The organism is Sinobaca sp. SA16-1 (assembly GCF_059510515.1).
Window position 1 is genome coordinate 345,577 of the sequence record NZ_JCAKFL010000002.1, and the last position, 56,573, is coordinate 402,149.

Annotated in this window: 61 protein-coding genes (2 of these 61 only partly in view); 12 read left to right on the plus strand and 49 right to left on the minus strand. The window is 46.1% G+C overall.

All coding sequences use genetic code 11. The annotated features are described in order from the left end of the window. The 4 genes from AC5W2J_RS05785 to AC5W2J_RS05800 form a co-directional block, all read left to right on the plus strand. Nucleotides 1–833 carry the 3' portion of a toxic anion resistance protein gene (locus AC5W2J_RS05785; RefSeq protein ID WP_496058539.1) on the plus strand. 205 nt of this gene lie to the left of the window's left edge, so the window shows 833 of its 1,038 coding nt (coding positions 206–1,038); its start codon lies off the left edge, out of view; it ends in the stop codon at nucleotides 831–833. 23 nt (nucleotides 834–856) lie between these two features. Continuing rightward, nucleotides 857–1,771, plus strand: a complete 915-nt coding sequence (locus AC5W2J_RS05790; RefSeq protein ID WP_496058540.1) for a hypothetical protein — start codon at nucleotides 857–859, stop codon at nucleotides 1,769–1,771. A gap of 61 nt (nucleotides 1,772–1,832) precedes the next feature. Next, nucleotides 1,833–2,789, plus strand: a complete 957-nt coding sequence (locus tag AC5W2J_RS05795; protein ID WP_496058541.1) for an MBL fold metallo-hydrolase — start codon at nucleotides 1,833–1,835, stop codon at nucleotides 2,787–2,789. A gap of 88 nt (nucleotides 2,790–2,877) precedes the next feature. Then, nucleotides 2,878–3,870 carry a DUF2777 family protein gene (locus AC5W2J_RS05800; protein WP_496058542.1) on the plus strand — a complete coding sequence of 331 codons (993 nt, stop codon included), beginning with the start codon at nucleotides 2,878–2,880 and terminating at the stop codon, nucleotides 3,868–3,870. 27 nt (nucleotides 3,871–3,897) lie between these two features. Here the strand turns inward: AC5W2J_RS05800 and AC5W2J_RS05805 are convergent, their stop codons facing one another. Genes AC5W2J_RS05805 through AC5W2J_RS05820 form a run of 4 tightly spaced genes read right to left on the minus strand, consistent with a single transcriptional unit; the run spans nucleotide 3,898 to nucleotide 7,241 of the window. Then, entirely contained in the window at nucleotides 3,898–5,367 is a 1,470-nt protein-coding gene (locus tag AC5W2J_RS05805) for a PH domain-containing protein (protein WP_496058543.1), read from the minus strand. Beyond that, entirely contained in the window at nucleotides 5,360–5,875 is a 516-nt protein-coding gene (locus tag AC5W2J_RS05810) for a PH domain-containing protein (RefSeq protein ID WP_496058544.1), read from the minus strand. The genes AC5W2J_RS05805 and AC5W2J_RS05810 overlap by 8 nt, the downstream gene beginning before the upstream one ends. After that, complete coding sequence (locus tag AC5W2J_RS05815; RefSeq protein WP_496058545.1) at nucleotides 5,872–6,084, minus strand: hypothetical protein; 213 nt, start codon at nucleotides 6,082–6,084, stop codon at nucleotides 5,872–5,874. The genes AC5W2J_RS05810 and AC5W2J_RS05815 overlap by 4 nt, the downstream gene beginning before the upstream one ends. 23 nt (nucleotides 6,085–6,107) lie before the next feature. Next, complete coding sequence (locus AC5W2J_RS05820; RefSeq protein WP_496058546.1) at nucleotides 6,108–7,241, minus strand: conserved virulence factor C family protein; 1,134 nt, start codon at nucleotides 7,239–7,241, stop codon at nucleotides 6,108–6,110. A 201-nt stretch (nucleotides 7,242–7,442) separates the two neighbouring features. Between AC5W2J_RS05820 and AC5W2J_RS05825 the strand changes: the two genes are divergently transcribed. After that, entirely contained in the window at nucleotides 7,443–8,171 is a 729-nt protein-coding gene (locus AC5W2J_RS05825; protein WP_496058547.1) for a metallophosphoesterase family protein, read from the plus strand. 92 nt (nucleotides 8,172–8,263) lie between these two features. On the opposite strand, the gene AC5W2J_RS05830 is transcribed toward AC5W2J_RS05825, so the two are convergent. Genes AC5W2J_RS05830 through ilvA form a run of 6 tightly spaced genes read right to left on the minus strand, consistent with a single transcriptional unit; the run spans nucleotide 8,264 to nucleotide 11,817 of the window. After that, entirely contained in the window at nucleotides 8,264–8,686 is a 423-nt protein-coding gene (locus tag AC5W2J_RS05830) for a TlpA disulfide reductase family protein (protein ID WP_496058548.1), read from the minus strand. A gap of 13 nt (nucleotides 8,687–8,699) precedes the next feature. Then, on the minus strand, nucleotides 8,700–9,017 hold the full coding sequence (locus AC5W2J_RS05835; RefSeq protein ID WP_496058549.1) for a thioredoxin family protein: 318 nt from the start codon (nucleotides 9,015–9,017) through the stop codon (nucleotides 8,700–8,702). Nucleotides 9,018–9,029: 12 nt separating this feature from the next. Further along, nucleotides 9,030–9,212: a hypothetical protein gene (locus AC5W2J_RS05840; protein WP_496058550.1), complete on the minus strand. Its 183-nt coding sequence runs from the start codon at nucleotides 9,210–9,212 to the stop codon at nucleotides 9,030–9,032. Nucleotides 9,213–9,230: 18 nt separating this feature from the next. Beyond that, a complete protein-coding gene (locus AC5W2J_RS05845) occupies nucleotides 9,231–9,755 on the minus strand; it encodes a type 1 glutamine amidotransferase domain-containing protein (RefSeq protein WP_496058551.1) in 525 nt (174 codons plus the stop codon). Between the two features lie 52 nt (nucleotides 9,756–9,807). Next, nucleotides 9,808–10,554, minus strand: coding sequence for a DUF3891 family protein (locus AC5W2J_RS05850; protein ID WP_496058552.1), 747 nt, complete (start codon nucleotides 10,552–10,554; stop codon nucleotides 9,808–9,810). 15 nt (nucleotides 10,555–10,569) lie between these two features. Further along, nucleotides 10,570–11,817, minus strand: coding sequence for a threonine ammonia-lyase IlvA (gene ilvA, locus AC5W2J_RS05855; protein ID WP_496058553.1), 1,248 nt, complete (start codon nucleotides 11,815–11,817; stop codon nucleotides 10,570–10,572). A gap of 236 nt (nucleotides 11,818–12,053) precedes the next feature. Between ilvA and AC5W2J_RS05860 the strand changes: the two genes are divergently transcribed. The 4 genes from AC5W2J_RS05860 to AC5W2J_RS05875 all read left to right on the plus strand — a co-directional run bounded on the left by AC5W2J_RS05860 (nucleotide 12,054) and on the right by AC5W2J_RS05875 (nucleotide 15,157). Then, nucleotides 12,054–12,233: a hypothetical protein gene (locus tag AC5W2J_RS05860; protein WP_496058554.1), complete on the plus strand. Its 180-nt coding sequence runs from the start codon at nucleotides 12,054–12,056 to the stop codon at nucleotides 12,231–12,233. Nucleotides 12,234–12,381: 148 nt separating this feature from the next. Further along, nucleotides 12,382–12,714: a phasin family protein gene (locus AC5W2J_RS05865; protein ID WP_496058555.1), complete on the plus strand. Its 333-nt coding sequence runs from the start codon at nucleotides 12,382–12,384 to the stop codon at nucleotides 12,712–12,714. A gap of 28 nt (nucleotides 12,715–12,742) precedes the next feature. Further along, on the plus strand, nucleotides 12,743–14,419 hold the full coding sequence (locus tag AC5W2J_RS05870; RefSeq protein ID WP_496058556.1) for an ABC1 kinase family protein: 1,677 nt from the start codon (nucleotides 12,743–12,745) through the stop codon (nucleotides 14,417–14,419). Between the two features lie 132 nt (nucleotides 14,420–14,551). Then, the gene (locus AC5W2J_RS05875; protein ID WP_496058939.1) at nucleotides 14,552–15,157 is read left to right on the plus strand and encodes a trimeric intracellular cation channel family protein; all 606 of its coding nucleotides are present in this window, start codon (nucleotides 14,552–14,554) and stop codon (nucleotides 15,155–15,157) included. 34 nt (nucleotides 15,158–15,191) lie between these two features. Here the strand turns inward: AC5W2J_RS05875 and AC5W2J_RS05880 are convergent, their stop codons facing one another. Genes AC5W2J_RS05880 through AC5W2J_RS05890 form a run of 3 tightly spaced genes read right to left on the minus strand, consistent with a single transcriptional unit; the run spans nucleotide 15,192 to nucleotide 16,660 of the window. After that, nucleotides 15,192–16,028 carry a sulfurtransferase gene (locus AC5W2J_RS05880; protein ID WP_496058557.1) on the minus strand — a complete coding sequence of 279 codons (837 nt, stop codon included), beginning with the start codon at nucleotides 16,026–16,028 and terminating at the stop codon, nucleotides 15,192–15,194. Between the two features lie 2 nt (nucleotides 16,029–16,030). Continuing rightward, nucleotides 16,031–16,402 (minus strand): YppE family protein, encoded by a 372-nt coding sequence (locus AC5W2J_RS05885; RefSeq protein WP_496058558.1) that lies wholly within the window; start codon nucleotides 16,400–16,402, stop codon nucleotides 16,031–16,033. 12 nt (nucleotides 16,403–16,414) lie between these two features. Continuing rightward, nucleotides 16,415–16,660, minus strand: coding sequence for a DUF370 domain-containing protein (locus AC5W2J_RS05890; RefSeq protein ID WP_496058559.1), 246 nt, complete (start codon nucleotides 16,658–16,660; stop codon nucleotides 16,415–16,417). 157 nt (nucleotides 16,661–16,817) lie between these two features. On the opposite strand from AC5W2J_RS05890, the gene recU reads away from it, so the two are divergent. Together recU and AC5W2J_RS05900 are read left to right on the plus strand one after the other, a co-directional pair. Next, a complete protein-coding gene (gene recU / locus AC5W2J_RS05895; RefSeq protein WP_496058560.1) occupies nucleotides 16,818–17,420 on the plus strand; it encodes a Holliday junction resolvase RecU in 603 nt (200 codons plus the stop codon). An 81-nt stretch (nucleotides 17,421–17,501) separates the two neighbouring features. Then, on the plus strand, nucleotides 17,502–20,066 hold the full coding sequence (locus AC5W2J_RS05900) for a transglycosylase domain-containing protein (RefSeq protein ID WP_496058561.1): 2,565 nt from the start codon (nucleotides 17,502–17,504) through the stop codon (nucleotides 20,064–20,066). Between the two features lie 286 nt (nucleotides 20,067–20,352). Here AC5W2J_RS05900 and AC5W2J_RS05905 read toward each other — a convergent pair whose 3' ends face one another. The 19 genes from AC5W2J_RS05905 to AC5W2J_RS05995 form a co-directional block, all read right to left on the minus strand. Next, nucleotides 20,353–23,994, minus strand: a complete 3,642-nt coding sequence (locus tag AC5W2J_RS05905) for a dynamin family protein (protein WP_496058562.1) — start codon at nucleotides 23,992–23,994, stop codon at nucleotides 20,353–20,355. Then, the gene (locus AC5W2J_RS05910; protein WP_496058563.1) at nucleotides 23,939–24,439 is read right to left on the minus strand and encodes a YpoC family protein; all 501 of its coding nucleotides are present in this window, start codon (nucleotides 24,437–24,439) and stop codon (nucleotides 23,939–23,941) included. Before AC5W2J_RS05910 ends, AC5W2J_RS05905 begins: the two co-directional genes overlap by 56 nt. Next, nucleotides 24,432–25,091: an endonuclease III gene (nth, locus tag AC5W2J_RS05915; RefSeq protein WP_496058564.1), complete on the minus strand. Its 660-nt coding sequence runs from the start codon at nucleotides 25,089–25,091 to the stop codon at nucleotides 24,432–24,434. The genes AC5W2J_RS05910 and nth overlap by 8 nt, the downstream gene beginning before the upstream one ends. Nucleotides 25,092–25,106: 15 nt before the next feature. Then, nucleotides 25,107–25,808, minus strand: a complete 702-nt coding sequence (locus AC5W2J_RS05920) for a DnaD domain-containing protein (protein ID WP_496058565.1) — start codon at nucleotides 25,806–25,808, stop codon at nucleotides 25,107–25,109. A 107-nt stretch (nucleotides 25,809–25,915) separates the two neighbouring features. Further along, nucleotides 25,916–27,205: an asparagine--tRNA ligase gene (gene asnS, locus AC5W2J_RS05925; protein WP_496058566.1), complete on the minus strand. Its 1,290-nt coding sequence runs from the start codon at nucleotides 27,203–27,205 to the stop codon at nucleotides 25,916–25,918. 22 nt (nucleotides 27,206–27,227) lie between these two features. Continuing rightward, nucleotides 27,228–27,704, minus strand: coding sequence for a hypothetical protein (locus AC5W2J_RS05930; RefSeq protein ID WP_496058567.1), 477 nt, complete (start codon nucleotides 27,702–27,704; stop codon nucleotides 27,228–27,230). A gap of 13 nt (nucleotides 27,705–27,717) precedes the next feature. Then, on the minus strand, nucleotides 27,718–27,888 hold the full coding sequence (locus AC5W2J_RS05935) for a YpmA family protein (protein ID WP_496058568.1): 171 nt from the start codon (nucleotides 27,886–27,888) through the stop codon (nucleotides 27,718–27,720). Between the two features lie 10 nt (nucleotides 27,889–27,898). After that, the gene (locus tag AC5W2J_RS05940) at nucleotides 27,899–29,212 is read right to left on the minus strand and encodes an amidohydrolase (RefSeq protein WP_496058569.1); all 1,314 of its coding nucleotides are present in this window, start codon (nucleotides 29,210–29,212) and stop codon (nucleotides 27,899–27,901) included. 14 nt (nucleotides 29,213–29,226) lie between these two features. Beyond that, nucleotides 29,227–32,028, minus strand: a complete 2,802-nt coding sequence (gene dinG, locus AC5W2J_RS05945) for an ATP-dependent DNA helicase DinG (RefSeq protein WP_496058570.1) — start codon at nucleotides 32,026–32,028, stop codon at nucleotides 29,227–29,229. Between the two features lie 24 nt (nucleotides 32,029–32,052). Next, nucleotides 32,053–32,448 carry an aspartate 1-decarboxylase gene (panD, locus tag AC5W2J_RS05950; protein WP_496058571.1) on the minus strand — a complete coding sequence of 132 codons (396 nt, stop codon included), beginning with the start codon at nucleotides 32,446–32,448 and terminating at the stop codon, nucleotides 32,053–32,055. Beyond that, entirely contained in the window at nucleotides 32,441–33,328 is an 888-nt protein-coding gene (gene panC / locus AC5W2J_RS05955) for a pantoate--beta-alanine ligase (protein ID WP_496058572.1), read from the minus strand. The genes panD and panC overlap by 8 nt, the downstream gene beginning before the upstream one ends. After that, complete coding sequence (panB, locus tag AC5W2J_RS05960) at nucleotides 33,325–34,164, minus strand: 3-methyl-2-oxobutanoate hydroxymethyltransferase (RefSeq protein WP_496058573.1); 840 nt, start codon at nucleotides 34,162–34,164, stop codon at nucleotides 33,325–33,327. Before panB ends, panC begins: the two co-directional genes overlap by 4 nt. A 211-nt stretch (nucleotides 34,165–34,375) precedes the next feature. Next, nucleotides 34,376–35,344: a biotin--[acetyl-CoA-carboxylase] ligase gene (locus tag AC5W2J_RS05965; RefSeq protein ID WP_496058940.1), complete on the minus strand. Its 969-nt coding sequence runs from the start codon at nucleotides 35,342–35,344 to the stop codon at nucleotides 34,376–34,378. Continuing rightward, complete coding sequence (locus AC5W2J_RS05970; protein WP_496058574.1) at nucleotides 35,331–36,503, minus strand: tRNA nucleotidyltransferase/poly(A) polymerase-related protein; 1,173 nt, start codon at nucleotides 36,501–36,503, stop codon at nucleotides 35,331–35,333. Before AC5W2J_RS05970 ends, AC5W2J_RS05965 begins: the two co-directional genes overlap by 14 nt. Further along, a complete protein-coding gene (bshA, locus tag AC5W2J_RS05975; protein WP_496058575.1) occupies nucleotides 36,487–37,629 on the minus strand; it encodes an N-acetyl-alpha-D-glucosaminyl L-malate synthase BshA in 1,143 nt (380 codons plus the stop codon). Before bshA ends, AC5W2J_RS05970 begins: the two co-directional genes overlap by 17 nt. Next, entirely contained in the window at nucleotides 37,626–38,339 is a 714-nt protein-coding gene (gene bshB1, locus AC5W2J_RS05980; protein WP_496058576.1) for a bacillithiol biosynthesis deacetylase BshB1, read from the minus strand. Before bshB1 ends, bshA begins: the two co-directional genes overlap by 4 nt. Beyond that, nucleotides 38,339–38,746, minus strand: coding sequence for a methylglyoxal synthase (locus AC5W2J_RS05985; RefSeq protein ID WP_496058577.1), 408 nt, complete (start codon nucleotides 38,744–38,746; stop codon nucleotides 38,339–38,341). Before AC5W2J_RS05985 ends, bshB1 begins: the two co-directional genes overlap by 1 nt. A 10-nt stretch (nucleotides 38,747–38,756) precedes the next feature. Next, entirely contained in the window at nucleotides 38,757–39,557 is an 801-nt protein-coding gene (gene dapB, locus AC5W2J_RS05990) for a 4-hydroxy-tetrahydrodipicolinate reductase (RefSeq protein ID WP_496058578.1), read from the minus strand. Next, nucleotides 39,557–39,898: a nucleotide pyrophosphohydrolase gene (locus tag AC5W2J_RS05995; RefSeq protein ID WP_496058579.1), complete on the minus strand. Its 342-nt coding sequence runs from the start codon at nucleotides 39,896–39,898 to the stop codon at nucleotides 39,557–39,559. The genes dapB and AC5W2J_RS05995 overlap by 1 nt, the downstream gene beginning before the upstream one ends. 126 nt (nucleotides 39,899–40,024) lie before the next feature. Here AC5W2J_RS05995 and AC5W2J_RS06000 point away from each other — a divergent pair, with 126 nt between their 5' ends. Further along, entirely contained in the window at nucleotides 40,025–40,900 is an 876-nt protein-coding gene (locus AC5W2J_RS06000) for a YitT family protein (protein WP_496058580.1), read from the plus strand. 59 nt (nucleotides 40,901–40,959) lie between these two features. Here AC5W2J_RS06000 and AC5W2J_RS06005 read toward each other — a convergent pair whose 3' ends face one another. From AC5W2J_RS06005 to aroB, 17 genes are all read right to left on the minus strand, one after another. Continuing rightward, nucleotides 40,960–41,640, minus strand: a complete 681-nt coding sequence (locus AC5W2J_RS06005) for a zinc metallopeptidase (protein WP_496058581.1) — start codon at nucleotides 41,638–41,640, stop codon at nucleotides 40,960–40,962. 116 nt (nucleotides 41,641–41,756) lie between these two features. Then, the gene (gene lhaT / locus AC5W2J_RS06010) at nucleotides 41,757–42,350 is read right to left on the minus strand and encodes a lipoprotein heptaprenylglyceryl N-acetyltransferase LhaT (protein ID WP_496058582.1); all 594 of its coding nucleotides are present in this window, start codon (nucleotides 42,348–42,350) and stop codon (nucleotides 41,757–41,759) included. A gap of 83 nt (nucleotides 42,351–42,433) precedes the next feature. Then, entirely contained in the window at nucleotides 42,434–43,267 is an 834-nt protein-coding gene (locus AC5W2J_RS06015; RefSeq protein ID WP_496058583.1) for a menaquinol-cytochrome c reductase cytochrome b/c subunit, read from the minus strand. Nucleotides 43,268–43,306: 39 nt separating this feature from the next. Next, nucleotides 43,307–43,981, minus strand: a complete 675-nt coding sequence (gene qcrB, locus AC5W2J_RS06020; protein ID WP_496058584.1) for a menaquinol-cytochrome c reductase cytochrome b subunit — start codon at nucleotides 43,979–43,981, stop codon at nucleotides 43,307–43,309. Between the two features lie 14 nt (nucleotides 43,982–43,995). Beyond that, entirely contained in the window at nucleotides 43,996–44,496 is a 501-nt protein-coding gene (locus AC5W2J_RS06025) for a QcrA and Rieske domain-containing protein (protein ID WP_496058585.1), read from the minus strand. A gap of 276 nt (nucleotides 44,497–44,772) precedes the next feature. Next, nucleotides 44,773–45,231 (minus strand): YpiF family protein, encoded by a 459-nt coding sequence (locus tag AC5W2J_RS06030; RefSeq protein ID WP_496058586.1) that lies wholly within the window; start codon nucleotides 45,229–45,231, stop codon nucleotides 44,773–44,775. A 14-nt stretch (nucleotides 45,232–45,245) separates the two neighbouring features. Further along, a complete protein-coding gene (locus tag AC5W2J_RS06035; protein ID WP_496058587.1) occupies nucleotides 45,246–46,520 on the minus strand; it encodes a tetratricopeptide repeat protein in 1,275 nt (424 codons plus the stop codon). A gap of 268 nt (nucleotides 46,521–46,788) precedes the next feature. Then, nucleotides 46,789–47,889 carry a prephenate dehydrogenase gene (locus tag AC5W2J_RS06040; protein WP_496058588.1) on the minus strand — a complete coding sequence of 367 codons (1,101 nt, stop codon included), beginning with the start codon at nucleotides 47,887–47,889 and terminating at the stop codon, nucleotides 46,789–46,791. A 28-nt stretch (nucleotides 47,890–47,917) separates the two neighbouring features. Next, a complete protein-coding gene (hisC, locus tag AC5W2J_RS06045) occupies nucleotides 47,918–49,021 on the minus strand; it encodes a histidinol-phosphate transaminase (protein WP_496058589.1) in 1,104 nt (367 codons plus the stop codon). Nucleotides 49,022–49,035: 14 nt separating this feature from the next. Continuing rightward, on the minus strand, nucleotides 49,036–49,860 hold the full coding sequence (gene trpA, locus AC5W2J_RS06050) for a tryptophan synthase subunit alpha (protein WP_496058590.1): 825 nt from the start codon (nucleotides 49,858–49,860) through the stop codon (nucleotides 49,036–49,038). Continuing rightward, nucleotides 49,857–51,056: a tryptophan synthase subunit beta gene (gene trpB / locus AC5W2J_RS06055; protein ID WP_496058591.1), complete on the minus strand. Its 1,200-nt coding sequence runs from the start codon at nucleotides 51,054–51,056 to the stop codon at nucleotides 49,857–49,859. The genes trpA and trpB overlap by 4 nt, the downstream gene beginning before the upstream one ends. Further along, entirely contained in the window at nucleotides 51,049–51,696 is a 648-nt protein-coding gene (locus tag AC5W2J_RS06060; RefSeq protein WP_496058592.1) for a phosphoribosylanthranilate isomerase, read from the minus strand. Before AC5W2J_RS06060 ends, trpB begins: the two co-directional genes overlap by 8 nt. Beyond that, complete coding sequence (trpC, locus tag AC5W2J_RS06065; RefSeq protein ID WP_496058593.1) at nucleotides 51,677–52,450, minus strand: indole-3-glycerol phosphate synthase TrpC; 774 nt, start codon at nucleotides 52,448–52,450, stop codon at nucleotides 51,677–51,679. Before trpC ends, AC5W2J_RS06060 begins: the two co-directional genes overlap by 20 nt. Then, on the minus strand, nucleotides 52,443–53,468 hold the full coding sequence (trpD, locus tag AC5W2J_RS06070; protein ID WP_496058594.1) for an anthranilate phosphoribosyltransferase: 1,026 nt from the start codon (nucleotides 53,466–53,468) through the stop codon (nucleotides 52,443–52,445). Before trpD ends, trpC begins: the two co-directional genes overlap by 8 nt. Then, nucleotides 53,461–54,978, minus strand: a complete 1,518-nt coding sequence (gene trpE / locus AC5W2J_RS06075) for an anthranilate synthase component I (RefSeq protein WP_496058595.1) — start codon at nucleotides 54,976–54,978, stop codon at nucleotides 53,461–53,463. The genes trpD and trpE overlap by 8 nt, the downstream gene beginning before the upstream one ends. Nucleotides 54,979–55,205: 227 nt before the next feature. Next, a complete protein-coding gene (aroH, locus tag AC5W2J_RS06080; RefSeq protein WP_496058596.1) occupies nucleotides 55,206–55,583 on the minus strand; it encodes a chorismate mutase in 378 nt (125 codons plus the stop codon). After that, nucleotides 55,580–56,573, minus strand: partial view of a 3-dehydroquinate synthase gene (gene aroB / locus AC5W2J_RS06085; protein WP_496058597.1) — the 3' portion only. 95 nt of this gene lie beyond the right edge of the window; 994 of the gene's 1,089 nt are visible here — the last part of the coding sequence; its start codon lies beyond the right edge, outside the window; it ends in the stop codon at nucleotides 55,580–55,582. Before aroB ends, aroH begins: the two co-directional genes overlap by 4 nt.

Below are 56,573 nucleotides of genomic sequence, written 5' to 3' on the forward strand. Positions count from 1 at the left end.
GAAACGATCTTCCGGACAGACTGTACGAGCTTAAAGGAATGGTCAGCGAGCTGGAGCCTGAATATTTAAATGAGACAAAACTGCAGAAAACCTGGAACAAGCTGCTCCGCCGGAATCCGATTGAACAGTATTCCAAGAAATATGAAACGGTAGAAGCCCAGGTGGAAAACATTGTGGAAGCCCTGCTTATAGGGCGCGATAAGCTGCAGGAAGATAACCTGATGCTCGATCAGCTGAAAATAACAGCACGTGAACGGATACTAGACCTCGAAAAGCAGATTGAAACCGGACGGCAGCTTAATGACATGCTTGAACAGGAAATGACAACGGAGGAATGGAAAGATAACCCGGCTGAACTTCAAAAAGGCCAGGTGAAAGTGATTTCACGCGTTAAAAATATGAGCCAGGCTGTTATGGTACTTCAACAATCCCTGGCAAGTGTCGATCTTATTAAAGAAAACAACGAAAAGCTGGAAGAAGCCGTATTTAACGCGATTACGATGACGAAGAATATTATTACGGTAACAGCATCCATTCAACTGGCCCTCGGCAATCAGCGTAACGTTATAAATGCAGTTAACAGCGTCAATGAAGCAACGGAGAACATGATATTAACGAACGCACAGATGCTCAAAACCAATACGGAAGACACACTTCGCACGCTTGAAGAACCGGCAGTGGCTATGGAAACATTCCGAAAAGCCTACGCCGATGTGCAGGCAGCTATTGAACTAACCGAACAGTCCAACGAGCGCATTGTCCACTCCGGCAAACAATTTATTTCCGAGCTGGATGAGTTGAATAAACAAATGAAAACAAAGCTGCTCGATTAAGTGAAAGCAAAGAGGTGGTAGACATGGCGAAGAATTGGATGGCTCATCCATGGGTGGACCGTTTTGTTCCAGACCACCGTCGACAAGTAGAAGATCAGATATTTTCCGATGCACACGGTCTTGTCATGATTCAGGATATGGAGGCGGCACTTGACCGGCTCATTGAGTTTGGCAAACAAGTTAAAACAACCCAGACCTTCAAAAAATCCGGGAAAACATTTTACTTCCGGCTCCGCGTTAATCAAAAAAGGATGCGGCTGCTGAGTTATGAAACGTATAAATCGGAGGCGGCCATCAAAAAGCGCGTCACGATTGAATATGTCCGAAAAGCTTACAATCCCGGTTCAAAACAAAATCGTTTCAAAGAAGCCTATATTCAATACCGTAAAAATGGCGAAACGTATTTACGCAGCATCCGAAAATCCCGTTTTTTTCAAGGGGTATTTTATAAACTGGAGCAGCTCGATGACCAGCTGCTCGGCAGAATTCCCGCGGCTGAACCGGCAGCTTCTTCTGCTCTTACCACAGAAGACAAGCACTTTGTCGATTCTTCCGAAGAGCCGTTTCAGTTTATTTATAAAACAGAAAGCCACATTAAACTGGCCCGCTCCGGATTGTCGCGTGCTTCGGAACGCTGTCTTATGGAAATTGTGCAGGAGGCCCGGGAAATCACCAAACATTACGAGCTTCTTGATCTTGAGGAACGGTATACGGTTAAGCGCATGCTTCAAAAAGACATTCCTTCCCTGCTCGAAGCTTACCGCCTTCTTTCTCCGGACAATCAGCTTGTACGACAGGAAGAACTCACCTCTACTTTGCGGCAGATGCGTTCCACACTTGAAGAACTTCATCATAAAGTGGACACGCTGAAGGCAGAGCGTGTTGATTATTTGTTTAAGCTTCATGAAAAACGATACCCTCCAAAAGACCAGCGGTAGCCTGCGCCGCTTTTTGGTTTTATCTTTTTTGTAAACCCTTACATAAAAAAGGAGTGACACGATGGATCAATTAAAAAATATGACAAAGCTGGAAAACGACTTATGGATTTCAGATGGGATGGACTTATCGGTGCCGGGACGTACAGGTACCTATGTTTTACCGGGTGACAGCCTCGCAGTGATTGAAACGGGTCCAAGTTCTTCTATTTCCCATTTAAAAGAAAACCTTCAGGAAATTGGGTACTCTTTTAAAGATATCCGCTATATTATTTTGACGCATATTCATCTTGATCATGCCGGTGGAGCCGGCCTGCTGCTTCGGGAATGTCCGAATGCCGAAATTATCGTACATCCAAAAGGCGCCCGGCATTTAGCAGACCCATCCAGGCTTATAAAAGGCGCCAGAGGAGTTTACGGCGATGATTTTGACCGGCTTTTTAACCCGGTCCTTCCGGTGCCGGCAGCCCGCATCATATCCGCAGCGCCTGGGGAAACCCTCTCTTTATCCTCTGAGAGAACGCTGACTTTTTATCATACACCCGGACATGCTGCTCATCATATCAGTATCCACGACAGCTCTTCGAATGGCATTTTCACAGGGGATACGATCGGCATCCAATATGTCGATGCCACCGCTCATAACAGACAGATATTTCTTCCCACTACATCTCCCAACCAGTTTGATCCAGAACAAATGCTTGCTTCACTGGACTTTCTTCTCTCACTACAGCCTGCCGCTATTTATTTCGGGCATTTTGGCAGGAGTGAAGACATTACAGCAGTCAGCAGCCAGATCCGCTATTGGCTGCCTGTGTTTGTAGAACGGGCAGAAAAATTCTCCGGTGAAGATAATGCCCTGGAAAATCTCCAGAAAGATTTATACCGGGAAATTCTTGACTATTATGATCTTCCCCTGCTCGCAGAAGATGATCCGTTAACATATCTTCTGCAGCTGGATATGCACGTCTGTGCGATGGGACTTCTTGATTACGTTAAAAAGAAACAGCAGAATAACTAATTCTTGCGAAAAGCAGCCAAAATTGCTTATAATGGTTACATTTCCATGAACGATAAATAGTTATATATATGCAATTGGAGGTTTTTTTGTGAATCGAGCAGATGCAAAGCAACAACAGGGCCGGACCGTTTTGATTGACCTTGGAAACGAAGGGACATTTTTTGCTACATTACATTCGATCGTAACCCCGCCCCAGCAGGTATGGAATGGAGAAGTGACAGTGACCGGTATTTTTACACTGCCTGTCTTTTCTAAAATCGATACTCTGCTGGATAAGCCCGGCAAAACAATGCACGTCAACGGGCAGAAAATATTCCCGGTTTCTCCGGACCGTCAACAGGTTTCTTTTTCTGTTACACTATCCGAAGCGATTGAAGATAAAAAAGCACAGATTACAGAGCGGAGCAGACAGAACTCCCTTGAGATGAAGCAGTACAATGATATACTCCGCCAGCTGTCCCCAAAGGATGCCGCTCTTCATCCTCCTATCGATGACGTCCACTATATTTATTATAAAATAGAAAGATCCAAAGACGTTATTTATTTAACCGAACCTAAAATGGGAGACGTGCTGGAACTGGCAAACTGCCCTTTTCAGCTGGAAGCAGCCGATCCCAAGCAGGGATGGATCAACGTCACCCATATTAAAGGGTTTCGTTTTGCCGATGAAGCCGGTGATATTTTGACACTTCGCAACCATGATTGGGTACGTATCCATCCAGAACAGTTTGAACCGTATACCATTCTTTTAACTGAACTGGATAAAACATCCCGCCAGGGCTTAAAACAGGCGCTTGTTCATTTTTCGCTAACAGACAGCGACCTGCTTGAATGCCATAACCGTCTTTTGTATGAGCTGCTGCAGAGCAGCCCGGAAGCCACGTTGAAGGGCGTTAATTTTATTTCCTACCAGCGTAATGGTTTGACGGTTATGATTCAGCATCACTACGTACGCCATATTCATAATAAAGAAACAGATTATGTATATGACCGGTTTGAATGCACCGCAGACAACGGGGAACGTAAAATTTATGTGTATACAAACAATGCGTATACAAAAAACGAGAAAACCGATCAATAATTTATAATAAAAAAGAAGTGCGTGCAGTTACTCTGCAGGCACTTCTTTTATTTTTGGTGCTTCTGAAAACCATTGAAGAAGCTCTTCTCCTTTTTTATCCTCTGTATCGCGGAGGTGAAATTCCCTGCCGCCGCTTGACGATAAAATATCGACCGTAATGGAACATAATTGATGCCTTTCCTGTAAATAATGATGCTGTTTTGTATAAGACTGGATGGCGGTTTTTGGAAGGACCGCATGCTGTTTGCTGACAAGACGGTTCTGCAGCACGAGCTTACTGCTGTTTTCAAACAAACCGGCCGCGCGGTACTGATTCCAGCCCAGCCAGCATAGGAGCAGCGGCAGCACAAACAGAATATAGCCATAAGGCACCCAGATAGCTGCGGCACCCGCCAGCAGCCATGATATCCAGGATGCCCTGAACATATAGCGCCTCGCCGCCCGCTTTGGTACAGGGGAGAGATCCGGCTCCATCTGCAGATCGGGGCGGACGTGGCGAATTATTTCTTCTGCTGCGTGCCGCGGCCCAAGCGGAAGCAGTACGGTGGAAAATGATTCTTTTTCCGATCCGCCCCCCGCGCTGTCAATATAAATCCTCCACAAACCGAGCATCTGCTGAAATGGATTACACGTATAGCGGACGCTCGTAATTCGTTCGGGCCGGAGGGTAAGCTGCTTTTTCTCGAGCAGCCCCCGTTTAATAATCATTTCTTTATTAATCAGTGTAATTTCAAACTGGCCGTACTGCAGCATCGTTACAATTGTCGAGCCGGTCCAGGCAATGATCGCAATTAAAAATAAAAATAAAACAAGAAACCACAAGCTTAAATCCAGAATATACCCAACGGTGCTTTGGTAAAAGGATTCAGGAATAAATTGATCAAACTGCGAAAAGACAGCCGCCGCCGCTGAAAAAAACAGCCCGACCTTTCCGGAGGTAAGCCCTGCCAGAAGAATGTAACGGGTTGGTATTTTTTTTTGGTACGTTATTTCTTCCCGCGTTACTTCCTGCTTTGGATCTGTATCCAGCGCTTCGGCCTCTTCCAGATCTGCAGAATCCGGCGTTCCATATAAAAGAGATTCCCGGATTTCTTCTGCTTCTTCTTTTGTAAGTGCAATAATGCTTACCTCGGGAATGGTGCCGCCGCCTGCTGTTTCAATTTTAATTTTCACAAGGCCGAACGCCCTTTGGATAATTCCTGCTGATATATCCACAGACTGGACTTTTTTGCGCTGTATGTACCGCTTTTTTTTCACAAATATTCCCTGTTTAATGCGAAGTTCCTGTTCTTCCAGCCTAAAACGGAAAAACAGCCAGGAAAATAAACTATGCAGAAATAAGATAAGCAGCAATGCTGGAAATATCCACTGCTGACCAAATAAAGTACCTGTACCGCCCGCGAAAAACGTTAAAATCAGCGGAAAAATAAAATCTTTTATCCGTGATACAAAAAGAACGGCTATGGCAGCTCCATGCATTCGCTTCCATTTATTCATCATCCGCATCAGCTTCTTTCCTGCTGTATAAGCTGTCTTCTGCCTCCGCCAGCCTGGAAATATGGTCCCTCAGCTCCTGCCCGACTTCCTCGGAAAGCGCCGGGATTTCATGAATACCGGCTGCAGTGGAGATGGTCAGCGCGGAAAGTCCGTATTTTTTATAAAGCGGTCCCTGGGCTGTATCTACGTGCTGGATGCGCGACATCGGAATAAGAGTATGCCTGGTGATGACTACACCGCGCCGCAGCTCTACCTCTTTTTCATATACTTCGTAGCACCATCGCTTCCAGGTCATTGCCGGAAAAAACCAGGCTTTCCATACGGCAAAGACAGCGATTACAGGAAACACCACGCTTACAAGCCATACCGGCCAGTCCTGTCTGATTGTAAAAATAAGCAGAGCAGTCGGAAGCGCCAGATAAACCAGCGCTTCGATCGCTCCTTTTATTCTCCATACAGATAATGCTTTTTTAGATATTTTTTGGGAAGGAAGAGGACGGGAATTCATTCGTCATCCTCTTCCACATAAATAATTGTGACGCCTTCGTTTTCCAGAACAGCAAGCGTTTCCCTGTTTAATTCTTCATCAGCCAGCAGGCCGAGCGAGCGCACCAGCTCGAGTTCATCCAGATGGCCTTTTTCCGCATCTTCCACGAGTTCCAGTGCTTCCTGCAGCTGCTTTTCTCTCAGCTTGCTTTTTACTTCGTCTTTTGTCATCGAAATTGCCTCCCGCCCTTAAATTATTTACCTTCTGACATCCGCTCGGTCATTTGTTTCCATACAGAGCCTTTTGCTTCTTCCCCGCCTTCAATACGCTCGAGTGCCATCTGCGCCTGAAGGGCCACTTCAAACTCCGTGTCTTCTGCAGCTTTCTTCAGGGCAGGCACAGCAGAATGATCCCCTACTTCATAAAGAAACATTGCTGCACGCCAGCGCACAAGTTTATTCTTGTCTTCCAACGCATCAATCATAGCAGGAGTGCCGCCGGTGTCGCCTAAATCGGAAAAACAGTCTCCGGCGGTCCGTCTGACGGTTACCGACTTGTCGTTTAACCCTATAGTCAAGTAGGGCAGAATAATCGGATCTTCTATCATTCCCAGATACATGACAGCCAGCCTTCTAATGGACGGCTTTTCATCGTGCAGGGCTTTCTCCAGAACCGGAATATCTTCTTTTTTGGGATCCATCTGTTCGAGCAGCGCGTACCGTTCTTTCCAGTCCGGAGCATCCAGCATATCAAGCGTTACTTTTTTAAAACGCTGGGCATACTGTTCGCTGTTTTCTTCTTCGGACAATGCCATTTTCACCAGACGGTCCAGCCGATCCTGGTTGTAGACAGCAGAGATCTCTTCCGCTACTTCTTCTCCAATCGCATCCAGGTCGTTTCCGTAACGAATGCCGTGCTCTTCCCATTTTCTCTGCAGAACAATGTTATCTTCTTCTTTCTGCGCCTTGAATGCTGCTTGCTGAAAGCGCTCAGGAAGTCCCTGTCTTTTCTCTTCTTCTCCGGCCATAATTTTCAGCTGCATCGGAATTCCTTTAAACATCTGCTTTTGGATCATAACTTCGCCAAATGCTTCCGTTCCTTCTTCTCCCCCATCAGCAGATACTTCCGCTTTTTCGCCGAATAAATTCCTTACCTTGGGAAGCAGTTCTTTCCAGTCTGCTTTCGGGTGACGTTCAATTGCCATGAAATCAGCTACGTGATAAACGCCTTTAATTCCTTCTACCGTAAAAATATTCTGGATTACCTCCGGAGCCTCTTCTTTATTTTTCAACGTGAAGTTGTGGCTTTTTCCAGCCTCCAAAGACTCATCGAGCGTCAACTTCATCGTGTTTGGACTTGGTGTTGGTTCTATCGAAGTAATTCTCATTTTATCATCCTGCCTTTCCTGTCGTATCAGGTTTTCTTTCTTTTAAATTGTAACATACCCACGTTTCAGACAGCCAATCTCCACTATTTGTTTTCAAAGGAATATGTGGAGATTCATGTATGAAAAAGCAGGGATAGGGTATACTAGTAAAGAAATCAGCTGTACAGCTGTTAGAGGCAGTAGCACAAGGAGGTCATTACGATGAAAGTAGCCGTCTTATCCGACATACACGGAAACGCCAAAGCATTAAAAGCAGTTCTCCGGGAGCTTACGGACCGGAATATCGACAAAATGTACATCATCGGGGATTTGAGCTTTAGAGGTCCTGAACCAAAAAACGTCCTTGAAACCGTACGCTCCACTCCAGCTAAAGTATTAAAAGGCAATGCGGATGAATGGATCACAAGAGGCATAAAAAAAGGCGAAGTGCCGGACCGGGCGCTTGGCCTGATGAGCCAGGAAAGGGACTGGGCGCTGGAGCGTCTGACAGAAAACGATCTAACTTACCTGGAAAACCTCCCCACTTCTTTTTTGGACGAGCTTGAGGGTGGTATTACGATGCATGCCTTCCACGCTGTTCCATCCAATTCCTTCGATGTCGTGCCTGCAGATGCAAGTGATGAAGAAATGCTCGATAAGCTTGCTTCGGCTGAAGAAGCCGATATTTATATTTACGGGCATATTCATACGCCTTTTGTCCGAAAAATTGGAAACAAGACGATTGTAAATACAGGAAGCATCGGTCTGCCGTTTGATGGGGATCCCCGTCCTTCTTTTGCACTTCTTACGATAGAAAACGGCCAGGTGGAAGCTGTGATAGAACGCGTTGATTACGATAACACGCGCGTCATTCAACAGTATGACGCAGGCGATTACCCAAATAAAGACCAGATGAAAAACATCGTAAAAACAGGCAAAAAGCCCAAGTAAGGCTTCTTGGAACTACAAGCAGCTTTAAAATCCCGGACCAAACACAAAAAGAGAGACCTTTTGCCAATGGCATGGTCTCTCTTTTTATTTATTTAACGCTTTATTAACTGATGAATCCCTTGGATAATTTCCGGAAAGGAAGCTTTGTCCGAATAGCTTTTCTGTATTTCCAGATGTTCGTCCAACAGGAAAGTAGTCGGTACTCCACCGCATTGATAAGCATCATATACCTTGGTGCCGTTATCCTTTAAAACAGGAAAGCGGTAGCCCGTCTTTTCCAAGAAACGGACGGCATCGTCTTCCCTGCCTTCTCTGCCCGTTACGTTAATGGTTAAAAACCCCATAATGTCTTTATCCATTTGTTCATAAAACAGGTGTTTATAATGAAGGTCTTTCATGGAATCCGGACACCAGGATGCCCAAAACGTCAAAATCAGCGGTGTCCCTTTCCATTCTTCCAGCCGGTGCATCGAATCACTGTGTATATCCGGCAGTTGAAAGTACGGTGCGTTCATTTTCGATAACTCCTTATTTCAGCATGCTTTGCAGCTGTCCATGAAGCTGTTCCAGCACATAAGCCGGATTGTCAAATGTATGCATTTTCTTTACAGGCTTTCCATTTTTGAAAACAATCAGGCAAGGCACGCTCTGAATTTTTTCTGTCACAGCTTCCTGCGGTATTTCATTAATGTTTACTTTATAAAAAGGAACGTCATATAACTTTTTCATTGGTTCTATTACCCGTTCGGCAATTTGGCATGTTCTGCAGAAAGGAGACGCGTAAAACACTGCGCCGGATGGCTTTTCTTTCAGCAGCTTGAGATCTGTTTGATTAATCTGCTCCATTTTCTCCTCTTTCTACGACTCGTGGACGGCGTCATTCCACTTCTTTATATCATTGGCGACTTTAGGGAAATCTTCTGCAAATGGATATTCTTTTAAGCTCTCTTTGCGGTCGAGGTCACTCATTTTGTTCCATACTGCCTTTAATTCGTTAGCAGCTCTGGTAAATTCCTGTAGTTCTCTTTTTAATTCACTCATAGGTTCTGCCTCTTTTCTTCAAAGGGTTTGAAACGCTTCAACTAATGCTTTACCGTATTGGGGAAGGTCAGGCGGACGGCGGCTCGATACAATGTGGCCGTCTGTAACGACCGCTTCGTCTTTCCAGACCGCTCCTGCGTTGGTCATATCGTCTTTAATTCCTGGTGTACTCGTTACCGTGACGCCCTGCAGAATCCCTGCACTGGCAAGCACCCAGCCGGCATGGCAGATCTGGCCGATCACTTTCTTGTTTTCATCCATATGCTTTACAAAGTTCAGGACTTCTTCATAGCGGCGCAGTTTATCCGGTGCCCATCCTCCCGGGACAAGAATCCCATCAAACTGGGCTGCGTCAAGATCTGTGAAAGCTGCCTCTGCTTCTGCGGGAACGCCGTATTTTCCTTTATACACACGGCCCTTCTCTTTTCCTGCAAGCACCACTTCGGCGCCTTCCTCACGGAGCCTCATAACCGGCACCCAAAGCTCCAGGTCCTCGAAATCATCTTCTACTAATGCAATCACGCGTGTATTGGTTAAACTCATATCCAGTTCCCCTTTCTCTTGCTGTGCTGTTACTTATTTCCCCTGTTTTTTCCTATACGAAACGAATTTTCTGGGTCATTACCTGCAGATCTGCTGTACTGACCGCTTTGTTTCCTTGCTGCCACATATCTTTCGGCAGTTTTCTGCCTTGAATCGTAAAACTAAAAGAATCCAAAAAGGGAAAAGGCTTCATCTGCACAGACGAGCTGTCCTGCCAAAGCGGATACACTTTTTTCTTGCCGAGAAAAGAAAAGCGGTGCCGGAATCCCTGCTGAAACCAGCTGATTTCCTCTGCTTTTGGGGTGCCTGCTTTGTTCATGCAGGCATATAATGATACATCATCAAAAAACTGGAGAACGCTCAAATGCCTGTCCAGACGACTTGTATCTTTTATTCTTTTTTTCCAGTCTTTCTGCCGTTTCTGCTCTCCTTCAAAAAAAGACACGCCTGCTGCAGACGTATCATTTTTTAGAAAGGAAGCATAATGCATACTCAACAGAATACCGCTGTACAAATCTTCTTTTCCTGCCGCTTCGATTCCTTTTTTATATGCATCCAGCTTCTCCTCGAGCGGGTAATTCAAAAAAGAGTAAGGATGACCTTCCGGAGAAGAGAGAACGACCCGGTCCAGAGGAATCCAGGCGTTGTCATGCCGGCGGATTGCATATAAAAGCGAATCCCACTTTTTGTCTTCTTTCCAATTCGGATTATTAATCTGCGCGGCTGCTTCTGCACTGAGCCGGGCATGTTCATGCTGTTCTATTAAAAAATAATATGAGGAGAATTCCTGGACAATCATGCTCTCGGCCTCCTTTTAAATCAAGAAGTTAAATAAACTTTCCTCTTTATCGATTTCTTTGTAGGAAAATCCTTTTTTGTTAATTCGTTCAATCAGAGGTTTATAATCTTTCTGGTTTTTTAACTCAATGCCTACGAGAGCCGGTCCATTTGCTTTGTTGTTCTTTTTATTATATTCAAACCGGGTAATATCATCGTCGGGTCCGAGAACTTCATCCAGAAATTCACGCAGTGCCCCCGCACGCTGAGGAAAAACAACAATGAAGTAATGCTGGAGTCCCTCATAAATTAAGGATTTCTCCCGCATTTCTTCCATTCTTCCAATATCGTTATTTCCTCCGCTTAAAATGCAAACGACGTTTTTTCCTTTGATTTCCTCTTTGTAAAAATCAAGCGCTGAAATAGGCATAGCACCGGCCGGTTCCGCCACAATCGCATTCTCATTGTACAGCTCCAGAATCGTCGTGCAGATTTTGCCTTCCGGCACGAGTTTAATTTCATCAAGAATCTCTCTGCATACTTCGTACGTAATATCTCCCACCCGCTTAACGGCTGCTCCATCAACAAACTTATCTATTTTCTGAAGTTCCGTGACGCCGCCGTTATCAAATGATGCTTTCATTCCAGCTGCTCCGGCGGGCTCGGTGCCGATAATCTTCGTGTTCGGGGAGATGGATTTAATATAGGTACCAACGCCGGAAGCAAGTCCGCCGCCGCCGATCGAGCAGAAAAGATAGTCGAGCGGCTCTTCTATGTCATTCATAATTTCCAGGCCTGCGGTCCCCTGGCCTGCAATTATTTTTTCGTTGTTAAATGGATGAATAAAAGCCATTTGATGTTCGTCACAGTAAGCCATCGCTTCCTTATAGGAATCATCAAACGTATCTCCCGTCAGAACAACATCTACATAATCGCCGCCGAACAGTTTAACCTGTCCCACTTTTTGGCGCGGAGTAGTCGTTGGCATAAAGATGCGTCCTTTCACTTTTAAGGCGCTGCAGGAATAGGCTACCCCCTGCGCGTGGTTCCCTGCACTAGCACAGACTACCCCATTTTTCATCGTTTCTTCGGAAAGGCTGTGCATCAAATGATAGGCCCCTCTGATTTTAAAGGACCGGACTACCTGCTGATCCTCTCTTTTTAAGTAAATATTAGCCTGATAGCGCTCAGACAAAACCTGGTTCTTCTGGAGAGGCGTATGATTAACAACGTCCTTCAGCGTTTGGTTCGCAATAATGATATCTTCTATATGAATCCTGCTCATTTGTCATTATCCTTTCTGCCTCACAAAACTATCCTGCACACATTCCATTATGCGCCTGCTGTCTTCTGTGTTCAACTGCTGTACATTGTACTACATCTGGGAACCTTTGAAAATAAAATGGAGAGGAAATACAGTGCTTAATTGATTAAATACAAAAAATTCACTATACTATATAATAGGTAAGCAGTTTTGTGTTATGTTTTACATAAGTTAAGCATTTTACAGGGGGTAAGCGTATGTACAAGTGGATGGCTGCATTAATGACAGCCGCAGTTCTAGCTGTTTGGCCTGCTTCAGCCCACGCATCTGTAAACGCGTGGAATGATGCAGAACCTTTATTACTTGTCGTATTGACTGTTTTTTCTATTGTAAGCATTATGGCGTTTATCTTTTTCATGGTGCGGGATAACGGTTGAAGAAGGGAAAATAAGCTTCCTGCAGGGACGGACTAATTCTGTTTCGGGGGGCTTTTTTCTTTTACCGTGTTCGTTTCTCCGTTCCTGCCGATTAAAATGAAAAAAACAGGGAATATAAATACAAACAAAACCGGAAGGACTGACGATAATGAATGATATGTTAAAAAGAGGCTTTTTTCTAGGTCTGGGAGCCGCAGCATACAGCCGGGAGAAAGTGCAGAATTATTTGGATGACTTGGTCTATAAAGGAAAAATCACACCTAGAGAAGCGCAGGAGTGGAAAGAGGAATTAATCCAGCGCGGCCGGGAAAAAGAAAACAAGTGGAGTGAAAAACGCAAGGATAAAACCGAGCAGTCTTTCAAAGATATGGGCCTTGCTACGGAATCCGATATTCTCCGCCTCGAAGAAAAGCTGCATGATATTGAACAAAAGCTTGCTGAGAGGCCGAAAAAAGACGGATGGGATCACCCGGCTGAGTGATACAGGCTGAGGAAAGGAAGCAGGAACCATGGCTATTACGAAAGGACTAAAGCATGCGAACCGATACAGACAAATTGCAACAACGCTGGCCAAACACGGCTTTGGTTATATACTGCGTGAGGTAGGACTATTCCATATCCTCTCTCTTCCTAAACGATTGTCTGCAGAATCGGATGATTTTAACGCGCAGTCGATCGGTACGAGGCTTCGACTCGTCATCGAAGAACTCGGTCCTACCTTTATCAAACTCGGCCAGCTTGTCAGCATGCGCAAAGATATTTTTCCCCCTTCTATTATAGAAGAACTGGAGAAACTTCAAGCTGAAGTTCCTCCTTTTTCAGTAGAGCTTGGAAAACGCATGATTGAACACGACCTTCATGCACCGGTAGACGAAATTTTTCAGTCCTTTACAGAAGAACCTCTGGCTGCAGCTTCTATCGGACAGGTGCACCATGCCGTTCTACATACGGGGGAAGAAGTAGCTGTTAAAATATCCAGACCCCACATTAAAGAAATAATTGAAAAAGACATTGACGTTCTCCGGGATCTTGCCAGGCTCTTGTGCCAGCGTTTCCACTGGGCCAGGTACTACAGGCTTGATACGATCGTGGAAGAATATGTAGAAGCTATACGTGATGAAGTCGACTATTACATCGAAGCACGTAATACGCAGAAAATAGCTAGAAATATGGAAGAATTTTCTTCCGTTTACATTCCTCATATTTATGAAGAGTACTGCAGCCGCCGTGTGCTTACGATGGAATTTATACAAGGCGAAAGCCTGCATCATTTGGAACATTCCCCGATAAAGTATGATAAGAAAAAACTGGCACGTCAGCTCGCTGATTCTTTTCTTCATCAAATGATGATTAATGGTTTCTTTCACAGTGATCCTCATCCCGGAAATATTATTTTTACAGGGAAAGACACGGCCGCCTATATTGATTTCGGACAAATTGGCCGGTTAAGCCGTTCGATGCGCTGGGAATTTGTCAACTATGTCATCGCCATGACTAAAAAGAAGCCGGATGAAGTGACAAAAGCTATATACGAAATGGCAGATTTTCCGGACGACCTGGATACCGAATTATTTACAGAAGATATTGAATACCTGTTATCCAAATACTACGAGACGCCCTTACATGACATGAGCATCGGAAAAGCCATAAATGATATATTTGCCACCGCCCACCGCTATGAGATTAAAATTCATAAAGAGTACGTTATGCTGGCCAAAGCCGTGATTACGATTGAAAGTGTCGTAGAAGAGCTTGATCCGGATCTCAGCATTATGGAGCTTTCCGAGCCTTATGGAAAACGACTTTTTAAAGAAAAAATTCATCCCAAACGGTATATGGATGAAGCAGTAGACGAAGCAAAAAAACAATCTGAATATTTATGGGACATGCCTAAACACATGCGCGATTCACTCGAGAGAGTGGCTAAAGGAAAAATCGGCGTTGATATGGATATTCCGGAAATACATTTTATTCTTAATAAAATGGACCGAATCAGCAACCGGCTTTCCTTCAGCGTCATTCTGCTTGCGTTTAGTATTATAATGGTCGGGCTGATCATCGGCTCCACTTTCGGCGCTTCCTCTTCTCCGCTTGTGCAGATCCCGGTTATTGAAATTGGCTTTATTATTTCCTTTTTTATGTTCATTTGGCTGTTATTTGCGATTTTTCGTTCGGGACGCTTTTGACGGACTTGCCAATAAACGGCAAATCATTTATTATAATGAGACTTTGTTTTATTGATTATACAGAGATTTGGCTTATCAGCCGGGTCTCTTTTTTATGGGCGGAGTAAATACCGGAAGAGGGCGGATGCAATGATTTCATGGGAATTATTAAATATTATTGGTACGATTGCTTTCGCTTTAAGCGGCGTGATTGTAGCGATGGAAGAACGATATGACATTATCGGTGTGTATATATTAGGTTTTGTGACGGCTTTTGGAGGGGGCGCGGTGCGTAATCTGTTGATCGGGGTGCCCGTTTCAGCTCTTTGGGACCAGGAGCTGCTTTTTACCATTGCTTTTCTTCTAATGACAGGGGCCTTTTTTCTGCCCCAGATCTGGTTCCGGCAGTGGACGAGATGGGGCGTCCTGTTCGATGCGGTAGGTCTTGCTGCATTTGCCGTCCAGGGGGCTATATTTGCTGCACAGATGGATCTGCCGCTGAGCGCTGCAATTGCTGCAGCCGCATTAACGGGAGCCGGTGGCGGGATCATCCGTGACCTTCTCGCAGGCCGCCGCCCGCTCGTATTGAGTCGTGATATATATGTAGCCTGGACGATTCCTGCCGGTTTATTAATAGGCAGCGGACTCATTGATCAATTCTTAGGCTATGTTCTTATTCTCGCCTCCATTGTTGCGCTCCGCATGTTGAGCGTTTATTATAACTGGCAGCTGCCTCGAAGACAGCTTCCAAGTTCATAAGCAAAGCCCGGTGCTTTCCGCACCGGGCTTTTTCCTATTTGTTTTCGTTTGTCTCAATCGGGAGATCCGGGTAGGAGGACCAGTCGCTCCAGCTGCCTGCATAGAGCCGCACATGATCAAATCCGGCTTCTTCCATGGCCAGGACGTTTACAGCCGCAGTTACGCCGGAACCGCAGTAAGAGACCACCTGATCATACTCCCCAAGCTCCTGGAAGTGTTCTTTGAGCTGGTGCGGGGTTTTCCATGTGTCTGACCCGCTTACAACATCACTCCAAAAATAGTGATCTGCGCCCGGAATGTGGCCGGCCTGCGGGTCTACTTCGTCTTTTTGTCCGGAATACCGTTCATAATCCCTTGCATCAATGAGCTTTGTTTTGTCATCATGCAGAGCTACTTTTACTTCTTCAATATGAACGAGCATATTCGGCTTTAATTCGGTCGTAAATATCTTTTTATCCGGCGCCGGAATGTTTGTATCTACCGGTCGCTTTTCTTTTTCCCAGGAAGAATAAGAACTGTTGAGCACATATACATGTTCATGCCCGAGATAGCGCAGCATCCACCATAGTCTGGCTGCCATTGCCCCGTTCTGATCGTCATAAACGACTACCTCTGTAGTAAGATCAATGCCCCACTCTCCTACTTTGACAGCAAAGCTGTCCATATCCGGCAGCGGGTGCCTGCCTCCATGCTCTTCAGCAATATCAGATAAATCTTCTTCCAGGTGTGCATAGACTGCTCCCGGTATATGTCCTTTTTCATACTCCTGCCGCCCCTGTTCCGGCTCGCCAAGTGTAAAGCGGCAGTCTGCTATTACTGTTTTTGTTCCGAGCTTTTGTTCCAGTTCATCTGCTGTAATAAGATGCTTCACCTTTATCCCCTGCTTTCCTTCTCTTTCCAGGCGCTTTCCAGGCTCCGGAGTACATAATGGATAGATTGGTTCATCTCTTTAAATCTTTTTTCCTTTGTGTCCGGCTGAAAACACGTAACAGAAGCGATCGTCATATTCTCGTGCGTATCTTCGAGCTGCTTTTGATGCAGATAAACCGGCTGTTCTTTTAGTACCCATTCTGAAGCAAGTGAAAACCACTCATCGGCGAGCGTTTTCACTTTATCAGCAAAAGGTTTGACCGTTTCAAAAAAATAGTCTCTATTTTTCGCATGTTCCATGCGTTCTTCATAATAGCGCAGCATCGCTTCATTCTGCTCAAGAAGCTCTTCTGTCACTTCGATTAGTCTATTCATGCCAAAGCCTCCTTAATCGTTTTCATGAAGTCTTTGGGCTACCGTTTCCGGCTGAATCGCGGAAAGCATGACGTGGTCACTGTCTGATAGAATAATGCTTCTTGTTTTTCTGCCATTCGTCACGTCGATCAGCATTTTTCTTTCTCTTGCTTCCTGTATCATCCGTTTTGTCGGCGCTGAATCAGAACTCACAATCGATACGATCCGATCCGAAATAACCATGTTTCCAAACCCTATATTAATTGCTTTTTCTGTCATGATATCCCCCTTTTTCTTTCCTATGTAATCGTAACATGAAAGTTCATTCCTCTGTCCACCCCCCGCCGCATTCTTCTGATTCTCACATTGTGCAGTTTGTGCTATTATAGTAGAGATGTCATGCCATTCGTAAAGCAATGAAAGGAGCGAATCATTAATGGCATTCCGTTATCCAAATGGAAAAAAATATACACCGCTCTCCCATGAGAAGAAAAAAAAGCCTGTCCCTGTCTCTGCCAAAGATTATGCAAACCGGGGCATGTCGCTTGAAGAAGATATTAACGCCACTAATGAATATTATCTGGAGATGAATATAGCCGTTATTCATAAGAAACCGACGCCTGTACAGATCGTTAACGTCGATTATCCTTCCAGAAGCGCCGCCAAAATTACGGAAGCTTATTTCAAACAGGCTTCCACTACCGATTATAATGGCCTTTATCAAGGACGCTATATTGATTTTGAAGCAAAAGAAACCAGAAACAAAACATCCTTCCCGATGCGTAATATCCATGATCATCAGGTGGTGCACATGAAACGGATCATAGATCAGGGAGGGATTGCATTTCTGCTCATCCGCTTTACATTGTTAGAAGAAGTATACTTTTTTGAAGCCCGCCACTTTCTGAAATGGTATGACAATAGTGACACACGTAAATCCATTCCTAAAGCAGCGTTCGAAGAAAATGGCTACCTCGTTCCTCAAAGCTATCAGGCCAGAGTCGATTACTTAAAGATAATCGACTCCCACTACACATAAGAATGTAACTTTTTTAAAGGATCAGCGACTAACGGCTGCTGATCTTTTGAAAGCAGGATCGAAGAAAGGAAGAATAACTACATGAGTAACGAATACCGTTCCCGCCAGGATAGGCGTAAATCTTCAAAAAGCAGAGACGCTGAAAAGAAGCCTGCCAAGAAAAAAAGAGGCCTGCCTCTATGGAAGAAATTATTTATGGCTTTGATCGCCGCCGCCCTTATCGTAATGACCATCGGGGCCGTAACCGCCGTTGCCATGATCAGCGGTGCACCGGACCTAGATCCGGAACAGCTTGTTCTTTCGGAAGCGGCGGAAATATACGATCAGAACGGAGATCAGATTACGCGTCTGCAGTCCGGGGAAAATCGGACGCTTATCGATATTAATGAAGTACCCGATGATGCAAAAGCGGCGTTTATCGCCGTAGAGGATGCCCGGTTTTATGACCATTTCGGCATAGATTTCCGCCGTCTCGGCGGTGCCCTGCTCGCTAACGTTTCCGATGGATTCGGGGCAGAAGGTGCCAGTACGATTACCCAGCAGGTTGTTAAAAACGCCTTCTTATCTCCAGATAAAACAATCGCAAGAAAAGTTCAGGAACAGTATCTGGCTGTCCAGCTTGAACAGCAGTACAGCAAGGATCAAATCCTGGAGATGTACTTAAACCTTATTTATTTTAACCAGGGAGCTTACGGCATCGGCGAAGCCTCCAGTATTTACTTTAATAAAGAGGCAGCCGAGCTGGAAATTGAAGACGCAGCATTACTCGCTGCTATCCCAAGACGCCCAAGCTACTATGACCCTCTTCAAAATCCGGAAAATTCGCTGGAGCGCCGGAATCTTATTATTCATCTAATGGAAGAACAGGAATTCATTACAGCGGAAGAGGCGGAACAGGCATCCAGCGTTCCGTTGGAAGACCAGCTTGACCATACACCTTCCGAGGAAGGTGCTGTCTATGATTCCTTTATCAGCCATGTGCAGAATGAACTTGAAAACATAGAAGGAATTACTTCCACCGATTTGTATTCTGCCGGTATGCGGGTGTATACGACGCTTGACCGCGATGCTCAGGATTATGGTGAAGAAGTCGTTCAGTCCAATGAACAAATAGCGGGCTATCCGGATAGTGAAGAATTCCAGGTCGGCTATTCATTAATAGACACCGAAACCGGTGCCATCAAAGCGATGGTCGGCAACCGCCAGGGAGCTGATGTTGCCCGCGGCTTTAACTACGCGACCGGGGCGAACGCCGATGCCGGCTCGACTATTAAGCCTATCGTCGACTACGGTCCGGCCATTGAGAACAACCAATGGTCCACGTATCATCAGCTTACGGATGCAGAACACTCTTATTCAGATGGCACACCGATACGGAATGCTTCCAGAAACTACGCCGGGGAAGTCAGCATGCGTGAAGCACTGACCCGTTCATTGAATATTCCGGCACTTAAAGCTCTTCAGGAAACCGGCCTTCCGGAAGCAGAGGAGTTTGCTGAAGGACTCGGCATTGAATTTGATGAATTCTACGAATCCGCCGCCCTTGGTTCATTTGAACCCGGCGTGTCAAGTCTTGATATGGCCGGAGCCTACGCGGCTTTTGGCAATGGCGGTACGTACAATGAACCACATGCTATTACCCGGATTGAATTTCCGGATGGTCGTGAAATAGAAATGGAGCCGGAATCCACTGAAGCGATGAGTGATTACACGGCTTACATGATGACAGATATGTTAAAAGATGTAGTGTCTGAGTCATCCGGAACCGGACAGGCAGCAAACATCCCTGGTCTTCCTCTTGCAGGAAAAACCGGGACGACCAACTTTACCCAGGATGAACTTGATGCGAACGGCATTCCGGAAGGCGGCGTGCCTGATGTCTGGTTCACCGGCTATACGAGCCGGTATACCGCTTCCGTCTGGACCGGATTCAGCGGCCAGCGCGGAGCCAATTATATGAATGAATCCGAACGGGAAATTGCGAAAGAAATATTCAGGCTTACAATGGATGATATCTCTGCCGGAATCGATACACCAGATTTTGAAATGCCGGATTCTGTAGAGGAAGTAGATTTAGTTAAAAGCACAGGAGAGCGGGCCACCGGCTCCACGTCTTCATCTGATATTACAACCGAGCTGATTGTCAAAGGCAGCAATCAGGACTTGACCGCTCCACCTTCCGAGCCCGACATCGGCTCCGGTGATGATGCCGGCGAAACGGATAATGCACCAGTAGAAGAAGTTCCGGTAGAAGAACCGGTCCAGGAAACAGAAGAAGCACCAGAAGAAGAGGCTCCTCCTGAAGAGGAAGCAACCGAAGAAGAGGAAGTTACGCCGGAAGATGAACCTGAAGATGGGGAGTCTTCCGACGGAACAGATGGCACGACAGAAGAAGAAAGCACAGAAACAGAGGATGAACCTGCTGACTCAGGCGGTACGGAAACAGAACCTTCCGAAGACGGCGGCCAGAACAGTGGTAACACCGAAGAAGGCAACTCCGGTGAAACCGATCAGGGCAGCGGCGGGTCTTCCACGGAAGAGTCAAGCCCCGATGAAGGAGCAGAATCCAATAGTGCACCAGAGGATGAAGGATCTGCTTCATCCAACAGTGTGCCTGATTCTTCAGAAGAAGAATCAACCGATTAAGCAGTATTATATAAATACAAAAAGAGAGCAGCCTGCCGGGGCTGCTCTCTTTTCGGATTGTCGAGAAACTATTTCACCTTGGATATCTATATATGATATCGAATTCTATTAATACTTTGTTGGAGGGGTGACTCCTGCAGAACAGCCATTGGTGAAGATAAAGAGGTCGTTCTTTTCCTCTTTAGCTGAGGTATGACCTGCGGAAAGCACCCCTATATAGGCTTTTGTATAAAAATACGTATTTATTGTCTTTTTGTACGTCGTTAGGTTTTATTTCCAAATACTTTTACTGGTTTTCAAATTCGGCTTTCAGCCAGTCTGCTTCTTCTTCGATAAAAGATTTTTTGTTAATATCGTAGAGCCATTCCAGGCGCTCCAGCTCATCGTTCAGCTGCTGTTCGAAGCCTTGAGCGGCCCTGGTTTCCAAATCAGCCGTAATCGCTTCTGTTTCTTTTACAAGCAGCTCCTGGTAAGTTTTGACGATCGTATTCATCTGGGAACGAATATCGCCGGACACCTGCTGTTTCATATCCAGGTTCACTTTATTTTCAAAAAAATCACGGCTCGACCGAAACATTGACACGTACACTTCTTCTTCAAGAGACGGGAAGGTAATCGGTGTTTCCCATTCTTTCCACTCCACCTCCGGAACATCCAGAAGCGGCAGTTCTTCTTTCCATTTATCTGCGGTAAGATTCATTTCCTGCATCGTTTTTTTCTTTACAAGGGATTCTATCCGTATATGCAGGGTTTCTTTTTCCTGCATCACAAACTGGCGTACAAATCCATCCACTTCTCTAATACCATTTCTCAGCTGCTCTTTCTGCTGCTTCTTGGATGAGGCCGAAATGACAGCAGGATTCACTGCCATCGAGAAGTAATCGTTCATTCCGAATGTTACCCGGTCAATTAAGTAAGCACACTGTTCCTCAATTTCCTGCAGAAAGGTCGGCAGGTGCGGGTGCAGGGAAAGCTCCTGCAGTTCGCTTTTTTTAGCATGAACAGCCTGTTCCTGTTTCCGCTTTTTATTTTCCAGCTCAGCTGTGTCCCTATTCATAGCCTGCAGCGTACGCTGCAATTCTTTTGTTATGCTGGAAATCCGGTTTTGGATAGCTGCCAGATGGCTGGAACGGAGGTCGTGCCAGACTGAATTAGTGAACTGTGTTTCAAAATCCTGAAACCCGCTCGATACAGCCCTGTTGCCCTCCTGTTTATCCGTTAACGCCTGTTTGCTTGATACAGCAGTAAGACGCGGTGCTTCAAATCCATTCCGCTTTAACTGATCGCGCACATGGCTTTTTACTCCATTTAGTTCGGCAGGGCTGTCCGCGAGATCCGCTGCATTTATTAGGAAAAACAGCTTATCCTGGGAGAAGCTCTCATTAGCCCGGTTCAGCTGCTGCAAAAAGATCTGGTCGGCTTTGGAAAAAGCATGGTTATAGTACGTTACGTAAAAAATAGCATCGGACTGTCTGATCTGCTCGAAGGCGACATTCGTATGCCTTCCGTGAATGGAGTTAACTCCGGGTGTATCAATAAGTTCCAGACCTTTTCGCGTCCAGTCGCAGTCATAATATACGATTACCTCTTTAATCATGGAGGCTTTCTCTTCCTGAGCCACCCAGTCCTGAAGCTCGTCCAACAGAATGGTTTTTTTCGTTCCCAGGTCCTGTTTGTAGCGGTTTATACTTTGCTGCAGCGTGTATAAGTGCTGATAGTATGTCCTCAGCCGGGCATTAGCCTGCTGGCCGGATGGACGTTTCCAGTTTTTCAACGTGTGAAACGTCCAGCTTTCGCCGATTTCTTTGGAGACAGCCTGTATTTCTTTATCCAGAAATAATTCTTCTTTTAAATGCAGATCCACCGTTCCGTGTTCATGCGTATCATCACTCTTCAGCACACGGTTTATCGCCGCGGTCGTTGGGTGTGGAGACACCGGAAGCACATTACTGCCGAGCATCGCATTAATAAAGCTTGATTTCCCTGCGCTGAATGCCCCGAATAAAGAAATTTTAATATGGTTGTTATTATACTGGTTTACTTCACGTCTTAAGGCCTGCTTCTCTTTTTGAAACAGCGGCTTTTCAATAAATTTTTCTAAATAAGATTCTACTGCAGGAATAACCGATTCATCCATTTGTCTAACTGCCGCTGCTTCCTCCGTATATTCTTCTGCGCTGATCAGGCTTTCCGTCTCCTGCACGATGTGCATTTCCGGAATGCCCTGAGGCGCTTCCTGTACGGAGGCCTGTTCAATCTGCTCCTGCAGTGCTTTGGATTCGTTTTGTTTCAGCCAGTTTCGGGCCGCCTGTTTTTTTGCTTCCAGCTGCTGTTTTGTTTCTTTCCACTGCTCCCACCACTGTTTGTACGCCGCGGAATGCTCTGCTTCCTGCTTCTGTTGGGAGGCACGATTTTCATAATACGTATGCACCGCTTCCTGCAGCGTATCAAACAGATCAGCTGACTGTGTTTTTAAATGGCGGGCTGCGGACTGGGATACCTGATCGATAAATGTATACAAAAATTGGCGGTCGGTCGTCTGGGAAGAAATAAACGAGCGTAGAAATGCAGAGTCTGCTTCAAACGATACACGTTGAATGGCTTCTTTATTTGTATTAAAAAGCTCTTCATCATATGTTTCCATTTGATTTAACAGATCGCGGAGGTGAAAGACCATTTGTTTTTTAATTTTTTCGTTTAGATCCGCACAAAGTTCTGCTTCCCTTTTTTCTCTTTCCGCTTCAATTTTTTTCTTTGATTTAAGTAGTCCTCCTGTTTTGAAACCGGGATCCATACTTTCCAGCCATGATTTTGCTTTTTCAGTCGTTGTATGTGGAAAAAGAATCGCATTTTCCAGTATCTGCTTTCTTTCTTTTGCCGTGTGCGCCAGCTTTTCTTTTTTCTCCGCTTCTTCTTTGGAACGGTCTTCACCGGCTCTGTCTATTTTCTGAAGAACCGCCGGGTCCATGCCCTCCGCCTGCACTTCTTCTTCCCATTTCTCCCAGGCTTCTTCCTGCTCATCTTCAAGCTGTTCGAGAAGATCATATACGGCTGCTGTTTCGAGTGCCTGGATGCTTGGCGCTTTCAAGGATTTGCTGTGATACAGAACGGACTTAATAAACCGGGTAAAGTCCTGTTTTTGATTTAAAGGGTGGGACTCTTCTTTCATCGAAGTAAAAAACAGCGATAAAATACGTATATTGGATTTTGCCAGCATATTTCTTACCGCATTTTCAAACGATTGGATGCTTAACTCTTTGTCATTATGTTTATCAATTTGATTAATAACGAGAACAATTGGTTTTTTCTCTCTGGATAACTGCTGCAGAAACTCAATATTTGTTTCGGACTGTACATGATTGTAATCGGTCACGTATACAATCATATCTGTCGTAAACAGCTGGGAGGCTGTTATTTTCTGATGGTCCGGGTCCGTAGAGTCCACACCGGGCGTATCAATAATGGCTGCATGGTCGTCAAGAAAAGGAAACGGCCCGTAAATTGTCATTTCTTTAATCGCATTGCCGTCCATTCCCCATTTTCTTGCTTTATCCCAGGGGATTTCCTGCTCCCATTTGCGCGTGCTGCCACCCTGGTCCACCAGCTCAAGCGCCACCTCACCCTTTTTAATCGAAATAATGTTGGCACTGGTTGGAATAGGACTTGTAGGAAGTATGTCATGGCCGAGAAGATCATTGATTACGCTTGATTTACCGGCGGAGAAATGACCGCAGAACGCGAGTTCAAAAGAGTTCTTTTCAGACTTCTCCTGTAGTGCCTCCCTCCGGCGGAGGCTTCTTTGTTCAAATAAATCTTCCCAGGTTGATACCGCTGTGTTTTCCACCTTGAATGACCCCCCTCTTTCTTTTTCTTTACTGGTTACGTTTAAGTGCAGCAGCCTTCCGGCGGCATTCTTCATAAAGTTCATTAAGCTGGGCAAAACTGTGATGATGCACGGGCCGGCTGCAGATAAAGTCGATGCGTTCCCTCCCGTTCACAGGAAGTATGTCCAGTTCGTCCCAGCTGCCTGCATCAAGGCCCGCCGGCCGGCCGTTCATCCAGAAAAAACTTTCTATTAAACCGGAGATGGCGGGAACGATTAATGGATTGGCTTTTTTTCCTTCTCCTGCGGCAATAAGGTCTTTTATTTCTGTTTTTGTCTGCTGCCAGTACAGCTGCCACTGCTCTATCGAAGCAAATGGATCTTCCCATAAGGCGAAACCCTCGTGGCCATTTTGAAAAGCAATTTCAGCTAAAAAGGGATAAATGCCCATTTCCTCTTTCCAATCGGTGGAACCCGCCTGAATTGAAACAGCCTCTTTTTGATAAAAAGGAGGGGTTTTCCACTCGGAATAAATCATTAATTCAGGCATGGGCCTGGAGTTTCTTCATCCGCTTCGTGCCTTCACGGCAGAGAAGGAGAAGAGGACAATCCTCGCACTTGGGACGCTGGGCCCGGCAGTGATAGCGTCCAAAGAAAATAAGCCGGTGATGGGAATCAGACCACTTTTCTTCCGGTATTTTCTTCATAAGGGTCTTCTCGACTTCTGTCACGGAGTCTTTCCAGCGGCAGATACCAAGCCGTTTGGATACCCGCTCTACGTGTGTGTCTACCGCGATTGCTGGCATTCCAAAGGCGACGGATGCCACTACGTTCGCTGTCTTTCTTCCTACTCCGGCAAGTTCCATCAGCTCCTCACGCGTTTTCGGGACTTCGCCGTTGTGCTGTTCGATCAGCGATGCACAGAGCTTCTGGATGTTTTTTGCTTTGCTGCGGAACAGGCCGATCGAACGGATATCCTTTTCAAGTTCTTCCTGCTCGACTTTTGTATAGTCTAAGGGGCTTTTGTATTTTGCAAACAATCCAGGGGTTACTTTGTTTACTAAAGCGTCCGTGCACTGCGCCGAAAGCACGACCGCAATCAGCAGCTCAAATGGATTGGCATGAACCAGTTCGCATTCGGCCTCCGGGAACATTTCCTCAATGATATCCATTGCCTCCGTCGTTTGTTTGTTCGTCAGCATGCTGTTTTTCCTCCATTATTCATCAAGCCAGTTTATATTCGGATACGAAGCCGGCTTGTTTTTTTCTTTCTGCTGGGGGGGCTGAACCTGGTTTCTCCGGTACGTATCATTGTGCGCTTTTGCCTGTTCTTCGGTCTTAATACCGCGCCGGTGCCATTCAAGCAGAATCCGGTCAATGTAGCGCAGGCTGAGCGTCTGTGACATCACGGCTTCTTTCAGTGCTGCTTTGATCATATCCGGTGTATAGTGGTCCTGGTCAAACCATACGCTGATTGTTTCTGACTCCATCGGCGAAAGCGGACGGGACAGTTCTTTTTCAAACATTGCGTAGATTTCTCCTTCTTCGGTTACATCTTTATGGGCCTTCTGCTGCTGCCTTTCTGATGTAATGGACTCCACGATCCGTTCGTAAAGCGGGCGCAGCGAATAGGTTTCAAAGCGCACTCGCTCGTTATTTTCCCGTTCCTCTATCGTAATAAAGCCGTGGGCGACCAGGTGGCGGAGTGCTTTTGCGCACTGTTCGGCTGTAATTGTCATTTTTGCTGCAATGGCATCGGGTGTCGGGAAAAATTCTCCTTCTTCCATAAAGCGGTGCAGATGAAGCAGGATCATCATTTCAGAATCAGAAATGTCCATCTGATTGTAATGATCAAATAAAAATTTAGGGACACTTAAATACCCGCTGTGCATAATATCAATAATATCCGATTGTTCCATGAGCCGATCTCTCCTTCTGCCATGTTTCATTTTATCATTTACCTATAGGACTTAAAAGCAAAACCCTCACAGTAGAGGGCTTTGCTTTAAGGGCTGCAGCTATTGGTTTATGGGTAAAGCCTGTTTAACAGACGCGGGAATGGAATGGTTTCTCTTACATGTTCAATACCGGACATCCATGCAACGGTCCGTTCCAGTCCCAGACCAAATCCGGAGTGCGGTACAGATCCGTACTGACGAAGCTCCAAATACCAGCGGTAAGCATCTTCGGAAAGACCGTGTTCTTCAAACCGCTGTTCGAGCAGATCGAAATCGTCAATACGCTGACTGCCGCCGATAATTTCGCCGTAGCCTTCCGGTGCAATAAGATCCGCGCACAGCGCTACTTCCGGATTTTCAGGATCCGGCTTCATATAGAACGACTTAATGCCAAGTGGATAATGCGTAATGAACACCGGCTTGTCATAAGATTCTGCGATAGCCGTTTCGTGAGGCGCACCAAGGTCTTCACCCCAGGTAATATCAAATCCTTTTTCTTTTAGAAAAACGATGGCTTCATCATATGTGAGGCGTGGAAACGGTGCCTGGATCTGCTGAAGCTTCGTAATATCGCGTTCCAATGCTTCGAGTTCCAGCGGACAATGGTCGATAACGCTTTTTGCAATATGCGATACGTACTGCTCCTGGACCTGCAGACTTTCTTCGTGATCCGTAAACGCCATTTCCGGCTCTATCATCCAGAATTCGATTAAATGGCGGCGCGTTTTTGATTTTTCGGCCCGGAATGTAGGGCCAAATGAAAAAACGCGGTTGAATGCCATTGCGGCGGCTTCAAGGTAAAGCTGCCCGGACTGGGAAAGGTAGGCATTCTCATCAAAATATTTAGTGTGAAATAAGTTTGTTGTGCCTTCTGCTGAATTACCTGTCAGTATAGGCGGGTCAATTTTGACAAACCCTTCTTTGTCAAAAAAGGCATATGTTGCCCGGATAATTTCGTTACGGATACGCAGAATAGCATGCTGTTTTTTGGAACGCATCCACAAATGACGGTGATCCATTAAGAATTCCGTACCGTGTTCTTTCGGGGTGATCGGATAATCGACGGCTTCATGAATAATTTCAAGCCCTGTTACCTGCAGTTCGTAACCGGACGGAGAACGTTCGTCGGTTTTTACGATTCCTTCCACATACATAGAGCTTTCCTGGGTTAATCCCTTTGCTTTTTGAAACAGGTCTTCGCCTACATCACTTTTGACTACAATTCCTTGAATAAAGCCTGTACCGTCCCGAAGCTGCAGAAAAGCAATTTTTCCGCTTGAACGTTTATTGGCAAGCCAGCAGCCAAGCGTAATCGTCTGATCTACGTGCCGGCTGATTTTTTCTATCGTTGGTTTCATTTTCCGGACCTCCTGTTAATCCTTAATCTTTTCTAAAGCTGTAGCGCTTAATAAATTCTCCGTCTGCCATCCGGATATAGTAATACTGAAGCCTGCCGTCTGCTTCGTATACTCCCTCATAGACCGGTACGCCGTCTTCTATTCCCGGCGTCACTTTATTTATTCGTTCCAGGTTGTTGTCTTCCATAATACGGGATTCAGCTTCTTCCACCGAAAGCGCCTCTGCGGCATTTATCCGGTCGACTGCCTCTTCTTCATTTAAAAATACCCAGTCGCGGCTGTCGTCTTCATTTGTGACTAATGTACTGTATAAAAAAGTGCTCCCATTATATATGAACACGTCATCCACGCTTTCGACATTTTCTTCTTCGAGCGCCAGTTCTTCGCCCTGGGCTCGTTCTTCCAGAAGAGGTCCTCGTGCAATCAGAAGAAAAATAAACACTGCAGCTAAAAACAAACCAGCTGCTGCAGGCAGAATAACATACCATTTTTTCAGCATAGATCTGCCTCCTTTATGTGCGGTAGATCGTAAATACCATATACTCCGGATCTTTTTCATCCAGAGCAAGCCCAAACATTAAATCATCGTCTTTTAAGGTTCTGTTTAAGGCGTCTACTATTTTATAAACATCATCTGCGGCTTTAAACCGCGTTGTTGCCATTACTTCAATTTGATCACTCATGTTAATCCTCCTATTTTCTGCTTTGATATACTTTCTCCAGTTTATCAAACTGCCGGTTTACGTTATAGAGGATTTTTTCTTCATCCATCGTAAGCAGCTCCCGGTCTTTCATTAAACGATGCCCGTTTACAAACACATCCGTTACATCCCTGCCGGAAGCAGCGTAGACGAGATGCGAAGAAATGTTCTGCTTTGGCTGCAGATGAAGCTCCTCTGCATTAATAAACAGAAAATCAGCGTCTGCCCCTGGTTCCACCGTACCTGCATTTCCAAATCCAAGGGTCTCCGCCCCATTTTTAGTCGCCATTTTATAAAGTTCTTCAGAGGAAATGACAGCTGGATTTTCATGAGATGCTTTCTGCATAAATCCGGCCATCCGCATTTCCTCAAACATATCCAGGTTATTATTGGACACGGTGCTGTCCGTACCGATAGAAATCGGCAGGCCGTTTTCTTTCATCTGCATCATCGGCATAATGCCTGAGCCCAGTTTGGCGTTGCTCATTGGATTGTGAGAAATATAAGCAGGCTTTCCTTTAAGCTGCTGCATTTCCTTTTCGCTCATATGAACCGTATGCGTAAGAATGGTCTTTTCCTCGAAAAATCCCATATTCATCAAATCCTCAAATAAATCGACGCCGTTTTCTTTCTCGTAATCTGCTTTCTCGCGGCGTGTTTCCATTAAATGAATGCCGAGCGCCCACTTTTTGTCATGGGCGGCCTTTACTACTTCCTTCATGAAATCCGGTGGACACGTATAGGGGGCATGCGGAAACATCATTCCTTTAATACGGGACCCTCCTTCTGTGTCCCATTTTTCTCCAAGGTATACAGCTTCATCGAGACGCCGCTGCTGTTCAGGCTGATCAACTAAACCAATCATGGCACGTGCCAGCACTGCCTTTAAACCGGAATCCTGAGTGGTACGGAAAACCGCATCCATATCGACGTGATACATATCCTGAAACGCTACCGTTCCCGAACGGATCATTTCAGCCTGAGCCAGCATGGTTCCTGCCTCTGACACTTCTTTATCAAACAGCGCTTCCCTTGGCCAGATGTTATTGCCAAGCCATTCCTGCAGCACGACATCATCGGATACGCCGCGCAGGAGCGCCATTGGCGTATGACCGTGGGTATTGTACATGCCCGGGGTCAGCCACCTTCCTTTTCCGTCAATAATTTCTTCTCCAGCCTGCAGATCAGGCTCTCCACTGCCTATGGCTGCAATTTTTTCGTCTTCAACCCGAAGCCATTGATCATAAGAGACAGCATTATCCTGATCTCCTCGAACAATATGAACATTTTTTATAGTGTAACGCATGGTTATCTCCTTTATTAATTAATTTCGTTATAGAAATCATGAATATAGTTTAACAGCGCATCTGACTGTTTATGCACAACCGGCATATCCGGCAGGGAATCTAAAAACGCCGGCCCATACGAAGCTGTCATGATTCGTTTATCAAGCACGACGACGGTCCCCCGGTCCGAGTGTCCCCGGATCATCCGGCCGAATCCCTGTCTGAAACGAAGGATTGCCTGCGGCAGAGACATTTCATGGAATGCACTGCCTCCTCGTTTTTCAATCCGCTGCATTTGAGAATGAATAAGTGGATCTCCGGGGGGAGAAAATGGCAGCCTGGCAATAATTAAACAGCGCAGCTGATCTCCCGGTAAATCAATTCCTTCCCAAAAAGCATTTGTTCCTAAAAGAATTGTCCGCTTGTTCTGCTGGAACGTTTTGAGCAGTTTGCTTTTACTGCCGCTGTGAATGCCCTGGGCTATAATGGTGAAACTATTCATTTCATCCCAGTCCCGGAGCATATAATACGTGTCGGACAGCATATCAAAAGAAGTAAACAAAATAAGCACTCTGCCTTCTGTAACAGAAGCCGTATGATAAATAAAGTCAGCCATCGCTTCTACATACCCGCTCGCCCGAACGCCGGGGAAATCACTTGGTATGAGAAGAGCGGAGCGGTTCTTATATGAATACGGCGAAGGAATGTACAACGTTTCCGGTGTAAAATCCTCCAGTCCCCATTTTGATACAGCATAAGAAAAGGACTGTTCGACCATCAGCGTAGCAGACGTCATAATAACACTGCTTTTGGCGCCGAACAGTTTATCTGCAAGATCATCTGAAACATCCAGCGGACGTTTGTAAACAGCTACTCCGTTTGCAGCCCCTTTATGGTCAGCTTCCATCCAGTACACGTGGTCTTCTTCCTGCACGAGTGTTACCTGGCTGAGCTCGCTGAATGCCTCACTAAGGTCATCTGCGGTCTGCTGAAAATCCGTAAGCAGGGCTTCATTATAATCTGAATGGATCGTATTTTTCTGTAGAATCTGCTTAAAATACGTCCATTCTTTTTTCTCCTCCTGAAAGATCATCTCGAGGCGGTGGACCGCTTCCCTCGCTGCTCTCCAGGCCGGTCCGTTCTGAGCCGCGGGCTCGTAGCGGTAGAGCATTCGTCCTACATCCGTGCGCCCGGAATGGCTGTTTTTCATACAAATCTGCCGCAGAAGCCGAAACAGTTCACTGCACTCATATTTCAAGAGGGCGATGTGGTCCCGGCGTTTTTGATACCAGATTTCTGTCAGTACATGAACGGTTTCTTCTTCGATTAACTGCAGTTTAAAAAAACTGCCTTTCCCGGTACCGGCATCGATTTTGTTTAATAAATACTGGAATGAATAATAATCAACGTCTGCTCCGAGATGTTTGGAAGCCGCTTCTTCGATCTGATGCGCTTCATCTATAATAAGTCTGTCATAGGGCGGCAGTATACTGTTTCTGCGTTTCACATCCGAAAAAAGCAGGGCATGATTGACGATCACAATCTGGCTTTCGGCTGCCTGTTTTTTGGCACGTTCGTAAAAGCAGTAAGGAAACCACGAAGAGCCGGGTCCTGGTGCAGTCGCTCTCCGGCTGCATATTTTCTGCCAGATCGCATGATTATCTCCTCCGGCCCGGTTTAATTCATTTAAATCGCCGGTCTGTGTTTCAAGCAGCCATACGGTTACCTGCGCGAGGGCCAGGGCTTCATCGTGCGTGGCCACAGGTTCCTGCCACTGCATGGAAAAGCGGCGCAGGCATAGATAATGCTGTCTTCCTTTAAGAATAGATGCTTTGAATGAAAATGGCAGCATCGTTTTTAAAAAAGGAATGTCTCTTTCATACAGCTGTTCTTGAAGCGCATTTGTATAAGTAGAGATTACAATCTGCTCCTGCTGTTCAAGACTGCGGAAAACAGCAGGCGCTAAGTAGGCTAAAGATTTACCAGTTCCCGGACCCGCTTCGATTAAAGCATGGGAACGCTGAGAAAAGCAGGCCGTTATTTTATCTGCCATTTCCTGCTGGCCTTCCCTGAATTCAAACCCATCCCACTTCTCTGAGAAATAGCCGTCCCTGCTGAAAAGGGGCGGCATGGAAAGAGAAGGAAGCGTTTCTTTTACAGACGGTGCCTGTGGGGACTTTAACGCTATATTGTGTATTACTTGAATGTTCTCCGATTCTTTGAGCCGGAGGTTATTTTTTGCCTGCATAAATACCGGCTCCAAGTGGCTCTGCATGTATCTGGAAGCCGTCATCAGCTTCTGAAGGGCAGGAACCGGCAGCGTTTCTATTTTTCTTTTTATGGCAAGCCAGATTTCAGCCGTAACGATTGCATCGCTGTCTGCCTGATGCGGCCTGTCGTGGGAAATATCGAGCCAATCAGCGAGCTGGGTCAGCTGATAGCCGGGTGCTGTTGGGAACATGAAACGCCCGCATTCAACCGTATCAAGCGTCTGGCCCTGAAACAGAGGCAGACCGGCATTGGCTAACTCCGCGTTTAGTACACTTAAATCAAACGGAACGTTATGAGCTACCAGCACCGCATCTTCAAGCCAGGCAAGCATGGGTGCTGCTGCAAGAGCAAACGGTTCTGCTTTTTCCACATCTTCGTTTGTAATCCCTGTCAGCTCCATAATAAACGGGGGAATTGAATGAGCCGGGCGGATATAAGCAGAAAACGTGTCAACGATGGAATCATCTTCCATTAACACGGCTCCTATTTGAATAATATTATCTCCGGCCTGCGGCGCATTTCCTGTTGTTTCCGTATCAATTACTACATATTTTGGCAAGCTCATTCACCCCGTTATTATCGTTGCACGTTAACGTTCTGTTTCCAGCGTCGCTGCGTGTATTTCTTTATTAATGTACTGCTCAATTTTATTCTCTGCATTCAGCACCGCTATTTTAGGCTGCCACGAAGCAGCCTGTTCTTCTTCTATCATCGTATAGGCGATAATGATTACAGTGTCGCCCGGCTGCACAAGGCGTGCTGCTGCCCCGTTAAGACAGATGGTGCCTTCGCCCCGAGGTCCGGTTATAACATACGTTTCGAAACGTTCTCCATTGTTATTATTTACGATCTGCACTTTTTCGTTTTCCAGCAGATCGACGCTTTCCATTAATTCTTCATCAATCGTGACGCTGCCGACATAATGAAGGTTCGCTTCGGTTACTGTGGCCCGGTGCAGCTTTGATTTCATCATTGTTCTATACATGGCTCTTCTCCTTTTTTCCTGTCTGAACGTAAGGGGATACTGCTGGTACCGTTATATTGTCGATAAGCCGCGCTTTATTAAAATAAACTGCGCAGGCAATCACCCACATTTCACTTGTAGTATCCGATGGATCAAGAGAAGGAAAAGGCAGCGCCTCCACGTAGTCAATGCGTCCCGTCGTATGTGTGGTTAGATGCTCTTTTACAGCAGCCACTGTCTTCTGCGGCAGTTCACCGTTCTCCCAGAGCGTCCCGGCTTTTGTCAGAGCTGTATAGATGTGGGCCGCTTCCTGCTTTTCGCTGCTGCTTAAATACACATTGCGGGAACTTCTGGCCAGGCCTGATACTTCTCTTACGGTATCACAGATAATTAACTCTGTGTCCAGATGATAGTCACGAATCATATTTATCAGCACGGCTGCCTGCTGAATGTCTTTTCTGCCAAAATAAGCACGATCAGCCGGAACAATATGCAGTAGTTTATTAACGACAGTGGCCACCCCGTCAAAATGGCCCGGCCGGCTTTTTCCACAGAGTACATCGGCCCCTTTTTTCACATGGATCACCGTCGTCATCGGGCGGGGGTACATTTCCTGAACGGACGGCAGAAACAAGAGGTCCACCCCATGCTTATCGGCTGCAGCGATGTCTTCTTGTTCAGACCGCGGATACGCCTCCAGGTCTTCGTTCGGACCGAACTGCAGGGGATTTACAAATATACTGGCCGCAGTGTATTTATTTTCTTCAGCCGAGCGTTTAAAAAGGGATGTATGCCCTTCGTGCAGAGCACCCATCGTAGGAACAAATCCGAGCGAATGGCCCTCTGCTTTCAGCCGGCTGACTTCTGATTTCATTTCCTGGATCGTACGGATTATTTTCATATGCCGGCACCTGTTGTTACTTTTTCCAGAATAGCTGTGGGCATCGTAAACGTATGGGACGCATCAGGAAACGAGCGCTCCTTTACTTCTTTTACATAATCCGCAAGCCCCGTATGAATGGATGGTTCCAGTTCAACAAATGCTTTGACAAAAGAGGGTACGTGCCCGTTTCCTATACCGAGAGCATCATGGTACACAAGCACCTGTCCATCCGTTTGGCTGCCGGCTCCGATTCCGATAACCGGGATAGAAAGGATGGATGTAATGTACGCTGCTAATTCACCGGGAACACACTCGAGTACAAGAGCAAAAGCCCCGGCCTGCTCCACCTGCTTTGCGTCTTCAATTAAGCGCGAGGCTGATTCTTCACTTTTCCCCTGTACTTTATAGCCTCCAAGCACAGCAAACGACTGCGGCGTTAATCCGAGATGGGACATGACGGCTACGCCTCCTTCTGTAAGAGCGGCAATCAAAGGAACAAATGCTCCGGCTCCTTCGATTTTTACAGCATCCGCTCCGCCGTCCTGAATCGTACGTCTTACGGCCGACACGGCTTCACCACGGCTTCCGCTGCAGCTTAGAAAAGGCATATCCGTGACGGTAAAAACATCAGGTGCCCCGCGTTTCACCGCCCGCGTATGCAATATCATATCATCTACTGTGACGGGCACCGTCGACGTGTATCCATGGATGACCATCCCTGCAGAATCTCCAACTAACAGCAGATCCATTTCTGCCTGCGCGCAGGCAGCAGCTGATGGGGCATCGTATGCGGTCATCATCGCTATCGGGATATGTTTCTGTTTTAACTTTCGTAATGTTGATGTGGTATGCATGCTAATCTCTCCTCCTAATTTATAGGGAGAAGGATGAAATACAAGGTTCATCAAGTAATTATGCTTTCATCTTTCTCCGTCCCTGTCCATTGCCGGATCAAGGCAGACCAATCATTCGTCGTATCGGGCAAGCGGTACAGTTCGATAAAATCGATACTGTCCTTAAACGTTGAAGATGCATTTAGTATATCAAATTTTATTAAGAACTGCGCTATTCATGAATGTCTGCACTGTAAATATATTCTATTTTTCCGTCCTGCGTTTCAAGAAGAAGTACGCCGTCTTTTGTAATGCCTTTGGCAAGTCCGTGCATTGTTTTTTTCGAAGTGACTGCTGTAATTTGTTTTCCAATGGTAACAGCCAGAGACTCCCATTTTTCACGCACAGGGCCAAATCCTTCATCGAGCATTTTAAAATACCAGTATTCATATTCTTTTAATATTTCTGCGAGCAGCCGGGCCCGATTGTAGAGCTGATTTCCCTCTAATGCAAGCGAAGTTGCACGGTCCTGGATGTCCTCTGGAAAGTCCTCTGTTTTCTGATTAATGTTTAAACCGAAACCAACGATCACCGCGTGGATCTGATCAGGATCTGACTGCATTTCAATGAGAATTCCTGCTATTTTTTTATCCGCAATTAATAAATCGTTCGGCCATTTAATATCCACAGGAAGACCGGTTACTTTTCTTACTCCTTCTGCAATAGCGACAGCTGTTAACAGCGTGAGTTGAGGGGCCTGCTGCGGAGGAAAGGAAGGACGCAGAATCAGGCTGCACCAGAGTCCGGTTCCTTTTGAGGAGTGAAAGGGCCTGCCCAGCCGCCCCTTTCCTTTCAGCTGCTCTTCTGCCACCACAATGGTTCCTTCCGGCGCCGCTTCTCTTGCCGCTTCATGAGCGGGAATCTGGGTCGAATCCACTTGATCAAACGAATGAATAACCCGGCCGAACGCTTTAGTCTCCAAATGGGCGTTGACTTCGTCAGCGGTTAAGGAGTTGGGAGTATATTCGATTTGATAGCCTTTTTTCGTTACCGCATTTATTTTATAGCCTTTTTTTCGCAGTTCTTCGATATGCTTCCATACGGCCGTTCTGGATATTCCCAGCTTATCGCTTATTTCCTGTCCGGAAACAAAAGAACTGCCCGATTCATTTAACAATGCCAACAGCTTATCCCTCACTATTTTCCCTCCCTCTTTTTGTTGTATAAATACCGGCTTCCTTCAAAAGTGTATGTTTTTCGTTGGCGATTTCCCCAGTTACTACTTTTCTTTCCAAAAAACGAAGCAGGCTGCCATAACAGGAAGACGAAAGCTCTGGAAACTGCTTTTGAATATCTTTTCCGTTTACGGCTAGATCTCTGATTGATTGTATAGGAACGGCGTTCAACCGGCTGTCAAATACTTTTAGTTCCTGTTCATCCGGAGTATACTGATACTTCCATTGATGCAGCGTATAGCCGCGTACGGCCTGCTCGCGTCCTAGTGTATAAAGAGTGTACAGATCCTGCTTGTACCCTGGATCTTTTACTGCCTCCAAAAGCCGTCGGATTTGTTTTTTCTGCTGGTTGGAAAACGGCCAGCTTCCTAAAATCACCGATCCCGCCTCTCCATACAGCATAAGAAACAGACCCGTCCAGCGCAGGAGTTCATCGTCTAATTTTTCACTCGGGTATCTCCATAAACAAAGCGGATGCGATCGAATCATCCCGGGAAAAAACTGAAACACCCGGAATTCATCTGCTTTTTGAAGCGCACTGGCTGCAAATCTGCCTTCAAGAAGAAGCGAACATTCTTCTTTTATGCGTTCAACAGCTGTTTCCTGCAGAGTTTCTGTCTCCTTTTTACAGACATGTTCTGTGGCGGTATCTATACGCCAGCCGAACTGGGCTTTAAATCGAAGCGCCCGCAGAATCCGAAGCGGATCTTCCTGTACACTGCGGGATAAATCAACGGCTTTAATTAAACCGGACCGAACAGCACTTATGCCATCGAACGGGTCCAACAGCTCTCCATCTGCATCAACCGCCATCGCATTGCATGTAAAATCCCTGGAAGACAAATCCTCGTGGATGCCCGCGCCTTTCAACTCTGTTAACTCATAAACATGTCCCCCGCGCCTAATAATAATCGTTTCATGCCTGTTGGACATACGGTGTGCTTTGCCGAACTTGCTTTTTACTTCCCGGGCGGAAGCATCCACTGCTATGTCGATATCCCGGGGGATAGAATCCCAGCCATTTTTCACCCAGTCTCTTACGCATCCCCCGGTCAGCCAGCCTGTTATACCCCGCTTCTTTAATAACGAAAGAAACGCTGCTGCTTCGTTATAAACGTTCTCCATCAGCAAGCACCCTTTTGTACACGTCTTCGTATTGCTGGACGATTTTTAATGCTGAGAATTCTTCATTGGCACGCTTTTTTGCTTCACTGGAAAAAGATTGAAACGTATCGCGCCCTGCCATGATCTGCAGGGCTGCCTTTCCTGCCGCTTCCGGATCTGCTGCCGGAACGATCAAGCCTGAGCGGCCGTCTTCGATTACTTCCGGAATGCCGCCCACATCGGTTCCCACTACAGGAACCCCGCACGCCATTGCTTCTAAAGCAGCCAGTCCAAAGCTTTCTTTTTCTGATAATAAAAACATCACGTCCGACATATATAAAAAGTCGGATATATTCTTCTGATTCCCTAAAAAAAGAACGGACTCCGCGATGCCAAGTTTTTCTGCGAGCTGCCATGCTTTATTCAGATCCGGTCCATCTCCAAGCATCAGCAGGGTAGCTTTTTGTTTCAGCTGCACCGTATAAAATGCTTTAATAACATCCTTGACCCGTTTGACCGGACGGAAGTTAGAAATATGAATCAGCACTTTATTGTCTTCAGGAATTTTGTACTCCTGTTTCCACCATTGTCTGCTGTGTTCCTGAACGGCATCGGTATGATCAATAAAATTATATATACAGTCAATCGGCGCTTTAATGCCAAGCATATCTTTTGTCTGCTGGGCGAGCGACCGCGACACGGCTGTGACAGCATCTGATTTTTCTATTGCATAATAAATAGATTCTTTCAGTGAAGCATCGTTTGCAAGGACCGTGATGTCGGTTCCATGAAGCGTTGTTACTACCTTTAATCCAGTCTGGGCCATGTCTTTAGCCAGCAGAGCACAGACCGCATGAGGCACAGCATAGTGCACGTGAAGAATATCCAGCTTTTCCCGTTTGGCGACTTCTGACATTTTACTTGCCAGCGTTAAGGTATAAGGAGGATATTGAAACACTTCATATTGATTTACTTCCACCTCATGATAATAAATATTCGGGTATGTTTTATTCAGGCGGAACGGCATACTTGTTGAAATAAAATGAACCGTATGCCCTCTTTCTGCCAGTTGTTTTCCAAGTTCTGCTGCAACGACTCCTGATCCGCCTACTGTCGGATAGCAGGAGATACCAATATTAAGTTTCATTCTTCTTTCCTTCCTGGCAGTTCATTTAATAGTACGGGTGAATAAGGAGTGAAAGCTTCTGCATAGGAAACAGAAGCCTGCTTGCCCATAAGAAGATCACGTGCCCGCACGGATTCAATATACATGCTTGTAAGCGGTGTCTGTACACTTTCTTCGCCTAAAATAAATTGACTTTCATAGCAGAGCAGTGCCTTTTCTTTAACCTGTTGAACGTTTGAAATATCTAAATAGAAGCCGGGCCGGTTTATCATTCCGTTTATGCTGTACTGATAGGAATACGGCACGCGCCATGCCTCTCCTCCCGCTTCCGTATATCTGCGGATTCCCGCATCAAACAGTGCCTCTTTTATAATGGTGCCGCACATGATGTGATCCGGATGGCGGTCTTCATGCCAGGGGAAAAATACGAGATCCGGCTGCAGGGAACGGATCAGCGTCACTATTTCTGCATACTCCGGGCTTTCTTTTGTTAATTTCCGATCGGGAAAATTCAGCTGGTACCGCTCTTGTGCCCCAATCACTTCAGCCGCCCGCGCCGCTTCTTTCTGCCTTGTTTTGATATCCCCATTGCTTGAAAGCTCAGCTCTCGTTAACGCACAAAAAGCTACTTTATCGCCTTTTTGAGCATGAAGGGCGGCCGTGCCTCCCATTCCAATTTCTATATCATCCGGGTGGGCGCCAAACGCCAGCAGGGTCAACGAAGCAGCCATTATAAGTCCGCTTTCTTTGGTGCATTACGAAAATCAAGGAGCCCATCTTCGATTCCTTTAATCAGGACTTCCGCTGTAGCCATATTTGTAGCCAGCGGAACACCGTGTACATCACAAAGTCTGAGCAGGGCTGACACATCCGGTTCATGCGGCTGCGCAGTTAACGGATCGCGGAAGAATAAAATACAGTCCATCTCGTTTGTTGCCACAAGGGCGCCGATCTGCTGGTCGCCGCCGATCGGACCAGACTGAAAGCAGTGAACGTCAAGACCTGCTTCTGTCTGGATCCTTTTTCCTGTCGTTCCGGTGGCAAACAGCTGATGTTCCTGCAGTATGCGGCTGTATGCCTGGGCGAATCCGACCATGTCTTCTTTTTTCTTATCGTGGGCGATTAAGGCAATATTCATGTTCGTCCTCCTACATTATGTTTTCTAAACCGTACACGAGCACGTTGTTCTCTACTACATATTCTACAGCCAGCTGAACGCCTGGCATAAAGGATTCACGGTTGATGGAATCATGCTTGATCGTAAGCGTCTGGCCTGCTCCTCCAAACATTACCTGCTGGTGGGCTACAAGTCCCGGCAGCCGGACGCTGTGAATTTTCATTCCGTCTATATCTGCCCCTCTGGCTCCGGCAAGCGATTCGGTTTCTTTTTCATGTCCCTGTTTACGAGGTTCACGATTTTCTTTGATCAATTCAGCTGTTTTGATTGCCGTCCCGGACGGGGCATCCAGTTTACGGTCATGGTGCATTTCCATAATTTCTACATCCGGCATGTAGGCTGCTGCCATTTTGGAAAATTTCATCATCAGAACAGCACCAATAGCAAAGTTAGGAGCAATAACGACCCCAATCTGCTTTTCTTGCGCTTCGCTGCTCAGTTTCTCAATATCGGCTTCTGTAAAGCCGGTTGTGCCTACAACAGGTGCTACACCGTGCATGAGAGCCGCTTCCAAATGCTTTCTGCCGATTTCCGGATTGGTTAAATCGATCAGTACGTCTATTTCATTTTCCTGAAAGCATTCGTGGATGTCAGTATACACCGGTATATCCAATGCCGGCATGCCGGCAATATCCTTTAAGCGGCTTCCATTATTTTTAGAGTCGATAACGGCACGAAGATCAAAATGCTCTGTCCGGTCTGCAAGCTTCACTGCTTCTTGTCCCATATTGCCGCGCGGGCCTGCTACAGCTATACGTATATGTTTTGTCATCAATCATTCTCTCCCTGTTCTTTTTTTGTCCAACGATCTGCATCCCGTGATTGAAATTTATCCATAACGAGATCAAATGCTTCATCCAGATCAATATGTAAAGAGTTTGCAAAGCATATTAATACAAATAGGATATCTCCCATTTCCTGTTCCATTGAATTTTCCTGTTCCTCTTTCTTTTTGGGCTTTTCCCCATAGGAATGGTTGACTTCCCGGGCCAGTTCGCCGGTTTCTTCACTTAATCGGGCCATCATGGCAAGCGGGCTGAAGTACCCCTCTTCAAACTGGCCGATATAGCGGTCTACTTCCTGCTGCATGTCCTGTATCGTCTTTTTACTCATTTGGTTATCCGCCTCCTGCTGATATCGTATCTGATTCCCTGCTTATTGACAATCCGAAACAAATTGTCTCCGGGTGCCTCTTCGCTTATACTGGTAAAGGCTGATGGAATAAAGGAGGAAATCTCGATGAAAACGAGCACGCATTTGACTAACATTGCTTTTGTTATTTTCGGCTCTGCCGTGATGTCTTTTGGACTTGTCTATTTTAACATGGAAAACAATCTCGCTGATGGCGGGCTGACTGGTATTGCATTAATTTTATATTTTATGTTCAACATAGATCCCGCCTGGTCAAACCTTATATTGAATATTCCGCTTCTATTTATCGGCTGGAAAGTACTCGGCCGGGTCGTATTCGTCTATACTATTATCGGCACGTTCAGTATCTCCTTATTTTTATGGCTCTTTCAGCGCTTCCCTCTCGTTCATCTTCCCCTCGCGGAAGATTTGACGCTTGCTGCCTTGTTTTCCGGGGTTCTTGTCGGTTCCGGCCTGGGCATTGTTTTCCGCTTTGGAGGTACGACGGGAGGGGCTGACATTTTGGCCAAAGTAGGCTTCCGCTATTTCGGGTGGAGCATGGGCCGGACACTGTTTTTATTTGATGCCGCTGTTATTACGAGCTCACTTGTTTATTTAAACTACCGGGAGGCTATGTATACGCTTGTGGCTGTTTTTGTTGCTGCAAAGGTCATTGACTTTATCCAGCAGGGGGCATACTCTGCGAAAGCATCGTTTATTATATCGGATTATACAGAAGAAATATCTGCTGCCATTACGAAAGAGATGGGCCGCGGTGGAACAATGCTTAAAGGGACAGGATCTTTTACCGGATCCGATAAACAGGTGCTGTATTGTGTCATCGGCCGTAATGAACTCGTCCGGCTTAAAAACCTGGTGGAAAACATCGATCCGCATGCCTTTGTGACCGTAAACGACGTGCAGGACGTGATTGGTGAAGGATTTACGCTGGATGAAAACAAAAAGCCGATTCATATTTCATAGCTCTAAACAGAAGGAAAGCCGAGAAGATCTCTCTTCTCGGCTTTTTTCTATACTGTTTATTAGTCGTCCATCATAAAATACATGGCGATGAATCGCACAAGTTCCAGGACAGCGACTAGTGCTGCGGCTACATACGTTAATGCAGCGGCATCAAGTACTTTTTTTGTTTCTTTTTCTTCGTTGTTTTTTATAATTCCAGTACTGACAACCTGGGTCATTGCCCGGCTGCTGGCATTAAATTCGACCGGAAGTGTAACCACTTGAAACAGGACAGCTGCACTCATGAATACAATACCGGCGAGCAGCATACCCTGTGACTGTAGAAGCACACCGGCAATAATAAAGATAAACGAAAAGTTTGATCCTGTCGTAGCGGCAGGTACCAGCTTGCTGCGGACACGAAGGAAAGCATAATCTTCTGCATCCTGAATCGCATGGCCGACTTCATGGGCTGCGATCGCCTGGGCCGCTACTGTACGTTTGTTGTAGTTCCCTTCAGAAAGACGCACTACTTTTTTACTTGGATCATAATGATCGGTAAGCTTGCCTTTTACTGGCTCTACTCTCACATCGTATATACCATTTTCATGTAAAATCCGCTGCGCTACTTCCGCACCCGTCATCCCGGACGAGTTCGGCACGTTGGAATATTTCTTGTACGCTCGTTTTACCTTTGCCTGTGCCCAAAGGGGAATTCCCATCAGCAGCAGGAAGTAAATAATAAATGCACCTATTCCCATAGTGTCTTTGACCCCTCCATAATTAGTGTATACATTAATTTTATGTAAAACGTCAAAGAAAGTCAATCACTACGCTTTAAAGGTTTTGACGATTATATGACAACGCTGGCGCAGGCTTACATGGGACTCATCGTTTTTCTTCGGTTCCGCACGCCGAAGAAATACACAGCTCCGACAGATAGCATACCCAGCCAAAACGTAAAATACCCGATATGGGAGATGTACTCGCTTAAGGCCGGGGATAACCAGGGATACATCCCGTACACATAGTCAATAATATCGTTATGGACCGTCCAAACTGCCGCCACTGAAAGGTGCCAGGCTTTGATCCGGTAAAAAGGCATATATAAAAATGCCTGTAACGCCATACCTGCATGGGAGGCGATGAGCATATAGTGCTGCCATTCAAGGGCCCCGCCGGAAAGGCCGGCTGCGGTATTCATCACTACCGCCCATATTCCGTATTTAATAAGCGTAACGGCAGCAAGTGCTTCTATCAGCCCATTCTGTTTTCGAATAATAAACAAGAATAAGACAAAACAAAAAAACAAGCTTGCCGTCGGGCTGTCCGGGACAAAGGGAAGAAATATAGGAGGGGTTGCCGCCAGTTGATATGCGTACCAGTAATACCCATAGAGCGTCCCGAACACATTAATTGTAAGCAGTATCCATAGTACTGGAGAATAGGTCATCCACCGGAGAAAAATCATATAGTCCCTCTTTCCAATAGCATTTTTTCCATACAAAATCGTCCTATAAACGATATCGTTTACAGGACGATGATGTCAATGCTTTATTCTTCTTCTTCTTCGCCCTCTTCTCCGCCTTCTTCCCCACCTTCAGGGTTTCCACCGGAAGCGATATATTCAGCAAGCGTCTGAAGATCTTCATCGCTGCCTTCAAATTGATCTGCCGGCATTTCACCAATACCATTAACTGCGATATCTGCTACACCTTCTGCATCATAAGGTACATCAAATATAGGCGGTCCGGCAGCACCTGAACCCTGCAGCTGATCGCCGTGGCAGCCAATACAGCCCTGCTCCGAGTATATTTCATACCCGGCAGCTTCCATATCGACACTTTCCGCGGCTTCCATTTCCTCTTCATCAAGCATTTCGCCCTGCGCTTCCGCTTCTTCCCAATCGTGGCTGTCTACTGATTCCCACGTGAGATAAACAGTGGCCAGCACACCCAGCACCATTAATGAAGTAGCAATAGGACGTTTAGAAGCTCTGCGCTCCGGTCCTGTATCCAGCCATGGTGCCAGCAGAAGTGCTCCAAAAGCCAGTCCCGGAATAACAACGGCGCCAATAACAGTAAGTTGTCCAGAAGCGTATTCGTATTTTAACAGCTGGTACAAAAACAGGAAATACCAGTCAGGAAGCGGTATGTAGCCTGAATCCGTAGGATCAGCCAGCCTTTCCAGCGGAGCCGGATGAGCAATAGTTAAACATAAGAATCCGATAAGGAATACGGCACCAACGAGCCACTCCTTAAGAAGGAAGTTTGGCCAGAAAGCTTCCGTATTTCCTGGAAACTCCGAATAGTCTTTTGGGATATTCGGTTTTTTATTGTCAGGCACACGGGAGTCTCCGACAAATTTCATGCCTTTTCCTCTATGCATCGTTTATATCCCCCCAATCAATATATTCTTCACTGTCCTTTACAATGGACCAGAAATACCTTGTTTTCTAATCATAATAAAGTGGGCAGCCAGCAATCCGAGCAGTGCACCCGGCAGGAAGAATACATGAATGGCAAAAAACCTGGTTAATGTCTGCGCCCCAATAATATCAGGATCTCCCGCCAGCAGTGTCTTCGTCAGTTCCCCAACGATAGGAACACTCTCTGCGATTTCAAGTCCAACAACTGTTGCAAAATAAGCTTTCATATCCCAGGGAAGAAGATACCCTGTAAAGCCCAGTCCAAGCATAACGAAAAATATAAGTACACCAACTACCCAGTTTAATTCACGGGGCTTTTTATAAGATCCGGTAAAAAAGACACGCAGAGTGTGAAGAAACATCATAACAATGACGAGACTCGCTCCCCAGTGGTGCATCCCCCGGACAATTACTCCAAATGCCACTTCCCCCTGGAGGTAACGAACGGATTCATACGCATTTACAATATCTGGAACATAATACATTGTTAAAAACATACCGGATAAGATCTGAATCACAGTAATAAAAAAGGTAAGGCCGCCGAAACAGTATACAAAAGCGGAAAAATGATGGGCCGGGTTGACGTGCTCCGGCACTTCATGGTCCGCTATGTCCCTCCACATAGGAGTGATATCGAGACGGTCGTCTACCCAGTCGTACACGCGCTGCAACATATGTAATTCACCCCCTATATTTGTGGTTCTGCTGTACCTAAGTAAACTGTGCCGTCCCGTACTTCTGTTACAAACTTATGAAGCGGCTCTGTAGGCGGTGTTCCCGCTACATTGGTTCCGTCTTTTTCAAAACGGCCGAAATGACAAGGGCAGAAGTACTGTCCCGGGTAATCTTCATTGGCATCCCAGTTGACCGTACATCCTAAATGCGTACAGGTAGGTGAAAGTGCAACGATATCGTCCCCTTCTCTGTAAATCCATGCAGTTTCAGTAACTTCTGACTGATACCATGCATCGACCTGCTCGAAGGAAAAGTCAAACCGCTGCGGCTCTTCCGTTAAATCCGCCAGTTCAGCAACCGCGTACATATCGCTTTCCGCCCCCGCTTTCAAAATCGGGTCTACTGCAAATCTCGCCATAGGCAGTATCACTCCTGCCGCCATAAATCCGCCAACTCCAGTAAGCGTGTATGTAAGAAACTGGCGCCTGGATACATTATGCTTTTTTTCACTCAATCTATTTCCCTCCCCCATTTAAAAAGAAATAAAGCCCTTACAAAACAAACGAAAAAAAGAAACATCATTCTGCTTTTTTGTTTTGTTATTGCAGAGACACGCCTTTAAAGGCAGAACTACACCATTTTCGTAACCTGGTTCGTTAACTATAGTATAACAGAAAACAATCCCTCTTTCCTGTCTTTCTGGATAAAAAGAAAGCTGGGATACATTTATAATATCCCAGCTTTTAACTATATGTCAACGTTGTCTCCAAACCGCGTTAAAACGCGCCGGTTATTCGTTCCATTTCATTGTAAGCAGGGGCAGCAGTTGTTTCATCTGCTCTGAAATAATTTGTTTTTTATAAGAACTTTCCAGGTTTTCAAAAGGCACAAACGGCATCCATAAAAGCATCCCGTCCAGGTTTTTTTCCACCTGTTTCCAACTGGCATCCGACGTGACAAATATAATATGGGAAAAGCCGCCCTGCTTCGCCTCTTCTATCCATTTCTGGATTTCCGGCACCTGCTCTTCCACCGATTCTTTTTTTAAATAAGGAAAGGCGGGAGAGAGCATGATCCTGCCTTTGAACTGCTTTTCTATTTCCCAGGTTAATGCTTCTACAAATTCCTGCATCGAGGCACTTTGTTTTATTTCGTCTGTAAATGATACAGGCTGCAGAGGCAGCAGCAGTGTATCTATATATTGTTTTTCCCTGTGAAAAACGGTCACATCATCTGCGGTCCATTTCAATACAAACCCTCCTATTATTCCTGTTCCAGCTCCTCAAGTCTAAGCACTGCCGCCTGATTATCCGGCTCTTCTAAAAGAAGCTGCTTCCACATCATAATCGCTTTGTCTTTATAACCCATCTCCAAAAGCAGTGCCGCGTATTCATCAAGAAACACGGTGTTTTCTTTCAGTTCAGGATAAATTTTTTCAAATAGAGCAAGTCCTTCTTCCAGATCATCTCTGCCTGCATATGCTCTGGCTTTATTCCAATCAAACAATACATCTGTTTCTCCAAGATTCTGGAGGTGCTCAGCCAGATCAATCATCTGGTCATATTCATCATTTTGATGCCACATAGAAAATAAAACGGAGGCTGCTTCTGCATTAGCCGGGTTCAGAGCAAGCGCTTCTTTTAAATATCCTTCGGCAAGCTCTGTATTTTCAAGAGAGCCTTGGACAATGCCTGCTTCTACATAAAGCTGATCATTAAAATTATCTACTTTCAGCCCTTCCTGAACTGCTTCAAACGCTGCTTCCCATTTCTTCTGATGCTTGTAGGCCTGAATTAAATAAGGGTATAAAGAGGCGTATTCATAGTCCATCGCTTTTAGTTCTTCAAATTTCTGTGCTGCCAGTTCATAGTCCTTCACCTGAAGAGCCGTATACGCATAACCGAACAGCGCGTTCATTTCACGCTTTTCTTCCAGGCCCGTTTTGTAATATTTCATGGCATCTTCAAACTGGCCGGTAGCACTGTAGGCTTCGGCGAGACGTAAAGACAGGCTGCCTTCCGGGTATTGAAAGCCATGCTGTTCTGCCTGTTTTAAATAAGGAATCGACTTGGCAAAATCTCCTCTTTCCAGGTAGTACTCCCCCAGCCCGGCAAGCAGAACCGGCTCTTCCGGTGCTTTCTGCAGCGCCTGCAGAAGCCTTGATTCTGCTACTTCATCAAGTCCCTGCAGCTGATACAAATCAGCCAGCAGCATTTGGGCCTGCAAGAAGTTTTCATCTTTTTCTTTTATTTCCAGCAGCCATTCAATCGCATCTTCCTCCTGGTCGAGGTCAATTGCATTTTCTGCTGCAATTAAATACAGTTCGGTTTCATCAGGGTAATGCTGAATAAGCTCATCAATAATAGGCTTGGACTTATCTGCAAGACCGAGCTCTTCATAAACCTGCAGGATGTCGTATTTTTCCTGGTGTGATGCGGTTTTCTCAAGTGCTTCAAGCTTTTCGAGTCCTTCTTCTACTTTGCCGTTATTTATCATATCGTAAATATTTATTAAATCCACTGGTTTAAAACCCTCCATCGTTCTTTCTGTATTCCTCTTTGCCTCGTATAGTATATCAAATTATACAGTTTAGTTCGACCGGCGCCTTTTATGTAGGAACACGAAAAAAAGACCTGATTCGTAAACGCTTACAAATCAGGTTAGCAAAAAATTGCTATTCAATTGAATGAGTATGGATAGGAGTGGAGAGAAACCATACGCTAACTATATTCTATCAAAAATTTCCATATTGTCAACTCTTTTTAGAAGAAAAACCGCCTGAAAAAAACAGACGGTTTACAAATTATTATTCAGCTAAATACGTATCATATAAGGAATACTGAAGGAATCGGCTTCCCTCTTCCCGGTCTTTTTCCGAACGGAATGTCAGCTGAAGAACACCGGTAATATCTTCTCTGGTTTCCATAATACGAATATTAATAATGCTGATATTATTCTTCGCAAGAATGCCGGTGACATCCGAAATGACCCCCGGATGGTCCGGAACATCTACAAATAAATCATAAAAAGACTGCAGTGCTCCTTTTTCCCGTGTTGGCAGTGTATCGCGAAAACTTTTCGCTTCTGAAAAGTAATCCAGAATGTTGTTGCTGTCTTCTTCTTCTATGAGCAGTTCCATTTTATTCATTTGAACTTTCCAATCAGCAAGAAGCTTCAGGAGCATTTCTTTGTTCTGCAGAAGTATGTCCCGCCACATGATAGGGTTGGCAGATGCAATTCTCGTAATATCCCTGAAGCCTCCGGCTGCCAGCTGGCTTGCCATTCCGTCTTTCTCTCCGGCATCCCGGACCTGGTGGACAAGTCCGGCAGCTATGATATGAGGAAAGTGGCTGATAAGACCGGCCAGCTGGTCGTGCCTCTGCGGCGCCATTTCAATAAATCTTGCCGACGTGCCTTTCAGCCAGTTCTGCAGCTGAATGACCCGATTCATGCCGGTGCCGCTCACGGGTGTCAGTACATAATAAGCGTTCTCGAATAAATGTGGTTTGGCTGCCTGTACCCCGCTTTTATGCGATCCTGCCATAGGGTGGCCTCCGATAAAGGTAACCCCCTGGTCTGCAAAATCTGCTGCTGCGCAGATTTGCTGCTTCGTGCTTCCAACATCGGTAATGATAGCTCCCGGCTTCAGCTCAGTATCCTGAAGCCGTTTTAGTATATTGACGGTTTTTGTTACGGGCACAGCTACGACGATCAGATCCGCTTCTTTCACTCCCGTCTCAAGCGATTCGGCACAGACGTCAATCACACCCAGTGATTTAGCCAGGCGGAGCTGATTTTTGTCTACGTCGACACCCGTTATTTCAGCATGATGTTCTTTTTTTATCGCCAAAGCAATGGAACCGCCTATCAGGCCCATTCCAATGACACTTACTTTTTTATTTGCCACTTTTGTACTCCTTTAAGCGTATCCTTTGTTACTTGGAAGATACGTTGACTTCTTCTAAACAGGCAGCGAATGCTGTCATAAATGCTTTATTTTGTTCTTTTGTCCCTATTGTTACCCTAATTGCTTCCGGAAAGCCAAGTGCCTGACCGGATCGGACGATAAACCCTTTCTTAAGGAGAGCATCAAACATTACATCTCCCGGCACTTTAACGTAAATTAGCAGAAAGTTTGCCTGTGTAGGCAGGTACGTAAGGTTGTGTTTGCTGCAGAATGCCTGCAGTTCTTCCAGCCCTTCTGCATTATCTGCTACACACTGCTTAATATGCTCCTGGTCCTCTAGTGCTTCAATCGCAGCAACCTGGCTTGTTGTCGTTAAGTTGAACGGCGGTCGCACTCTATCCACAAGAGAGATCAGCTCCGCTGAAGCGATTCCGAAGCCTACCCGCAGGGAAGCCATCCCATATGCTTTAGAAAACGTGCGCAGCAGCATTAAATTCGGCGTGTCAGCCAGCATAGACATCGTCTGTGGGTAATCGTCTGCTGTAACATATTCAATATACGCTTCATCCGATACAATCAGCACGTGCTCCGGTACCTGTTCGACAAATTTTCGAAAAGCTGCATCGTTTACATACGTACCGCTTGGATTATTCGGATTGCATACCCATACGATCCGCGTCTGCTCATCGATTGCTTCAAGCATCGCATCGAGGTCATGTACTCCGTCCTGCAGAGGGACTTCCCGAATTTCAGCGCCTTCAATTAACGCGTTGTGTTTATACTGCGAAAAAGAGGGCGTAGCCATCACGGTGTTCGTCGTATGATCAAGAAAGGTACGGCAGAGCATAAGAATCACTTCATCGGAACCTGCTCCAAATACGAGCTGCTCCCCTTTCACTCCAAGAAAATCAGCTGTTTTTTTACGCAGTGCCGCAGCATAGCCGTCCGGGTATATTTCCAGACGGGAAGCGGTTTCTTCAAGCGTATGCTTTACCCGGTCGGAGGCCCCGCGAGGATTTTCATTGGAAGCAAGCTTAGTTACTTCTGAAAGACCAAGCTCTTTTTTTACTTCTTCTATCGGTCTTCCCGGTTGATACGGTGTCATACCGTATATCTGCTTTTTAGCTTTCATTTGGATTCCTCCATTTATTGTTGGTGGGAGGAAGGGACCGCTAATAAACCTTCTACATACTGCTGTATGGACTCAAGCGCATCCCTGCGTTTCGCTTCATGCTCTAATTCAGCCTGAAGTCCTTCCACTTTTTTCATAATCGCACTACCAATAATAACCCCATCGGCTGAGCCTTGCAACCTCTTCACCTGCTCGGGGGTGGAAATGCCGAACCCTACGGCAACCGGCACTTCACTGCTCGCTTTTACCTGTTCGATAAAGGTATAGGCTTCAGGAGGAAACTCATCTCTTGTGCCTGTAACGCCCAGGCTCGAGACACAGTATAGAAATCCTTCCGCCTGCGCTGCGATTTTTTCCAGCCTTGTGCTTGAAGTCGGAGCCACAAGAGAAATATTAGCCAGATTTTCTTTTTTAGTTAAGGTGCTTAATTCTTCACTTTCCTCTAGAGGAAGATCCGGAATAAGCACGCCGTCTGCTTCATTTTCTTTCAGCTTTTCTATAAAGGTCTCAATTCCCATTCGCAGGACCGGATTATAGTAGGAAAAAATAATAACCGGAATCGTTAGTCCTCTTTTTCTCATTTCAGGAATTAATTCAATAGCAGCAGTAAGCGACATTCCGTGCTTAAGAGCACGCAGGGCGGAACGCTGCAGGACGGGACCATCAGCCAGCGGATCAGAATAAGGAATTCCCAGCTCCAGTATATGGGCTCCGGCTTTCTGCATCGTCACTGCCAGCTCAATCGTCGTTTCTTTATTTGGGTCCCCTGCCATAATAAATGGAATAAACAGCGGATAGGAGGCGCCTTCAGCGGCCTCCCGGACGGTTTGTCTTGTCATGACTTATCCTCCTGTTCCAATGATTCCTTTATCGTGTTTACATCTTTATCGCCGCGGCCGGAAGCACAGATAACCAGTATTTGATCTTTAGACATCTTTTTCGCCTGGGCAAAAGCCAAATGAAGGGCATGCGCCGTTTCAATCGCCGGAAAAATGCCTTCTGTCCGGGTTAATTCTTTAAGGGCTTCCAGTGCTTCATCGTCTGTTACCGCTTCGTACTGTACCCGGCCGCTTTCAGCAAGATGCGAGTGTTCCGGACCGATGCCCGGATAATCAAGGCCGGCTGAAATAGAATACGGTTCAATAATCTGTCCGTTTTCGTCCTGAATTAGATAGGTAAGGGAACCGTGAATCACCCCTTTTGTGCCTTTGCTGATAGTCGCGGCATGCTGGTTTGTTCCGATTCCCATGCCGGCAGCCTCAGCGCCGTACAGCTCTACATCGTCTTCCAAAAACGGATAAAACATGCCAATGGCGTTACTGCCTCCTCCGACACACGCTACTGCTGCATCAGGCAGGGACTGTTCGATCTTCTGGAGCTGCTGCTTTGTTTCATCGCCGATAATGCGTTGGAAATTGCGGACAACTTTCGGATACGGGTGGGGCCCTACGACAGAACCTATCAAATAAAAAGTGTCTTCTACATTGGATACCCAGTAACGAATGGCTTCGTTTGTCGCATCTTTAAGCGTTTTGCTGCCGGAAAGTGCAGGGACGACTTCTGCTCCGAGCAGTTCCATCCGAAAGACATTCAGCGACTGCCGTCTCATATCTTCTTCTCCCATAAACACTTTGCATTCCAGCCCCATGCGCGCGCAGACGGTCGCCGTAGCCACTCCGTGCTGACCGGCTCCGGTTTCTGCAACTATTTTCTTTTTGCCCATTCTTTTTGCCAGAAGCGCCTGGCCGACGGCGTTATTTAATTTATGCGCGCCGGTATGAAGCAGGTCTTCGCGTTTTAGGTAAATTTTAGCGCCGCCAAGTTTTTCTGTCAGGCGTTCGGCATACGTAAGAGGAGTTGGACGACCGGCAAATTCTTCCAGCGTATGATGGTAATCGTTCATAAATGCTTCATCATTCCATGCTTCTTCAAAGGCCTGTTCCAATTCTTCCAAAGCATACATTAGTGTCTCCGGGACAAATTTCCCTCCAAAAGCCCCGTACCGTCCTTTATCATCTGGATATACTTTACTCATTTTTATATAACCTCTTTTCCAGTTGTCGTACTTTTTCCGGATCTTTTTCTCCACTGCTTTCGAGACCGCTCGAAAGATCAATTCCCCACGGCTCATGGTCCAAAAGCTCCTGCACATTATCAGGCGTTATGCCTCCGGCAATAAACAAAGGCACATTCAGGCGGTTTCCATACTCTATATAACGGCCGGCATGCGACCAGTCAAAGGATTCTCCAGTGCCGCCCCAGGCATGTTTTGCTTTGGCATCAATAACAAACCCATCTACATTATTTAAAAACTGTTCCAGTAACAACAGAGAATTTGGATCATGATGAATAGCTTTCCATATGTCTATATCTGGAAACGCGGTTTTGACGACAGCTGTCTGTTCCGGCGTTTCGGAACCGTGCAGCTGAATGACATCCGGACGGACAGTCTGCACAGCCTTTTTTATCGTATCCATCGTTTCATTCACAAATAAAAACACCACTTTTTTGTCCAGGTCCGGATAATGCTCCAGCCATCCTTTTACTGTATCAGGGGAAACATACCGCCTGCTTTCTGCCATCACAAAGCCGATGTAGGAAGCCTGCGAATCAACGGCTGTCTTCAACCCTGCTTCTGAATGCACGCCGCAGAATTTATATACCGGTTGAGACATCGTTTTCTCCTAACAGCTTTCGCAGCGCCTGTTCCACGTCCGGCTGACGCATCAGCGACTCTCCAACGAGAACGCCGCGCGCTCCTGCCTTTTTTACTTCCAGTACATCTTCATACGTGGCAATACCGCTCTCGCTGACTAAAAGGCTTCCTTCCGGCAGCAGGGCGGATAAATCCCTTGTCGTATCAAGCGACGTGTAAAAGGTTTTCAAATCCCGGTTGTTGATGCCGATAATTTCCGGCTCGAATTCGTCCAGAAGCGCTGTTAACTCATCTTTGGAATGGCACTCCACAAGAACGTCCAGACCGGAGCCTTTTGCTTCTTTATACAATTCATGAAGACGCTTCGGCTTCATTGCTTCTGCAATCAATAGAATGGCATCTGCTCCAATGCGCCGGCTTTCTTCAATCTGCTTTTCATCGATAATGAAATCTTTACGGAGCACCGGCAGGTGAACAGCCTGTTTTACCGACGTAACGTATTCTTTTGCACCTTGAAAATAGGTGACATCCGTTAGCACGGACAGCGCCGCGGCACCTCCTGCTTCGTAGCTTTTAGCAATGCTGACTGGATCAAAATCCTGCCGGATCACACCTTTGGAAGGAGAAGCTTTTTTTACTTCGGCGATGACGCGGATCACACCCTGCTTTGTTTCGAGTGCTTCTTTTAACGAGTAAAAAGGCACCTGCACCCGTTTTTCAAGGGTAATTTCTTTTATCTCCTCTGCTTTTGTAGCAAGAATCTTATCAAGCATGACTTTCTTTAACCCCGCTTTCCTGTAAACGATGAAGCTGTTTTAAAAAGAGTCCATCCTCGAGTGCTGCTTTTGCTTTTTGGTAGCCCTCTTTAATAGAAGCCGATTCATCTGACACATACAAAGCAGCAGCCGTATTCAACAGCAGAATATCGGTGGCGGCACGGCCGGCTTTGTTCGCAAAAATCTTTTCTATTAATGCCGCACTTTCCTCGGCGGTTTCCACCTGTACTTCTTCAATAGAGGCCGATACAGCTCCGATGTCTTCCGGCGTTATCGTATATTCAGAGATCTTTCCATCTTTCAGCTCAGCTACGTACGTTTTTCCGGTGATTGTGATTTCGTCGAGACCATCCGCTCCGGTTACAAGCATGGCCCGCTTAGCTCCGAGGCGCTGCAGCGTTTCGGCCATCTGCAGTCCGGCTTCTTTTTTGAAAACGCCGATGACCTGGGCATCTGCATTTGCCGGATTGGTTAACGGGCCCAGCAGGTTAAAAATCGTACGAAATCCTATTTCTTTCCGGGGTGCGACGGCATGCTTCATGGACACATGGTACAAAGGAGCAAATAAAAACGCCATCTGCTTATCTTTGAGCGAACGGGCCGCTTCTTCCGGGGTGGACTGTACAGAAATATTTAACTTTTCCAGCACATCCGCGCTTCCGCTTTTGGAGGAAACCGAACGATTTCCGTGTTTTGCCACATTAACCCCCATAGAAGATAATCCAATGGCCGCAGCGGTGGAAATATTAAACGTTGAGCTTAGATCTCCTCCGGTGCCGCACGTATCCACTACAAACGGCTGTGTATGGTCAATCTGAATAACGTGTTCCTTCATAGCTCTTGCAAAACCCGTCATTTCATCTACGGTTTCCCCGCGGTAGCGCAATATAGAAAGCAGGCTTGCTATTTGGCTTTCTGTGGCTTCACCTTTCATAATAACGTCCATCGCCTCATAAGCTTCTTCTTCGCTGAGCCTGTTTCCTTCTATACACGAAGCCAGCAGTTTTTTAAGCATCTTGTACCGTCTCCCCTTTCTCATAAAACATTTCCTCGGCCACTTCAATCGCGCGAAGCAGAGCCGCTGCTTTATTCTGTGTTTCTTCATATTCCAGTTCCGGAACCGAATCTGCGACAATACCGGCGCCTGCCTGAATACGGGCTTTTCCTCCTTCTACTACCATTGTTCTAATGGAAATGCAGGAATCAATATTGCCATCGTAGCCTAAATAGCACACCGCCCCGGCATAGATTCCCCGGCGCGTCGGCTCCAATTCTTTTAAAATCTGCATCGCTCTGATTTTGGGCGCACCGGATACGGTACCGGCCGGGAAAGAAGCCTGAAGCGCCTCAATAGGAAGCGTACCGTCTGCAAGGCGTCCTGTTACTTTGGAAATGATATGCATAACGTGGGAAAACCGTCCCACTTCCAAAAGAACCGGTGTCTGCACAGAACCATATTCAGCTACTCTTCCTACATCATTTCTCGCCAGGTCAACGAGCATATAATGCTCCGCTCTTTCTTTTTCATCGGCAAGCAGGTCTTTTTCAAGTGCCAGGTCCTCTTCCTCGCTTTTTCCGCGCTTGCGTGTGCCTGCTATCGGATGAATCTCTACATGTTCATTATCGACCTGTATAAGACGCTCTGGTGAACTTCCGATAACTTCGCGGTCATCCAGCTTCAAATAAAATAAATAAGGGGAGGGGTTAACCATCCGTAGAATCCGGTACAACTGAAATCCGGTCACGTGTATATCCCGCTCAAAACGCTGGGAAAGAACCGCCTGAAAAATGTCGCCGGCTTTTATATATTCTTTAATCGTCCGGACATCTTCCAGAAATTTTTCTTTTTTATAATTAGAGACAACGTTGGAAAAATCAACATCCTGATTAGCATCATATGGAGATAAAAAGGTATCTGCTTTTTTATTTTCCTGCATCAGGGCCATTAAACTCTCCACCGTGTCCCGGGCGTTCTGATAACGGACCGTCGGCTTTTCTTGTTCATTATTTTCGTAATGAACAAAGGAAAGTTCTTTCGTGTCATGGTCAAGGGCAATAATAGTCTCGCAGAATAACAACAGCACGTTGCTGTCGTCTTCGTTTTTACCTATCGGCTCAATGCCGTCCTCGAACTGTTCAATCGTATCGTAGGCTACCACTCCTACTGCACCACCTTTGAAAGGAAGCGAAATTGACGGGATACCGGGATTAATAATCGACAGGCTTTCTTCAAATAAGGCAGCAAGGCTGGCGTTTTCTGCTTTCACCTGCCTGGAGGTTTCCTCCACAAATTGAAACAAGCCGTTTTTTTCCTGGATCCGATAAGATGGATTCAGTCCGATAAAAGAATAACGGGACCAGGAGGATGCCGGGTCTTTACTCTCTAAAATAAAAACAGCCTGTTCTTCAACATTTTTAAATAGTTCAATAGGGGTTAATAAATCTGTGAAAAAAGTACGCACGTAGGGTACAAGCGGATGGCTTTCAGCCTGTTTTTGGAAGGACTCCATCGATGTTTCTGTCATCATAATGCTCCTCTCAAGAACAGAAGTCCGGCAGAAAAGGAGAATGAGGGTGGGTACAGCAAAAAGCGGGCGGGTGTGGCCCGCACGTTCTGCTGCTTATTAGTCATGCTTTTTTGCGGGTCATGGTTCATCTCTGTCTAAGCTCCACTCATCTCTGCTGCTGCTCTGCTTTACTCTGCTCTTTATCTATTCTGACTGCTCTTCTAATCTTATCAATAATCCTACTCTTATTCTTTTGTATCTGTCAACTCAAGGTCAGGCCTCAGCACTACCGCTTTATTTAAGTAAATATGATGCATTTCTTTTTGTGCTTTCCGGGTATCCGCGGTAAGCATAATACGAATGCACTTTTCCAGACTTCCCGGAACCGGGATCTCTCTGGCACACATGACGGGTACGTACTCCCACCCTGCAAACTGTCTGGCTGCTTTAGCTGGAAAAGCAGCATCAATGTCTTCCGTAACAGTAAACCAAACGTGTGCCACCTGTTCAGGGGAAATGTCGTTTTTTTCAATCATCTGTCCGAGAAGTACTTCGGTTTCCTGTGTAATTTCCTCGGCATCATTGCCTTCTACCGTTGTTGCTCCCCTCAGTCCTCTAATCATTCAATCTCCCCCTTTCCAATAAATGACTTCAACAGCCTGTGAACGGTTTCGTCCGGCATCTGCTTTGTAATTGTTTCGCCCGGCTCCGTCACAAGCACAAAGGTCAGCACACCAGCTGACGTCTTTTTGTCTTTTTTCATAGCTTCCATCAGACTCGAAGCTTTCATTTCTTTCGTATCAAGCGGATAGCCCAATGAAAGCAGCCACGTTTTCTCTTTTTCGATGTCCCAGTTCGATAAACCTTCATCGTTGCTGACCTGCATGGCAAAGAGCATACCTGCCGCCACGGCTTCACCGTGAGCCCATTTGCCGTAGCCGGCTGTGCTTTCTATAGCATGGCCGAGCGTATGGCCGAAATTAAGATGCGCACGTACTCCTGTTTCTCTTTCATCAAGAGCAACGATATCGGCTTTGATTTGAATGGAACGTTTAAGCATCGAGACAGCTGACGTTTTTACATCTTCAATGCTTGTTATATGACGCTGCAGCCATTCGAGAAAGGAAGCGTCTTTAATGTAGGCATGTTTCATCATTTCAGCAAAACCGGAGCGCCATTCTTTGTCTGACAGTGTCTGCAGCATCTCTACGTCATAAATGACCGCAGCCGGCTGATGAAACGCACCAACCATATTTTTACCCAGGGGGTGATTGATCCCGGTTTTTCCGCCTACACTGCTGTCATGAGCCAAAAGAGTCGTCGGCATCTGGACAAATGGAATCCCGCGCATATACGTTGCCGCTGCAAAGCCTGCCAGATCTCCTACTACGCCGCCGCCGAGTGCAGCCACTACAGACTTACGGTCCAGGCCGCTTTCAAGCATGGCTGTTAAAATACGCTCATACACCGCAAAGGATTTAGATGCTTCTCCGCTTTCCACCGTAAATGTAAATACTTCTATGCTGCTTTGAAAAGACTGCACAACACCCTCCAAATACAATGGAGCGACAGCACTATCCGAAATAATAAATACTTTTTCCGCGTCTTTTGCT

Bases quoted from the DNA above. Each gene is read 5' to 3' on its own strand.
- AC5W2J_RS05870 (WP_496058556.1), top strand. From the start codon at position 12,743: ATGGCTATTACGAAAGGACTAAAGCATGCGAACCGATACAGACAAATT.
- panD (WP_496058571.1), bottom strand. From the start codon at position 32,448: ATGTATAGAACAATGATGAAATCAAAGCTGCACCGGGCCACAGTAACC.
- AC5W2J_RS05835 (WP_496058549.1), bottom strand. From the start codon at position 9,017: ATGGAGCAGATTAATCAAACAGATCTCAAGCTGCTGAAAGAAAAGCCA.
- trpB (WP_496058591.1), bottom strand. From the start codon at position 51,056: ATGAGTAAAGTATATCCAGATGATAAAGGACGGTACGGGGCTTTTGGA.
- AC5W2J_RS05795 (WP_496058541.1), top strand. From the start codon at position 1,833: ATGGATCAATTAAAAAATATGACAAAGCTGGAAAACGACTTATGGATT.
- trpC (WP_496058593.1), bottom strand. From the start codon at position 52,450: ATGCTTGATAAGATTCTTGCTACAAAAGCAGAGGAGATAAAAGAAATT.
- hisC (WP_496058589.1), bottom strand. From the start codon at position 49,021: ATGAAAGCTAAAAAGCAGATATACGGTATGACACCGTATCAACCGGGA.
- dinG (WP_496058570.1), bottom strand. From the start codon at position 32,028: ATGAGCTTGCCAAAATATGTAGTAATTGATACGGAAACAACAGGAAAT.
- AC5W2J_RS05825 (WP_496058547.1), top strand. From the start codon at position 7,443: ATGAAAGTAGCCGTCTTATCCGACATACACGGAAACGCCAAAGCATTA.
- lhaT (WP_496058582.1), bottom strand. From the start codon at position 42,350: ATGATTTTTCTCCGGTGGATGACCTATTCTCCAGTACTATGGATACTG.
- AC5W2J_RS05845 (WP_496058551.1), bottom strand. From the start codon at position 9,755: ATGAGTTTAACCAATACACGCGTGATTGCATTAGTAGAAGATGATTTC.
- AC5W2J_RS05920 (WP_496058565.1), bottom strand. From the start codon at position 25,808: ATGGAACAATCGGATATTATTGATATTATGCACAGCGGGTATTTAAGT.
- AC5W2J_RS05885 (WP_496058558.1), bottom strand. From the start codon at position 16,402: ATGAATAGACTAATCGAAGTGACAGAAGAGCTTCTTGAGCAGAATGAA.
- ilvA (WP_496058553.1), bottom strand. From the start codon at position 11,817: ATGAGCAGGATTCATATAGAAGATATCATTATTGCGAACCAAACGCTG.
- AC5W2J_RS06035 (WP_496058587.1), bottom strand. From the start codon at position 46,520: ATGGAGGGTTTTAAACCAGTGGATTTAATAAATATTTACGATATGATA.
- AC5W2J_RS05995 (WP_496058579.1), bottom strand. From the start codon at position 39,898: ATGAGTAAAAAGACGATACAGGACATGCAGCAGGAAGTAGACCGCTAT.
- bshB1 (WP_496058576.1), bottom strand. From the start codon at position 38,339: ATGGCTGCTTCGTTGACCCTGCTGGCGTTTGGCGCCCACCCGGATGAT.
- AC5W2J_RS05840 (WP_496058550.1), bottom strand. From the start codon at position 9,212: ATGAGTGAATTAAAAAGAGAACTACAGGAATTTACCAGAGCTGCTAAC.
- trpA (WP_496058590.1), bottom strand. From the start codon at position 49,860: ATGACAAGACAAACCGTCCGGGAGGCCGCTGAAGGCGCCTCCTATCCG.
- AC5W2J_RS06000 (WP_496058580.1), top strand. From the start codon at position 40,025: ATGAAAACGAGCACGCATTTGACTAACATTGCTTTTGTTATTTTCGGC.
- AC5W2J_RS06005 (WP_496058581.1), bottom strand. From the start codon at position 41,640: ATGGGAATAGGTGCATTTATTATTTACTTCCTGCTGCTGATGGGAATT.
- AC5W2J_RS05865 (WP_496058555.1), top strand. From the start codon at position 12,382: ATGAATGATATGTTAAAAAGAGGCTTTTTTCTAGGTCTGGGAGCCGCA.
- AC5W2J_RS05910 (WP_496058563.1), bottom strand. From the start codon at position 24,439: ATGCCTGAATTAATGATTTATTCCGAGTGGAAAACCCCTCCTTTTTAT.
- AC5W2J_RS05820 (WP_496058546.1), bottom strand. From the start codon at position 7,241: ATGAGAATTACTTCGATAGAACCAACACCAAGTCCAAACACGATGAAG.
- AC5W2J_RS06015 (WP_496058583.1), bottom strand. From the start codon at position 43,267: ATGCATAGAGGAAAAGGCATGAAATTTGTCGGAGACTCCCGTGTGCCT.
- AC5W2J_RS05830 (WP_496058548.1), bottom strand. From the start codon at position 8,686: ATGAACGCACCGTACTTTCAACTGCCGGATATACACAGTGATTCGATG.
- AC5W2J_RS06060 (WP_496058592.1), bottom strand. From the start codon at position 51,696: ATGTCTCAACCGGTATATAAATTCTGCGGCGTGCATTCAGAAGCAGGG.
- recU (WP_496058560.1), top strand. From the start codon at position 16,818: ATGGCATTCCGTTATCCAAATGGAAAAAAATATACACCGCTCTCCCAT.
- AC5W2J_RS05935 (WP_496058568.1), bottom strand. From the start codon at position 27,888: ATGAGTGATCAAATTGAAGTAATGGCAACAACGCGGTTTAAAGCCGCA.
- qcrB (WP_496058584.1), bottom strand. From the start codon at position 43,981: ATGTTGCAGCGCGTGTACGACTGGGTAGACGACCGTCTCGATATCACT.
- panB (WP_496058573.1), bottom strand. From the start codon at position 34,164: ATGCATACCACATCAACATTACGAAAGTTAAAACAGAAACATATCCCG.
- bshA (WP_496058575.1), bottom strand. From the start codon at position 37,629: ATGAAACTTAATATTGGTATCTCCTGCTATCCGACAGTAGGCGGATCA.
- AC5W2J_RS05790 (WP_496058540.1), top strand. From the start codon at position 857: ATGGCGAAGAATTGGATGGCTCATCCATGGGTGGACCGTTTTGTTCCA.
- AC5W2J_RS05805 (WP_496058543.1), bottom strand. From the start codon at position 5,367: ATGAATAAATGGAAGCGAATGCATGGAGCTGCCATAGCCGTTCTTTTT.
- AC5W2J_RS05930 (WP_496058567.1), bottom strand. From the start codon at position 27,704: ATGCTGAAAAAATGGTATGTTATTCTGCCTGCAGCAGCTGGTTTGTTT.
- AC5W2J_RS05890 (WP_496058559.1), bottom strand. From the start codon at position 16,660: ATGACAGAAAAAGCAATTAATATAGGGTTTGGAAACATGGTTATTTCG.
- AC5W2J_RS05900 (WP_496058561.1), top strand. From the start codon at position 17,502: ATGAGTAACGAATACCGTTCCCGCCAGGATAGGCGTAAATCTTCAAAA.
- AC5W2J_RS05850 (WP_496058552.1), bottom strand. From the start codon at position 10,554: ATGATTGTCCAGGAATTCTCCTCATATTATTTTTTAATAGAACAGCAT.
- AC5W2J_RS05810 (WP_496058544.1), bottom strand. From the start codon at position 5,875: ATGAATTCCCGTCCTCTTCCTTCCCAAAAAATATCTAAAAAAGCATTA.
- nth (WP_496058564.1), bottom strand. From the start codon at position 25,091: ATGCTGACGAACAAACAAACGACGGAGGCAATGGATATCATTGAGGAA.
- aroH (WP_496058596.1), bottom strand. From the start codon at position 55,583: ATGATTAGAGGACTGAGGGGAGCAACAACGGTAGAAGGCAATGATGCC.
- AC5W2J_RS05815 (WP_496058545.1), bottom strand. From the start codon at position 6,084: ATGACAAAAGACGAAGTAAAAAGCAAGCTGAGAGAAAAGCAGCTGCAG.
- AC5W2J_RS05860 (WP_496058554.1), top strand. From the start codon at position 12,054: ATGTACAAGTGGATGGCTGCATTAATGACAGCCGCAGTTCTAGCTGTT.
- trpE (WP_496058595.1), bottom strand. From the start codon at position 54,978: ATGACAGAAACATCGATGGAGTCCTTCCAAAAACAGGCTGAAAGCCAT.
- trpD (WP_496058594.1), bottom strand. From the start codon at position 53,468: ATGCTTAAAAAACTGCTGGCTTCGTGTATAGAAGGAAACAGGCTCAGC.
- AC5W2J_RS05985 (WP_496058577.1), bottom strand. From the start codon at position 38,746: ATGAATATTGCCTTAATCGCCCACGATAAGAAAAAAGAAGACATGGTC.
- panC (WP_496058572.1), bottom strand. From the start codon at position 33,328: ATGAAAATAATCCGTACGATCCAGGAAATGAAATCAGAAGTCAGCCGG.
- dapB (WP_496058578.1), bottom strand. From the start codon at position 39,557: ATGACAAAACATATACGTATAGCTGTAGCAGGCCCGCGCGGCAATATG.
- AC5W2J_RS05940 (WP_496058569.1), bottom strand. From the start codon at position 29,212: ATGCGTTACACTATAAAAAATGTTCATATTGTTCGAGGAGATCAGGAT.
- AC5W2J_RS05970 (WP_496058574.1), bottom strand. From the start codon at position 36,503: ATGGAGAACGTTTATAACGAAGCAGCAGCGTTTCTTTCGTTATTAAAG.
- asnS (WP_496058566.1), bottom strand. From the start codon at position 27,205: ATGAAACCAACGATAGAAAAAATCAGCCGGCACGTAGATCAGACGATT.
- AC5W2J_RS05905 (WP_496058562.1), bottom strand. From the start codon at position 23,994: ATGAACTTTATGAAGAATGCCGCCGGAAGGCTGCTGCACTTAAACGTA.